The following is a 56,057-nucleotide window of genomic DNA, read 5'->3' as shown; positions in this document are numbered from 1 at the left end:
ACGCCGCTGCGCCGCCTGATCGGGCAGCCCGCCCTGGTGCGCCTGCGGCGCATGCTGGGCCTGTTCGCGTTCTTCTACACGGTCTTGCACGTGCTCGGCTGGGCGTTCTGGGAAAGGGGCTGGTCCGTGGCGTCGATGTGGCAAGATATCGGCCAGCGCACGTTCATTCTGGTGGGCACGGTCGCCTTCATTCCGATGCTGGCGCTCGCGCTGACTTCCACGCAAGGCTGGATACGCCGGCTGGGGCGCCATTGGCAAAGGCTGCACCGCAGCGTGTACGCAATCGCCGCCTTGTCCGTCTGGCATTTCTGGCTGGTGCGCGCCGGGAAGAACGATTTCGCGGAGCCATACGCCTACGGAGCCATCCTGGCGGTTCTGCTGGCGTTGCGGGTGTTCGTGGCGGTCCGGCGCAAGCCTTAAGGCAGCGCTTTCAAAATTCCCAGAGTCCGCGCGTCCGGCTCGCCATCGTGGCGTTCCGGGCGATACCGCATCTGAAACGCCGCCAGCACATTGCGCGTGGCCGGATCCAGCACGCCGCTGCGCGGCGCCTCGTAGCCCACGCGGCCCAGCTGCTCCTGCACCCAGGCGGCGTCCGGCAGGCCCTGGGCCTCGAAGTCCAGCTCGTACCGCCGCGCCGATTCCTCATCGTACCAGCGGCCTATCCCCTGCTCGGCAAGCTGCTTCCATGGAAACAGCGGGCCCGGATCGATCTTGCGCTGGGGCGCGACGTCGCTATGGCCCACGATATTGTGCGGCTTGATCCGATGGCGGGCGATGATGTCCCGCAGCAGGGTGGCCAGGACCGCGACCTGCCTGGGCGAGTAGGGCGCCCAGCCGTCGTCGCGCTTGCCCGCATTGACGATTTCCACCCCGATCGACGCGCTGTTCACGCCGGCGCGCCCATACCAGGAACTGACGCCGGCATGCCATGCGCGCCGGTTCTCGTCGACGAGCTGGTAGACGCGGGGGCGTGGATGGTCGGTGATTAGATAGTGGCTGCTGACATTGCCTTCGGAAAGAATCCTGAGCGAGGCTTCGTTGTCGGTGGACGTGTAATGCAGCACGATGAAATCCACCCGGCTGCTCTGGCTCTTGGCCTGTATGCTGCGGTCTATGTCCAGCTTGCCCGGATCGTAGCCCGCGCAGCCGGCCACCGCCAGCGGCAGCGCGGCGGCCAGGGCCCGCAGCAGGGCGGGGCGGGCCGGGCCGCGCTTCGCGCCTTGGCGTCCAGGACCGTTCATGTTCATGCCGCCCCCCTTTTAGCGTCAACAGCCCGCTAGCGGCCGGCGAGGAAAAGAAAAATGGCCGGCTTCTTTGAAAGATCCGGCGCGGGCAGGGTCTTCCAGCGGCTGACGGCGTGGCTGGCGATCCATTCGTCGGGCGTGGTCAGCGCCCGGGCGACGCACAGCCGCGTGTTGCCCTTGAGCGACTGCAGCAGGGCCTGGAACATGGCCTCGTTGCGGTAAGGGGTTTCGATCAGGATTTGCGTCTGTTGATGCTTGAGCGACAAGGCTTCCCAGGTCTTGAGCTGGGCGGCCCGCTCGGACGCATTCACCGGCGCATAGCCATGGAAGGCGAAGCGCTGGCCGTCCAGGCCGCTGGCCATCAGGCTGAGCAATATGGAAGACGGCCCCACCCAGGGCGCGACTCGTATGCCCATGTCGTGCGCCTCGGCGACCACGCGCGCGCCGGGGTCGGCGACGGCCGGGCAGCCCGCTTCCGAGACCAGCCCGATGTCGCCCCCCGAAAGCAGGGGCTGCAGCCAGGCGCGCATCTGCCGCGCGTCGGTCTTGCCGTCCAGCGTGTGGATGGTGATTTCCTGTAGGGGCCGCAGCGTGCCGACCTGCTTCAGGAAGGCGCGCGCCGTCTTGGCGTTCTCGGCGATATAGGTGGGGATGCGCCCGGCCAGTTCCTGCACGGCGGCCGGCAGCCACGCGGCCGGGGGCGCGTCGCCCAGCCCGACGGGGATCAAATGCAGTGTTCCGGTTGATTTCAAGATTGTTCCAATGAGGTGTGCGGCGCCCCGGCGGCGCCGAGCGGATCCAGCCCGAAGGCGCGCAGCATGCGGCACAGGGCGATCAGGGGCAGGCCGATGATGGCGGTGGGGTCATTGGACTCCATGCTGTCCATCAGGGCAATGCCCAGGCCCTCGGCCTTGGCGCTGCCGGCCGTGTCGTAGGGCTGTTCTTTTTCCAGATAGGCTATGATCTCGCTGGTGGACAGGCTGCGGAAGCGGCAGCGCGTGACGACGTCGTCGATCTCGTAGCGCTTGCCGTCCGTCACGCACAGCGCGCTATGGAATTCCACCGTCCGGCCGCTGAGCGCTTCCAGCTGTTTTTTTGCGCGTTCGAAATTACCGGGCTTGCCGATGGGCGAGCCGCCCAGGGTGGCGACCTGGTCCGAGCCGATGACGACGGCGCCGGGGTGGGCGGCCAGAACGGCCTGCGCTTTCGCCATCGAAAGGCGCTGGGCGAGCTGCGACGGCGTCTCGCCGGGCAGGGGGGATTCATCGGCGTCGGGCGAGATGCTGGCGAATGGAATGCCGAGCCGTTCGAGCATGGCTTTGCGGTAGCGCGAACTTGAGGCTAGGATAAGACGCATGAGCGAAATTGGCCTATTCTTGTTTGACTGTGGTTGCTGAAACACAGTATTATCTAATGTTTTCTTTGTGCTTGAAAGCGAGCGGTGTGGCTTTATGAACCAGGGCGATGAGCGCAATACGGATGGGAAGCTGCGCGGTGCGGAGCACCAGGCAGGGCGTCAGGCGGAGCAGCAAGCAGGGCGCCAGGTTTGCGTAGACACCTATGCGCTTGCCAGCCATGGCCGCGAGGTCTCTGGCCGGGCGGGGATTGCGCGCTTTGAGCGGCTCGTTGCCGATTTGCCCGCGCAGGGCGAATCCGATGTGGCCTGGTCGGTGCGCGGCGAAACCGATGCCCATGGCCAGCGCTTCTTGCGTGTGGAGGTCGACGCGAAGCCGGTGCTCTTGTGCCAGCGCTGCATGCAGCCCTTTGTTTTCCCGGTCAGGGTCGACAACCGCTTGCAGCTCGTGGCGTCGGAAGCCGACCTCGACCCCGAAGGCGGGCTCGACGACGACGATGCGCCCGAGCGCATTCTGGGCTCCCAGCGTTTCGACGTCCTGGGACTCGTCGAAGACGAGATCATTCTTGCCTTGCCGTACGTGCCCAAGCACGATGTTTGTCCTTCGTTGCCGGCGGCCCTGGATGCCGACGGCGACACGGGCCGGCCCTCGCCGTTCTCGGTATTGAGCCAGCTCAAGAAAAATTGATTTAACGCACTTAACTTGCGGGGCTATCGCTTACAATAGCGACCCGTTTTCAGGAGTCATCATGGCCGTTCAGCAAAACAAAAAGAGCCCGTCTAAACGCGGTATGCATCGTTCGCACGATTTCCTTGCCGCGCCTCCCACGGCTGTAGAACCCACCACCGGTGAATTGCACCTGCGCCACCACATCAGCCCCAACGGCGTTTACCGTGGCCGCAAAGTGATCAAGACCAAGAACGACGAATAGGCCTCGTTCAGCGATCTCGCCATAAAACGCCACAGATTGCGCGCTTGATGTCGAAGCCAGAAATCCGAATCGCCATCGATTGCATGGGCGGTGACATCGGCCTGCCGGTCACCGTTCCCGCTGCCCACCAGTTTGCGAAGCAAAATCCCGATACGCGCCTTCTCCTCGCCGGCAACGCCGCCGCGATCGAAGCCGCGCTCAAGGGCCTGGCGGATCTGGGCAGGCAATGGTACGAGATCCTGCCGGCATCCGAAGTCGTCACCATGGACGACTCGGTCGAGATCGCCCTGCGCCGCAAGAAAGACTCGTCCATGCGCGTCGCCGCGCAGGCCGTCAAGGACGGGCGCGCCGACGCCTGTGTCTCGGCGGGCAACACGGGCGCCTGGATGGCCATTTCGCGCTATGTGCTCAAGACGCTGGACGGCATCGACCGCCCGGCCATCGCCACTTCCATTCCCAACCAGAAGGGCGGCGCGACCACCATGCTGGACCTGGGCGCCAATGTGGACTGCACGGCCGAGCACTTGCTGCAATTCGCCATCATGGGTTCGGCCCTGGCCTCCACCGTCGATCGCCACGAAAGGCCCACGATAGGCCTGCTCAACATCGGCGAGGAAGTCATCAAGGGCAACGAGGTCGTCAAGCAGGCGGCCGAACTGCTGCGCAGCAGCGGCTTGAACTTCTACGGCAACGTCGAAGGCGACGACATCTGCAAGGGCACCGTCGACGTCGTCGTCTGCGATGGTTTCGTCGGCAACGTCGTGCTCAAGTCCATCGAAGGCCTGGCCAAGATGGTCGCCGCCATGATGCGGGCCGAATTCACCCGCGACGCGCTCTCGATGGCGGCCGGCGTGCTGGCCAAGCCGGTGCTCGACCGCTTTCGCGACCGGGTCGACAACCGGCGCTACAACGGCGCCGCCTTGCTGGGCCTGCGCGGGATCGTCATAAAAAGCCACGGCTCGGCCGACGCCTATGCCTTCGGCTATGCGCTGCAGCGCGCGCGCGACGCCGTGCGCAAAGGCCTGCTCGAGGGCACGGCCAGCGCCATAGACCGCCTCCGCCAGAGCTTGCAGGCCGCGGCCGTGCAATCGGCGGAGCTCGCCAACGATGTATCTGATCCTGCGCCATAGCCAGGTATCTGGAAGCTACTATGCCTTATGCGAAAATTATCGGGTCGGGCGGCTATTTGCCACCCAGGGTCGTCACCAATGACGATCTTGCGGCAGACCTGGCTACCCGGCAAATCGAAACGTCCGACACCTGGATCGTCGAGCGCACCGGCATACGGCAGCGGCATCTGGCCGATCCGGGCGTGACCACCAGCCAGCTGGCGACGCGCGCCGCGCAGCTCGCGCTGGCCGACGCCGGCGTGGCCGCCCAGGACCTGGACCTGATCATCGTCGCCACTTCCACGCCCGACTTCGTCTTCCCCAGCACGGCCTGCCTGGTGCAGGCGGCGCTGGGCTCGCGCGGCGGGGCGGCGTTCGACGTCCAGGCGGTGTGCAGCGGCTTCGTCTATGCGCTGGCAACGGCCGACGCCTTCATCCGGGCGGGCCGCGCCAAGACCGCCCTGGTCATCGGCGCCGAAGTGTTCTCCAGCATCCTCGACTGGAACGACCGCAGCACCTGCGTCCTGTTCGGCGACGGCGCGGGGGCGGTGGTGCTCAAGGCGGCCGACGAGCCCGGCATCATCGCCGCGCAGCTGAGCGCCGACGGCAGCCAGATGAAGATTCTTTGCGCGGCCGGCAACGTGTCGCACGGGAAAGTGGTGGGGGATCCCTTCCTGCGCATGGACGGGCAGGCGGTGTTCAAGCTCGCCGTCACGTCCCTGGCCAAATCCGCCACCGACGTCTGCGCCGAGGCCGGCATCGAGCTCCAGGACATCGACTGGTTCGTGCCGCACCAGGCGAACATACGCATCATCAATTTCCTGGGACGCCGGCTGGGCCTGTCGGACGACAAGGTGGTCGTCACCGTGGACCGGCACGCGAATACCTCGGCCGCCAGCGTGCCCCTCGCCTTCGACGCCGCCCGCCGCGACGGGCGCATCAAGGAAGGCGACGTCGTCATGATGCAGGGCGTGGGCGGCGGCTTCACCTGGGGCTCCGTCCTGGTCCGCATATAAAAGAAAAGGCCGCGCGCCCTTCCAACCGTTTTCATTGGATACTATGAAAGTTGCATTCGTATTTCCGGGCCAGGGTTCCCAGTCGGTGGGCATGCTGGACGCCTGGTCGGGCAACCAGGCGGTGCAGGAAACCGTCGAGCGGGCGTCCGGCGCCCTGGGCCAGGACCTGGCCGCCTTGATTTCCGCCGGTCCCGCCGAAGAGCTCAATCTCACCACGAACACCCAGCCCGCCATGCTGACGGCGGCGGTGGCCATGTACCGCGCCTGGATCGGCGCCGGCGGCGCCAAGCCCGCCCTGGTGGCCGGGCACAGCCTGGGGGAATACTCCGCGCTTGCCGCCGCGGACGCCATCGCCCTGGAAGACGCCGTGCGCATCGTGCGCATCCGCGCCAATGCCATGCAGGAAGCGGTGCCCGTCGGCACCGGCGCCATGGCCGCCATCCTGGGCCTGGAAGACGACGCCGTACGGGCGGCGTGCGCCGAAGCGGCTCAGGGCGAAGTCGTGGAAGCCGTCAATTTCAACGCTCCCGAACAAGTGGTCATCGCCGGGCACAAGAATGCGGTGCAGCGCGCCTGCGACCTGGCCAAGGCGGCCGGCGCCAAGCGCGCGCTGCCGCTGCCCGTGTCCGCGCCTTTCCATTCCAGCCTGCTCCAGCCCGCCGCGCTCGTTCTGGGCCGGGCGCTGGCCGGCATCTCCCTGGCCGCGCCCGCCATTCCCCTCATCAACAATGTGGACGTGGCGCAGCCTTCGGACCCGGCGGGCATCAAGGACGCGCTGGTCAGACAGGCCTGGCATGCCGTGCGCTGGGTCGAAACCATCCGTGCGATGAAGGCGCAGGGCGTGACTCATGTGGTCGAATGCGGGCCGGGCAAGGTGCTCAACGGCCTGACCAAGCGCATCGATCGCGACCTGGTCGGGCTGGCCATCACGGATCCGGCTTCGTTGCAGCTGGCTTTGGATACTTTACAAGGGTAATGGCAATGCAGGATAAACAGCTCGAGGGCAAGACCGCCCTGGTGACCGGCGCGACGCGCGGCATAGGAAAAGCGATCGCGCTCGAACTCGCCGCCCGGGGCGCCGTCGTGGTCGGCACGGCGACGTCGGAATCGGGCGCGCAGTCGATCGGCGAAATGCTGGGCGCCTCCGGCGGCCGGGGCGTGGTGCTCAATGTGGACGACGCGGCCGCTTGCGAGCGCCTCGCGGCCGAACTGGCCCAGGACGGCGGGCCGCACATCCTGGTCAACAACGCGGGCATCACCCGCGACAACCTGGCCATGCGCATGAAGGACGACGACTGGCAGACGGTGATCGACACCAACCTGACGGCGGTCTTCCGGCTGTCGCGGGCCGTGACCAAAACCATGATGAAGGCCCGCTGGGGGCGCATCATCAACATCACGTCCGTGATCGGCCACAGCGGCAACCCGGGGCAGGCCAACTATGCGGCCGCCAAGGCCGGCGTGGCGGGTATGTCGCGTGCGCTGGCGCGCGAGCTGGGCAGCCGGAACATCACCGTCAATTGCGTGGCGCCGGGCTTCATCGAAACCGACATGACGCGCGCCCTGGGCGAAACCCAGACGGCGGCGATCCTGTCGCAGATTCCCCTGGGCCGCATGGGCGCCGCCGCCGACATCGCCCACGCCGTGGCGTTTCTCGCGAGCCCGCAGGCGGGCTACATCACGGGCACGACGGTGCACGTCAACGGCGGGATGTATATGTAACGAAGCCGACAGTGGCCCTCTCGTGGGGTAAAATCTGTCCATTTTTAGGGCGTTCCGGGTGGGCCTGCGGCAACAGGGCAGGCGGTCAGAACATTCGGCAATGCTGTTTTTTATCATGGCCAACACCAATAATTTTTTCGTTTGGCTATAATTCGCGGGAATTTTCCCTACTTGGAGATCTGCATGGAAAGCATCGAACAGCGCGTCAAGAAGATCGTCGCTGAACAACTTGGCGTCAACGAAGCCGAGATCAAAAACGAATCTTCCTTCCTTGACGACCTCGGTGCCGATTCGCTCGATATGGTCGAGCTCGTGATGGCACTCGAAGATGAATTCGAAACTGAAATTCCCGACGAAGAGGCAGAAAAAATCACGACGGTTCAGCAAGCGGTTGATTACATCTCTTCGCACAGCAAACAGTAATTTTCCATTTTCGGGTGCGGGCGCGGTTGTTCCGCCGCTCCTCCCTCCAGGGCGGTTTTTAGAGCCGGGCCCTGCGCCTTCCAAACTCCATGTTCGGTCAGGCGCGGCGCCTGCGAGCTTTAAACCGCTTTTTTATTTTAGGAGTCATCCGTGAAACGACGTGTCGTCATTACCGGCCTGGGTATCATCTCGCCAGTCGGCAACGATATCCCCACCGCCTGGGACAATATCGTCAACGGGCGCTCGGGCATAGGCCGAATCACGCGCTTCGATCCGTCCGCGCTCAATGCCCAGATAGCGGGTGAGGTGAAGGGTTTCGACGTTACGCAGTACATGTCCGCCAAGGAAGCCAAAACGATGGATACCTTCATCCATTACGGCGTGGCGGCGGGCGTCCAGGCATGGCGCGATTCCGGCCTGGAAATCACCGAACAGAACGCGGAGCGCATCGGGGTCGTCATCGGCTCGGGCATCGGCGGCCTGCCCCGCATAGAAGAAACGCAGGTGGAATATCTGGAACGCGGTCCGCGCCGGATCTCCCCCTTCTTCGTGCCCGCCTCGCTGATCAACCTCATTTCGGGGCAGTTGTCCATCATGCTGGGCCTGAAGGGCCCCAGCTACGCGGTCGTGTCCGCCTGCACCACCGGCCTGCACTCCATCGGGGACGCGGCCCGGCTCATCGAGTACGGCGACGCCGACGTCATGGTGGCCGGCGGCGCGGAAGCCACCGTGTCGCCGCTGGGCGTGGGCGGCTTCGCCGCCATGCGCGCGCTGTCCACCCGCAACGACGACCCCACCACCGCTTCCAGGCCCTGGGACCGCGACCGCGACGGCTTCGTGCTGGGCGAGGGCGCCGGCGTGGTGGTGCTCGAAGAATACGAGCACGCGCGCAAGCGGGGCGCCCGCATCTACGGCGAATTCGCCGGCTACGGCATGAGTTCGGACGCCCACCACATCACCGCGCCCGACCGCGACGGCCCGCGCCGCGGCATCGTGAACGCGCTGCGCAACGGCGGCATCAACCCCGAGGAAATCGACTACGTGAACGCCCACGGCACCTCCACCCCGCAGGGCGATAAAAACGAGACCGAAGCGCTCAAGCTGGCTTTCGGGCCGCATGCGTCCCGCCTGGTCGTGAACTCCACCAAGTCCATGACCGGCCACCTGCTGGGGGCGGCCGGCGGCGTCGAGGCCGTCTTCACGACGCTGGCCGTGTATAACCAGGTGTCGCCGCCCACGATCAACATCTTCAACCAGGATCCCGAATGCGACCTGGACTACTGCGCCAATCAGGCCCGCGACATGAAGATCGACGTCGCGCTGTCCAATTCCTTCGGCTTCGGCGGCACGAACGGGTCCATGATCGTCCGGAGGATATAGCCTGGCCGGGCCCAAGTCCACAACCGGGCGCTGGCCCGTCCGGCCGGGCGGCTGGGCCGGCTTGGCGGCGGCCCTGGGCCGGGCGCAGCCCGCCGAGGCCGCGCTGACACTCGAAGGCGCCGGCCGCTGGGCGATCCGGCAAGGGGGCGGGGCGCGTCCCCTGCGCCTGCTGCGCGCATGGCCGGCTTTTGCCTGGGTCACCCTGCGGTTCCAGGATGACGCCGCCGGCGCTCGGGGAAAACCACTAGAGCTCACGATATGGAAAGCGGGCCTGGAGGAGGAACAATGGCGGGAACTGCGGCGCTGCGTCGCCGCGCAGCACGCCATGCCGGAGCGTAGCCATAACAAGGAAAAACCATGAGCGAACGCGACGTCGATGCCGAACTGGTCGCTCGCGTTCAGCGAGGCGACAAGCGCGCCTACGACCTCCTGGTGCTCAAGTACCAGCGCAAGATCATGCGGCTGCTGTCGCGCATGGTACGCGACCCCTCCGAGATCGAAGACGTGGCCCAGGAAGCCTTCATCAAGGCCTACCGGGCGCTGCCCCAGTTCCGGGGCGACAGCGCCTTTTACACCTGGCTGTACCGGATCGCCATCAACACGGCGCGCAACTGGCAGGCGGCCAGCGGCAGGCGCCCGGCCACTTTAAATGCAATTGAGTCCGAAGATGGTGAAACTTTTAGCCAGATCGACAACCTAACTGACATCAACACCCCGGAATCGGCCATGGCCAGCCGTGAAATCGTCGAGACGGTGAACGCGGCCATCGCCGGCTTGCCGGAAGACCTGCGCACAGCGATCGTGCTGCGCGAAATTGAAGGCATGAGTTACGAGGACATCGCCCAAAGCATGGGCTGCCCCATCGGAACGGTCCGCTCCAGGATCTTCCGGGCGCGGGAAGCCATCGCGGCGCAGCTGCGCCCGGTGCTGGGCGGCGATTCCGACCGTCGTTGGTAAGGAGCCACAATGCAATACCTCAATCGGACCGGGCTGGATCAGGGCGACGACCAGCCTTCCTGGGAGGCGTCGGTTTCTTCTTGGATAGATGGCGAAGACGATATCCGTCCCGAAGAACTGGACACCCCCTACGGGCGCCAGGTATGGGACACCTATCACCTGATCGGCGACGTGCTGCGCACCCAGGACCTGGCCATCAAGCCTTCGGACTTCTTCTACGCCCGGGTGTCCAAGGCCATCGACGCCGAGCCGCCCATCGTGGCGCCCCGCAACCTGCGCCGCGGCGGCACGCTGCGCATCGGCCTGTCGGGCCTGGCCGTGGCGGCGGCCGTGGCCACCGTCGTCTGGGTGGCACTGCCCTACGTGGCCGGCGAACAGTCCGCCCCGGCGCCCGCCACGCAGCTGATGGCCAACGCCGAAGAACCCTCCGGCCTGGGCGACTACCTGGACGCCCACCGCGAAATAGCCGGTGTCAACCCCATCCGGCAGGCCTCGTTCGAGGTGCGCCGGTGACGCCGTTTGCGCTCAAGATGGGCCAGGCGTGTTCGGCCATGTGGCTGGCGGCCGCCTGCCTGCTCGCGCCCGCTCCGGCGGCGGCCGACGCCGCCCCGGAACCGGTCCTGGCCGTGCTGGCGAAAGTGCAGCAGGCCGCGCGCCAGCTGGATTATTCCGGCGTCTACACCTACCACCAGGGCCAGGTGATGAGTTCCTCGCGCATCGTCCACATGGTCGACGGCACGGGCGAGCGCGAACGCATCGAGATCCTGGACGGCGCGCCCCGCGAATTCATCCGCCAGAACGACGTCACCCAGTGCCTCTTTCCCGAAAAGAAAACCGTGGTCATAGAGCGGCGCAACGGCGAAAGATTTCCCTCGCTGCTGCTGGGCAGCGGCAAGGACCTGCCGGCGCACTACGAAATGCGGCCGCAAGCCGCGGTGGGCCGCGTGGCCGGCCGCGAATGCGCCATCCTGGAGCTCGTCCCCCGCGACGGCCTGCGCTACGGCTATCGCCTGTGCGTCGACACCAAGACCGGCCTGCTGCTCAAGCTGCAGACCCTCAGCGCCGAGCGCGACGTCCTGGACCAGATCGCCTTCAACAGCATTCAGGTGGGCGACAAGATCGAATCCAGCTTGCTCGCTTCCAATTGGAACCTTAAGGACTGGAAGGTTGTCGAACCCTCCATGTCACCGATCGATCTCGCGAAAAATGGCTGGCGCATTCCCTTTCCGCAAGGGTTCCAGCCCATCACGCAGGTACAGCGCCACATGAAGCGCGGAGCGGTCAGCCAGCTGGTCGTCACCGACGGGCTCGCCGCCATTTCCGTCTTCATCGAGCCATTCGAGCAAGATCAGAAAGGTCAGCACGCCAATGCGGTGGTCAGCGCCGGCGCCATGAATATATTTCGTACGCGCGTGGGCGATCACTGGTTGACGGCCTTGGGGGAAGTGCCTCCCGAAACCCTGCGGGGAATCGCCGAGCGCACCGAGTACGTCCCCTTGGCACAGCCCCAATAATCGAATTTTCAAGCCAGGAGTTCCATGATGCAATTCATCCGTCTAGGAAGCAATCGAGTCAAGCGTATCGCGGCCTGCGCCGCGGTCGGCGTCGCAATGGCTCTGACTTCGGCGGGAATGACCGTCAACGCCCAGCCCAGCGCCACCCCCACGCTGGCCGTTCCCGATTTCACGCAGGTGGTGGAGCAGACCGAAGGGTCGGTCGTCAATATCCGCACGACCGAATCGGTGCCGGTGCGCCGCAGCCCCATGGGCCCCGGCCCCAGCGACCCCTACGAAATGTTCCGCTGGTTCTTCGGGCCCGACTTCATGCCGCCCGGCATGCCCGGCCCGCGCCAGCGCAACGCGCCCACGCCGCCCGAACAGGAACGCACCGTGCCTCGCGGCGTGGGCTCGGGCTTCATCATTTCGTCCGACGGCTACATACTCACCAACAACCACGTGGTCGCCAAATCCAACGGCATCTTCGTCACCCTGACCTCGGGCAAGGAATACAAGGCCAAGGTCATAGGCACGGATCCCCGCACCGACGTCGCGCTCATCAAGATCGACGCCCAAGGCCTGACTCCGCTGCCCATCGGCGATTCCACCAAGCTCAAGAAGGGGCAATGGGTGCTTGCCATCGGTTCGCCTTTCGGGCTGGATTCCACGGTCACCGCGGGCATCGTCAGCGCCATCAACCGAGACACCGGCGACTATCTGCCCTTCATCCAGACCGACGTGGCCGTCAATCCGGGCAATTCCGGCGGGCCGCTCATCAATCTGGCGGGCCAGGTGGTGGGCGTGAATTCGCAGATCATCTCCCAGAGCGGCGGTTTCATGGGCATTTCGCTGGCCATACCCATCGATGAAGCCATGCGGGTCGTCGACCAGCTGAAAGCCCATGGCAAGGTCACGCGCGGCCGCATCGGCGTCCAGATCGGTTCCGTGTCCGAAGACGTCGCCAAGGCGATCGGCCTGGAAAGCGCCAAGGGCGCGATGGTCAGCAACGTCGAGCCCAACGGCCCGGCGGCCCAGGCGGGCGTGCGCTCCGGCGACGTCATCACGCGCTTCGACGGCAAGCAGATCTCCCAGATGTCGGATCTCCCGCGCATCGTGGGCGGCACCAAGCCCGGCAGCCGCGTGCCGATGGACGTCTGGCGCAAGGGCAAGACCATCACCCTGCAAGTCAAGGTCGGTGAAATGCCGTCGGCGGACGAAGCCGGCGCCGGCCAGGGCGAACAGCCCAAGGCCGAGGCGGCCGACGCCCTGGGCCTCAAGGTAATCGAGGTGTCCGACACGGTCCGCGAAAAACTCGACATCAAGGGCGGCGTGCAGGTGGCCCAGGTCGAAGAACCGGCCGCGGCGGCGGGCCTCGCCCCGGGCGACATCATCATCACCATCAACGACGTCGACATCACCAGCCCGGCGCAGTATGCCAAGGTGGTCGCGGGCCTGAGCCCGTCCCGGGCGGCGGCCTTGCTGGTGATACGGGGCGATCAATCCCAGTGGGTGACCATCACTCCCCGAAAATAATCGGCGGAAACGGCTAAAATGTCGTCAGGCAGAAGGGAGCGCCCTCTAGCGCTCCCTTTTTTATGCTTCCCATTAATTCTCTACCCGATCACATGGGTGGCTTTCCTACTGATGGTTTATGGATCACATCCGCAACTTTTCCATTATCGCCCACATTGACCACGGCAAGTCCACGCTCGCCGATCGCCTGATCCATCGTTGCGGGGGGCTGGCCGACCGGGAAATGTCCACCCAGGTCCTCGATTCCATGGACATCGAGCGCGAGCGCGGCATCACCATCAAGGCCCAGACGGCCGCGCTGCGCTACACGGCGCGAAACGGAAAGGAATACGCGCTCAATCTCATCGACACCCCGGGCCACGTGGACTTCTCCTACGAAGTCAGCCGCTCGCTGTCCGCCTGCGAGGGGGCGCTGCTGGTGGTGGACGCTTCGCAGGGCGTCGAGGCCCAGACCGTCGCGAACTGCTATACGGCCATCGAGCTGGGCGTGGAAGTCCTGCCCGTGCTGAACAAAATGGACCTTCCCTCCGCCGACCCCGAGGCGGCGCGCCAGGAAATCGAGGACGTCATCGGCATCGACGCCTCGGAAGCCGTGCTGTGCAGCGCCAAGACCGGCATGGGCATCGATGACATCCTCGAAATGATCGTCAGCAAGGTGCCTCCGCCCGTCGGCGATCCGTCCCGGCCCTTGCAGGCGCTGATCATCGATTCCTGGTTCGACAACTACGTCGGCGTGGTCATGCTGGTGCGCATCGTCAACGGCGTGCTGCGCCCCAAGGACAAGATCCTGCTGATGGCGACCGGCGCCAGCCACCTGTGCGAGCATATCGGCGTCTTCACGCCCAAGTCCATGCCGCGCACCGAGCTGTCGGCCGGCGAGGTCGGCTTCGTGATCGCCGGCGTCAAGGAACTGGAGCACGCCAAGGTGGGCGACACCATCACCTTGGCGGGCAAACCCGCCGACAAGGCGCTGCCCGGCTTCAAGGAAGTGAAGCCGCAAGTCTTCGCCGGGCTCTATCCGGTCGAAAGCAGCGAGTACGATCAGCTGCGGGACTCGCTCGAAAAACTGAAGCTGAACGATTCCTCGCTGATGTTCGAACCCGAGGTCTCCCAGGCCCTGGGCTTCGGCTTCCGCTGCGGCTTTCTGGGGCTGCTGCACATGGAGATCGTGCAGGAGCGCCTGGAGCGCGAGTTCGACATGGACATCATCACGACCGCGCCGTCGGTCGTCTATGAGGTCGAACAGCGCGACGGCACGGTCATCATGATCGAAAGCCCCTCGCGCATGCCCGAGATCGGCAACATCACCGAGATCCGCGAGCCCATCGTCACGATCACGCTGTTCATGCCGCAGGAATACGTCGGGCCGGTGATGTCGCTGTGCATGGCCAAGCGGGGCGTGCAGCTGAACATGACCTACCACGGCCGGCAGGTGCATCTCATGTACGAAATGCCGCTGGCCGAGATCGTGCTGGACTTCTTCGACAAGCTCAAGTCGGTGTCGCGCGGCTACGCCTCGATGGACTACGAGTTCAAGGAATATCGTGCCGCCGACGTCGTGCGCGTCGACCTCCTCATCAACGGCGACCGGGTCGACGCCCTGTCGATGATCGTGCACCGCGCCAATGCCCGCTATCGCGGGCGCGAGGTCGTGTCCAAGATGCGCGGCCTCATTCCGCGCCAGATGTTCGACATCGCCATCCAGGCGGCCATCGGGGCCGAAGTCATCGCCCGGGAAAACGTCAAGGCCTTGCGCAAGAACGTACTGGCAAAATGCTATGGCGGCGACATCTCCCGCAAGAAGAAGCTGCTTGAAAAGCAGAAGGCCGGCAAGAAGCGCATGAAGCAGGTGGGCAATGTGGAAATACCCCAGGAAGCCTTCCTGGCCATCCTGCAGGTCGAGGATAAATAATTTCAAACAAGGGTTTACCGGGTATGAGTTGGGATTTCGCGCTGATTTTGTTCCTCCTGCTGCTGGTCACGGGGGCGGTCTGGTGCCTGGACTTCTTCTTCCTGCGCCGCAAGCGGCGGGCGCAAGGGGTCGCGGCCATGGCAGCCATCGCGCCCGCCGTCGAAGGGCTGGAGCCGGCCGATGCCGCCCGCATCCGGCAGGAAGCCTATGACAACGCCAACCGGGCGCCGTGGTGGGTGGAATACTGCGTCAGCTTCTTCCCGGTGATCCTGTTCGTGTTCGCGCTGCGCTCCTTCGTCGTCGAGCCCTTCCGCATTCCGTCGGGGTCCATGCTGCCCACGCTCCAGGACGGCGACCTCATACTGGTCAACAAATTCCAGTACGGCATACGCCTGCCCGTCATCGACAAGAAGGTCATCGACGTCGGCGAGCCCAAGCGGGGCGACGTCATCGTGTTCCGCTACCCGGTGGACCCGAACGTGGACTACATCAAGCGCGTCGTGGGCCTGCCGGGCGACGTGGTGCAATACCAGAACAAGACCCTGACCATCAACGGCGACCCGGTGCGCCACGTGCGCGACGGCGACTACTTCGAGCCCGACCGCTCGGCCTATGTGGGCCGCTACACCGAAGAGCTGGGCGAGGCGACCCACGACATCCTGCTCAACAAGCAGGCGCGCCAGGACTACATGGCCATCTCGAATTTCCCGTTCCGGGAAAACTGCGACTACCTGGGCAACGGCGTGCGCTGTACCGTGCCGCAAGGCCATTACTTCATGATGGGCGATAATCGCGACAACAGCCTGGACAGCCGCTACTGGGGCTTCGTGCCCGAAAAGTACATCGTCGGCCGGGCCTTCTTCATCTGGATGAACTTCGGCGACCTCGGTCGCATAGGTGGCTTTCGCTAATGGGCAAGCTGGTTTCCCTGCAGACGGCCCTGGGCCATGAGTTTGCGGATCCCTCTCTGCTGGAGCAGGCGCTGACGCACCGCAGCCACAGCGCCCGGCACAACGAGCGCCTGGAATTCCTCGGGGATTCGGTGCTGAATTTCGTCGTGGCCGCCTTGCTGTTCCAGCGCTTCGACAAGATCGACGAAGGCGATCTTTCGCGCCTGCGCGCCAATCTGGTCAAGCAGGCGTCGCTGGCCGAGATCGCCGGCAACCTGTCCTTGTCCCAGTATTTGCGGCTGGGCGAGGGCGAGCTCAAGAGCGGCGGCTTCCGCCGCCCGTCCATCCTGGCCGACGCGCTCGAAGCCCTGTTCGGCGCGGTCTTCCTGGACGGCGGCTACGAGGCCGCGCAATCCGTGATCGCCAGGCAGTACGAACCCATCTTGCAGAACGTCAACGCCAAGACCCTGGGCAAGGATCCCAAGACCTTGCTGCAGGAACTGCTGCAGGCCCGCAAGCTGGATCTGCCGGTGTATACCGTCATCGCCACGCACGGCGCCGCCCATAATCAGCTTTTCGAAGTGGAGTGCCATATCCCCAAGTTCGACATCAAGGTGACGGCCGGCGGCGGCAGCCGCCGCGCCGCCGAACAGCAGGCCGCGGAGCAGGCCATCGCCGCGCTCCAGGCCCTGGCTCCGGTCAAGGGCGCCAGAGCCCACCGGCCGCGCAAATCCACACAGCTTTCGCTGCCCGTCGCTGTGCCACAGGAGCACAAATGACCACTCCCCATCGCTGCGGCTTCGTGGCCGTCGTGGGCCGGCCCAACGTCGGCAAGTCCACGCTGACCAACGCCCTCATCGGCACCAAGATCTCCATCGTGTCGCGCAAGGCCCAGACCACGCGGCACCGCATCCACGGCGTGCTGACCCGCGAGAACGAGCAATTCGTGTTCGTCGACACGCCCGGCTTCCAGACCCGCCACGGCGGGGCGATGAACCGCATGATGAACCGGGTGGTCACCCAGGCGCTGGCCGACGTCGACGTCGTGGTGCACGTGGTCGAGGCGGGCAAGTGGTCGGCGGGCGACGCGCAATTGCTGCCTTTGCTGCCGAAGGACGGCAACACCATACTGGTGGTCAACAAGATCGACGCGCTCAAGAACAAGAACGACATGTTCTCTTACGTGAGCAAGATCATGGCGCAGTTCCCGTATTCCGCCGTGGTGCCGGTCAGCGCCCTGCGCGGCGTGCAGCTCGAGGAACTGCTGAACGAGATCGCTGCGCGCCTGCCCGAAGGCGAGCCGATGTTCGAAGCGGACACGCTGACCGACCGCCCGGTCCGCTTCATCGCCGCGGAACTCATCCGCGAAAAAATCTTCCGCCTGGTGGGCGACGAGCTTCCCTACGGATGCACCGTCATGATAGAGCAATGGGAAGAGGACGACACCGGCGTGCGCGTGGCCGCTTGCGTGCTGGTCGAACGCGAAGGCTATCGGCCCATCCTGCTGGGGGCGGGCGGCGCCCACATGAAACGCATCGCCTCCGAGGCGCGCCAGGACATGATCAAGCTCCTGGACAAGCCGGTGCACCTGGAGGTCTACATCAAGGTGCGCAAGGGCTGGTCGGACCGCGAGAGCGCCCTGCGCGAACTGGGGTATGAATAGAAGGGCGCTGCGCGTCCAGGATGCCGAGGCCTACCTGCTGCATTCCTCGCCCTGGCGCGAAACCTCGCTGCTGGTCCAGGCGTTCGCGCGCGAGCACGGCGTGGTGTCGCTGGCGGCCCGGGGCGCGAAAAGGCCTTATTCGGTCTTGCGGCCCGTCTTGTCCGCCTTCCAGCCGCTGGCGATCTCCTGGAGCGGGGCGGGGGAAGTCAAGACCCTGACCCGCGCCGAATGCGCGGGCGTGCGCCGGCTGTCCGGCCGGGCGCACATGTCCGCCTGGTACATGAACGAGCTGCTGCTGCGCCTGTTGCCGCGCGAAGACCCTCATCCCGTTCTGTTCGACGCCTACGATGCCGCCCTGCGGCAGCTGGCGTCGCAGCAGCCGGCCGCAAGCGCATTGCGCCGCTTCGAATGGACGCTGCTGCATGAAACCGGCTACGGCATGGAAAGCGACAGCCCCGATTTCGACGATGCGGCGCTGGAGCCGCAATTGCGGCGGCGGCTGCGGGAGCGCCTGGACGAACTGCTGGGCCGTCCGCTCCAGACGCGCAAGGTCCTGATGGAGCTGCAAAGATATTGAGCGATGAACAAGCGCGTGCCCGATATCCTGGTCCTGGACACCTGCGTCCTGATCTCCAACGTCCTGCGCCGGGGCCTGCTGCACCTGGCCGGGCAGGCCTGTTTCCGGCCGGTCTGGAGCCCCGTCATCGGCGACGAATGGCGCCGCAATGCCGCCCGTCTGTGGGGCGTGCCCGACGAGGACGTCCACGCCCAGTGGCGGGAATTGCAGCAGGCCTTCCCCGAGGCCGACCAGGGCGGCGTCGAGGCCTATAAAACCGGCTTGCGGCGCAGCGATCCGAAGGACTGGCACGTGGTGGCGGCGGGCCGGGCGGCCCTGGCCCGGTGGCCGGGGCTGGAAGCCGGCATCCTGACGCGGAACACTCGGGATTTCAATCGCGCGGAATTGCGCGGGATGGGCCTGGGCCTGTTCGACCCGGATGAATTCCTGCTGCGCTGCTGGCAGCAATACCCGGATGCCACGCAAGGCCTGCTGAGCGCGCTGCCGGCCTACGCCCTGGCGCCGCACAAAGACCTCGAACCGCTGGAAACCATACTGAGGCGCGAGCGGCTGTTCCGGGTCAACAAGCTCGTCGGCTCGCCATGACACGCGGCGTCGTCCTTTCCGTCCTGTCCTCGGTGCTGTTCGCGGTCCTGTATTACTACACGACTTTGCTGCATCCCCTGGACGGCGCCGAGATATTCGCCTGGCGCATCTTGCTTTGCCTGCCCGCCGTGGCGGTGCTGCTCGCGCGTTCGCGCGGCTGGAAGGAGGTGGCGCAGGTCTTCGGGCGGCTGCGCCGGGAGTGGCGCCTCTGGCTGCTGCTGCCTCTGAGTTCGGCCTTGATAGGCGCCCAGCTTTGGCTGTTCGTCTGGGCGCCTTTGCACCAGAGGGCGCTGGATGTCTCCATGGGGTATTTTCTGCTGCCGCTGGTGATGGTGCTGGTCGGCCGAGTGCTCTACAAGGAAAAGCTGAACCGGCTGCAAACCGCCGCGGTCGCCATCGCCGTCCTCGGAGTGGCCCATGAGTTCCTGCGCACGGGGGCGTTCTCGTGGGTGACGGCGCTGGTGATGTTCGGGTATCCGCCTTATTTCATTCTGCGGCGGAAGCTGCGCACGGGTTCGCTCAGTACGCTGTGGTTCGACATGATGCTGATGGTCCCCGCGGCTTTTTTCATTCTGGGCGGCCAGGAGGTCGGGGTGGTGGAGCAGTTCCAGCTGCGTCCGGCGCTGCTGTTCCTGGTGCCGGTGCTGGGCGCGATCAGTTCCGCGGCGCTGATCGCTTATTTGTCGGCGAGCCGGTATTTGCCGTTGGGGCTGTTTGGCTTGCTGGGGTATGTGGAGCCGGTGCTGCTGTTCTGGGTGGCTTTTTTGTTCTTGAGCGAGGAAGTGCCGGTGGCTGCGTGGTTCACTTATGTGCCGATCTGGGTGGCGGTGGTGCTGGTGGCGGCGGATGGGGCGCGTGCTTTGGCTGCTCGGCGGTAGGGGTGCGCGGCCTGCTTGGCTTGTTGCTCATCAGGGCATGGAACACGGTCTGCTTGGTGTGTTGTCCATCAGGTCATTGAACACGGTCTGCTCGGCATATCGGGGCATCGGGCTAGGCGAAGGCGGTTCTGGCCGTTGGCCAGAACTCCCCGGTTTTGGCTCGTCCCGACAGGCGTGCTTTGGACGGGCAGTCCTGCGCAGCAGGACCGGGTCACGGGAGCAAGAGCGCCCGCGCAGCACCTGGCAGGCCGCGTCAAGAAACCAATAACGGCGCAACGATCAATAAACAGGCCGCGCGAAGACACAAAAAAACAAGGCCGGCTCTCACGGCTCCCAATCGGGAACCAGAAGAGCCGGCACTTTAGGGAGCAGGGAAATACTGCTTATTCCCGATCGCCGCCAAAAATCCCCAGCAGCATCAGCAGATTCGCGAAAATATTGTAGACGTCCAGATACACCGCCAGCGTAGCCGAAACGTAGTTGGTTTCGCCGCCATTGATCACCCGCTGCAAATCCACCAGGAGCAGCGCCGAGAAAATGCCGATGGCCAGCACCGAAATGGTCAGCATCAGCGCCGGCAACTGCAGGAATATATTGGCCAGCGACGCCACGATCAGCATGATCACCCCGATGAACAAGAACTTGTGCATCGTGGAGAAATCACGCTTGCTGGTGCTGGCGACGCTTGCCATGGCGCCGAACACCACCGCCGTGCCGCCGAACGCCAGCATGATCAGCTGCGAACCGTTGGCCAGGCCCATGACATGGCCCAGCAGCCGCGACAGCATGATGCCCATGAAGAACGTGAAGGCCAGCAGCAGCGCCACCCCCATGGAACTGTTCTTGTTGCGCTCGATGAGATACATGAGACCGAACGCCCCGATGAGGAAGACGATGACGCTCATGCCCGGGCTGGAGCCCATGACCTGGTTGATGCCCGTGTTCAGGCCGACCAGCGCGCCCAGGACCGTGGGGACCAACGACAGGGCGAGCAGCCAATAAGTGTTGCGCATGACGCGGTTGCGCACCGCTGCCGACGCGGCGGTGGTGTAGCCGCCGTTGTCAGCCAAAGTTGGACGAAAATCGCTCATGATGCTTCCTTTGAGATGGATAGAAACTTTAATGCTAAGATTAACTGACAAATAGCTGAAAATGCAAGAAGGTATCTACCTATAGCCATATGCCGTCAACGCCGAAACGCTGAAAGAAGGACCATACTGGTCTTGAGACCACCGTGCGCGCCCGGAGTTCAGCGCTTCGGCGCCGACGCCGAGACGTCATGAGCGTGCAGGGTGTGGCCGGCCGCCTGGTATTCGCGCCAGCGGTTGCGCGCGGCGAGCTTGTCTTCGTCGTGGCCGGACACGATTTCCAGGACCCGCTCGAAGCGCTCCGCCCCCGGAGGGCATTGCAGGTCCAGGTTGAGCAGCCAGCACGGCGCCCCGGATGCGCCGGGTTCCGGCGGCAGCGGCGGCTGGCTGGTCAGCAGCACCGGGGTCACGGAGGCGAGCGCGTCGTCGACGTGGACGTGGGGCACGAAGGCCGTGGCTTCGAAGCCCCACAGCAGCTGGTCGAACTTGGCCAGCCGGGCGGGGTCCTGCGTATAGACGACCAGGCGGCGGCCGGCCAGGTACTGCTTGCCGGCGACCTGGCAGGCCATGCGCAGTCGGTCGCCGGCGCCGAAGGCGAAGTCTATGCGGCTCATGCGCCGGGCTTGCCCGCCTGCGCCAGCAGATAATGGACCAGCAGGGGAACCGGGCGCCCCGATGCGCCCTTGTCCTTGCCGCCGCGCCACGCCGTGCCGGCGATGTCGAGGTGGGCCCAGGGGTAGTTCTTCGTGAAGCGCGACAGGAAGCAGGCCGCCGTGACGGACCCGGCCGGCATGCCGCCGATATTGGCCATGTCGGCGAAATTCGAGTGCAGCTGTTCCTGGTAGGCGTCGTCCAGCGGCATGCGCCAGGCGGTGTCGTGGGCTTCCAGCCCCGCCTTCAGCAGGCTGTCGGCCAGCTCGTCGTTCTTGCTGAAGAGCCCGCTGTTGACGTGGCCCAGCGCCACCACGCAGGCGCCGGTCAGGGTGGCGATGTCGATGACGGCGGCCGGCTTGAAGCGCTCGGCGTAGGTCAGGGCGTCGCACAGCACGAGGCGGCCTTCGGCGTCGGTGTTGAGGATTTCGATGGTCTGGCCGGACATGCTGGTGACCACGTCGCCCGGTTTGTTGGCGCGGCCGCTGGGCAGGTTCTCGCACGCGGGGATCAGGCCGATGACTTCGCGGCCGAGCTCGAGTTCGGCGATGGCGCGCAGCGTGCCCAGCACGCTGGCGGCGCCGCACATGTCGTACTTCATTTCGTCCATGTTGGCGGCCGGCTTGATCGAGATGCCGCCGGAGTCGAAGGTGATGCCTTTGCCGACCAGGACGATGGGACCCTTGTCGCCCTTGGATGCCGCCTTGCCGCCGGCGGCAGCGTGCCTGAGCACGATGAAGGCGGGCGGTTCGTAGGAGCCCCGCGCCACCGAGAGGAAGGAGCCCATCTTGAGGGCTTCGATCTGCTTGGCGTTCAGGACTTCCGCCTTGAGCGACTTGAATTCCTTGGCGAGCTTCTTGGCCGTGTTGCCCAGATAGGTGGGCGTGCAGACGTTGGGGGGCAGGTCGCCCAGCTCGCGAGTGAGGTTCATGCCGTTGGCGATGGCGCGGCCTTCGCGCAGGCCGGCCTGCGCCTGCGTGGCCTGGGCGCGCGGGACCCAGACGGTGAACTTCTTGAGCTTGGGCAGGGCGTCTTTTTCCTTGCCCAGGGTGGCGGTGTACCGGTAGACCGACAGGCCGGCCGCGCACGCGGCGGACCGGGCGCGGGCGCGCAGGGTGGCGTCCGGGCAATCGATGGCGGCGAGCGTGGAGACGCCTTCGGCCAGACTGGCGCCGACGCAATATCTCGCGAAAGCCTCTTCGGCGTTGGCATGCACCGAGGCGGCATAGGCGTCTTGTGCGCCCAGGCCGACTAAAATGACGCGTGCGGCGCTGACGCCGGGCAGGTTGTGCAGGGCCAGATGGCTGCCGGCCTTGGCTTTGAATTCAGCCTTGAGCGCCGCGCTCACGGCGCCGTTGCTCGCGCGATCGATGGTTTCGGCGGCCGGGCTCAGCGCGCCGCCGGTGTACACGCCGACGGCCAGCGCCGCTGTTTTCAATTGATGCAATGAAGCAGAGGTCTGTGTGCTAAATTCCATTCGAGTTTCCCGATGAGTGTCCGTAGGATGCTTATGATTATCCCGCATATTCTCTCATGTCACTATTCAAGCGTTCCGTAGTCTCTGAAATCATGAGCCACGCCGGCGTCGTGCTGTCGACGCTGCTGGTCGTGTGGCTCAGCGTGCTGCTGGTGCGCTTGCTGGGGGAAGCCGCGAACGGGTCCATCGGCGCCGACGTGGTGTTCGGCCTGGCCACTTTTTCCAGCATCACCGCCTTGCCGGTGATCTTGTCCGTGTCCCTGTTCATCGCCGTCCTGACGACGGTCACTCGCAGCTTTCGCGAATCCGAAATGGTGGTCTGGTTCGCAAGCGGCTTGTCGCTGAAGGACTGGATAGGGCCGATTCTGCGCTGCGCGGTGCCGATCGCCCTGGTGATCGCGGTGCTGACGCTGGCCGCGTCCCCCTGGGCCTATCGGCAGATCACCGAGTATCGGCAGCGCTACGAGCAGCGCTCTGATCTTTCCAAGGTGACGACCGGCCAGTTCATTGAAACCAATGACGGCGCGCGGGTGTTTTTCGCGGAACAGCCCACGCAGCCGGGCCAGGAGATGGGCAACATCATCGCCCGCGTGGTGGATCAGGAATGGCTGAGCGTGGTCACCGCGCAGGGCGCGCGCATCCAGGAGGAAGCCAACGGCGACCGTTTCCTGGTCCTGAGCGAGGGCCATCGCTACGATCTCAAGCCCGGCCGGCCGGATTTCCGCCTGGTGGATTTCGAGCGCTACGGGTTCCGGCTGGAAAGCAAGGCCAGCGCCAGCTCGATCGATGCGGCGCGCCAGTTGGCGGAAAGCCAGATCAAGGCCAGGCCGACCATGCAGCTGTTCGCGGACGATACCGACGAAGCCCGGTCGCAGATCATGTGGCGGCTGGCGCTGCCGCTGGCGGCGCTGAATCTCGCGCTGTTGGCCATTCCGCTGGGCTCGGTGAATCCGCGGCTCGGGCGTTCGGGGGATTTTCTGATCGCCGGGCTGGTCGGCTTGCTATACATGAACTTGATCAACCTGTCGCGGGGCTGGATCGGCAACGGGCAGCTGAGCTTCGGGGTGGGCGTCTGGCTGGTGCATGCCATTTTCACGGCGCTGATGGCTTACATGCTGTGGCGCAAGCTGCGCGTCAAGGCGCCGAAGGACAGGGCGAGGCAGGATCCCGCGGTCTAGGGGCCCACGGCCCGTCGCGTCAAGAATTCGGCAAGGCCGGCGCCGACCGGCCTTGCCGTGGGGCCCGGCTAGTTTTTTTCCGCCCTGATCCTGGACAGGACCTTGGCCACGATACGGTCGCAGCGCTCGCCGTCGAACGAAAAGGCGTCTTCCAGCGACATGTCGATGTCGTTGGCCAAGCCCGCGCGCAGCAGGTTGCGGGCGCGAAAGTAGCGCGTCCGCACGGTGGCTTCGGGAATTTGCAGCGCTTGCGAGACCTCTTGCGCGCTCATTTCCTCCAGCGCGCGCAGCACGAAGATGCTGCGGTACATATCGGGCAACAGATCGATCCGGGCCTCGATTATTTCGCGCAGCTGCGCCCGCATCGCCAGTCGCTCGGGCCGTTGGTCGGCGCTCTGCGTGAGAGCGGCCTGGATTTCGGGTTCGAACGAATTCATAGCCGCGTCCAATGGGATGATTTGAGCGCTTTTGCGTCGCAGGCGCCCAAGCGCCTCGTTGACGACCATGCGTACCAGCCATGTCGACAGCCTGGCTTCCGCGCGGAAGCTGCCCAATGCCAGCCAGGCATGCAGATAGGCTTCCTGCAAGACATCCTCGGCATCGGTGTCGCTGTGCATGATGCTGCGCGCCGTGCGAAACAGCAGGCGATTGTGGCGCCGCATGATGGTTTCAAAGGCGTCCTCGTCGCCGCCGACGGCGTATGCGATCAAATCCTTTTCCGGCGTATGTTCTGAAAAGGCCTCATGGGCCCGGGCGTGTCGCATGGCGCCTCCAAATTCTCGCTGCGGATGGGCTGGGTTCTACAACCATGGAATGCTGTGCGTTCCCGTTCATTTTATGGCTCGGCACGCGCCGGCGGGGGCGTGGCCGTTCTGTCCGACGCCATGGTGGTAGACCAGTTTGGCGCCGAACCAGCCGCCGAGGACCAGGAGCGCAAAACCGGCCGCATCGAGCAGCAAGGACAACGCATCGGGCGCCAAGGGGCGCAGGCCGTCCAGCCCCAGCGCCAGACGGGCGCCGAACAGGATCAGAGCGAGGAGCATTGCGCTCATATGCGCATAGGCATCGCGCATCGCCCGGCCCTCCGGCACACGGGCGAGCTCCAGCAGGCCGGCCGCCATCGCGGCGACCGCCATGGCGCAGCCCATGGCCAGCAGGCCGGCGGACCAGCGCCAGGCGGCCTCGCCGAGCCACAAGCCCGCGAAATCGGCCGCCGTCGCCAGCGACCAGCAGGCGATGGGAAAATGCACCAGCGCCGGATGCAAAGGGTGGCGGGCCATCAGATCACCACACTGAACAGAGTCAGAAAGCCGATGACCGCCAGCGCGGCGTGGACGACCACGACGGCTTTCGGGGGCAGCTTCTTGCGCACATGGAACGAAGCCAGGAAAAAGCCGCCCAGCGCGGCCAGCACCAGCAAGACGAACCCGACGGTGACCGGCGCCGGAGCGGGCCCCTGGGCCAGCAGAACGATCAAAAGAATCAGGCCGATGGCGCCAAGCAAGGCGTGCAGCAAGGACAGAAACCACGGCGCGAACTTGTCGCGCAAGACGTGGCCGGCCAGTATCAAGCCGCCGACGGCGGCGATCGCAAAAATCATCAAGGCATAGTTGATCATCTCATTTCTCCTGCGGCGCCATGAACGGCGCCCTCATTGCTCAATCGACCCGGGTCGATTTCAGGATCTCGCCGACACCGGGAAAAGCCGCCACCGCCGCCTGCGGCAGCAGCGCGTCCGTGCCGGCGTAAGGCCGCAGCGAGGCGTCCACCCGTCCCACCACGATGCGGCCGACCATGCCCGCCTGTTCATGAGGGATGCAGTAATAGTCATAGACCCCCGGCACGTCGAACACCATCACAAAAGCGTCATTGGGCATCAGATAGCCGGAATCCCACGGCTTGGCGCCTTCCGGAATGCGCAAAGGCTTGCCGTTGTCGGGGTGGTAGGCGGTGGCCGTGTGGACATTGCCGGCGTCGCGATTGACCCATCGCACGGCCTGTCCGGGCCGGATCAGCACGCCGCGCGGGCGGAACCAGACATGGGAGCCGGTCGGGGTGCCGGACAGGGCGATTTCGATCTCGTCGGCAGCAAGGCCGCGCCGCGCCGCGGCGGCCGACAGCAGCAACCCCCCGCCCGCCGAGAGCAGCAGGCGCCGGCGGGGATCATGGGCAACGGTTCTCATTTGGCGACGCGGCCTTCCTGAGCGGCGGGCACGTTCCAGAGCACGACGTGTATGTGCGGCTCGGCGACGCCGGGATGGCCGGCGTTGTACATGACGTCGACATGGTCCACGGTGCCGGCGGGAGCCTTCAGGTCATTCAGGTCCATGTCCGGTTTCATCACGGACAGCGGGATCATGTAGGTGGTGCTGACCAGCTTGCCGTCATGGCCATAGCCCAGGAAGGGGCCCGCGGGCAGGGTATCGGGGTCGACGAACAGCTGGCCCAGGCCGGGAATGAAGTCCGGCAGTTTGACCAGCGAGCTGACCGCCTTGTAAGGGGCTGCCGGCGGCGCATTCAGCAAGGAGGACTCGGCCGCCATGGCACAGGGCGCGGCGACGGAAAATGACAGGACGGCCGCGGCGGCGGCAAGAAGGGAACGGATCATCATGTGGCTCCAAGGCGCGCAACGGAAATCGCTGCGTTTCATCCATTGGATGCGGCCGGGCCGGATTCCGTTTCACGATTCTTGTCAGGCAGCCCGAGCGGCCCGCGCCGCCGCGCCGCCCGCGGGCCGTTCCAGGCGAACGGCGAGCCGCGATCGGGCATGATGGGCAAGAAATATTTAGATGGCAATAAGCTTTTTACGCAACTACACTGCGATTGTCTGCTGATGAGTCATCAATCCACGCGCGGTTCGGCGTGCATGTACAGGTATAGAGGAGACTTCAATGAGTGCAGTTCCACGCATCCCGCTCTTGATCGGCGGAGAACTCGTGCAATCGAAAACCACCGAATGGCGCGATGTGGTCAATCCGGCGACACAGGAAGTGGTGGCGCAAGTTCCCTTCGCCACGAAACAGGAACTCGATCTGGCGGTGGAGAACTCCCGCAAGGCATACGCCGGCTGGCGCAATACCAGCCAGGCGGCGCGCGCGCGGGTCATGCTGAATCTTCAGAAGCTGGTTCGCGACAACATCGCCGCCCTGGCCAAGTCGATCACGCTCGAACACGGCAAGACCCTGCCCGATGCCGAAGGGGAAGTGGGCCGCGGCCTGGAGGTCATCGAGCACGCCTGCTCGATCGCGTCCCTGCAGCTGGGCGAGTACGCCGAGAATGCCGCCACCGGCATCGACGTCTATACCCTGGTGCAGCCTTTGGGCGTGTGCGCCGGCATCACCGCGTTCAATTTCCCCATCATGCTGCCTTGCTTCATGTTCCCCCTTGCCGTCGCGGCGGGCAACACCTTCGTGCTCAAGCCTTCGGAGCAGGACCCCAGCTCGTCGCTGATGCTGGCGCAGCTGGCGCTCGAAGCGGGCCTGCCTCCCGGCGTGCTCAATGTGATCCATGGCGGGCCCGACATCGCCAACGGGCTGTGCGAGCATCCGGACGTCAAGGCGGTGTCCTTCATCGGCTCCACGCGCGTGGGCACCGAAATCTACCGGCGCGCGTCCGAGGCGGGCAAGCGCTGCCAGGCGATGATGGGCGCCAAGAACCATTGCGTCATCATGCCGGACGCCGATCGCGAGGCGGCGCTGAACCAGCTGGTGGGGGCGGCGTTCGGGGCGGCGGGGCAGCGCTGCATGGCCACCTCGGTCGCGGTGCTGGTCGGCGAGGCCAAGGACTGGCTGCCGGACTTCATCGAGCGCGCGCGCAAGCTCAAGGTCAATATCGGCACCGACCGCGAGGCGGACCTGGGCCCGCTGGTTTCCCCCGCCGCGAAGCAGCGCGTCGAGACCCTGATACGGAAGGGGGTGGAAGAGGGCGCCGAGCTGCTGCTGGACGGCCGCGGGCTCGCCGTCGCCGGCTATGAGCGGGGCAATTTCGTGGGCCCGACCGTCTTTGGCGGGGTGAAAGCCGACATGGCCATATACCGCGAAGAGATATTCGGCCCGGTGCTGTGCGTGGTCTGCGTCGACACCCTGGAGGAGGCGGTGGAATTCATCAACCGGAATCCCAACGGCAACGGCGTGGCGGTCTTCACCCAGGACGGCGGCGTGGCGCGCTACTTCCAGAACAATATCGACGTCGGCCAGATCGGCATCAACATTCCGATCCCGGTGCCCGTCGCCTGGTTCAGCTTCACGGGCTCGCGCGCTTCCAAGCTGGGCGACCTGGGGCCCAACGGCAAGCAGGCCGTGCAGTTCTGGACCCAGACCAAGACCGTGACGGCGCGCTGGGCCGCCCATGCCACCGCCGTGAACACTACGATCTCGATGAAGTAAGCTTATAACTAAAATAAATATAACGTAATTTCTTTATTACATATAATAGCCCTTCCAACAGGGCTATTTTTTATGAATCTTCAGCAATTCCGGTTCGTCCGCGAAACCATACGCCGCAACTTCAACCTGACCGACGCGGCGCGCACGCTGTTCACGTCGCAGCCCGGCGTGTCGAAGGCGATCATCGAGTTCGAGGACGAACTGGGCGTCAAGATTTTCGAGCGCCATGGCAAGCGCATCAAGGGGCTCACCAAGCCCGGCCACGTCGTCGCGCAAGTCATCGAGCGCATCATGCGCGAAGTCGACAACCTGAAGAAAGTAAGCGATGAGTTCGCCCGGCGCGACGAAGGCGGGCTGGTCATCGCCTGCACGCACGCGCAGGCGCGCTACATCCTGCCCAAGGTCATTCCGGCGTTTCGCGCACGATTCCCCAAGGTGCGCGTATCGCTGGCCGAAGGCAACCCGCCGCATCTGGCCAAAATGGTGCTGCACGAACAGGCCGACGTCGCCATCGCCACCGAAACCCTGGCGCAGACGCCGGGTCTGGCGGCGCTGCCCGTTTATTCCTGGGAGCACACCATCGTGGTGCGGCCCGACCACCCCCTGGCCGAACTGACTTCCAGCGCCGCCAAGCAGATCTCGCTGGAGCAGGTCGCGCAGTATCCCGTCGTCACCTACGATCACGCGTTTTCCGGGCGCGGCGCGATAGACAAAGCCTTCACGCAGGCCGGCATCACGCCCGACATCGTCCTCGAGGCCATCGACGCGGACGTCATCAAGACCTACGTGGACGTCGGCCTGGGCATAGGCATCATCGCCGGCATGGCTTTCGATCCCCGGCGCGACAAAGGCCTGGTGGGCTTGCCGGCCGGCCACTTGTTCGGCACCCACACGACCCGCGTCGCGGTCAAGTCGGGCGTGTTCCTGCGCGACTACGTATACGTGCTGCTGGAAATGCTGGCCCCCGAACTCACGCGCGAAGTGGTGCAGGAAGCCATAGACAAGGCGCCGCGCGCCGAATAGCCCTTGCCGCCGAGCCGCGCCGCGCGGCCGGAGCCGGCGAAGCGAAAAAATCCTCGATCCGATCGTAATCCCTATTTGACAACACAAATAAGAATGATTATCGTTACGAAAAACATTCATCGGAGGATTTCATGGCTCAACTCGTCAGTGCAATCATCGTCGGCGCCGACCGGCTCGGCAATATCCCGGATCTCCTCAAGGGGCATAACATCGCCATCCGCCATCACATCAGCGGACGCGATCCTTCGCATCAGAAGAAGACCCTGCAGCTGCCGTCGGGCACCGAGCTGCTGATTCTTCTCACGGATTTTCTCGGACACAATGTCATGAAGACATTCCGGGCAGCGGCTCAACGCGCCGGAATCCAGGTGCTGGCCTGCAGGCGTTCGGTCTGCAGCATGAAGCAGGCGCTGAATCAGTGCGGATATTGCGAGACGTGTTCGATGGAGCGGCCGGTGGAAAGAAGCGGCGCGAAGCCGGCGCCCGACGCGGGGAAGGACGCGGGCAGGCCGGGCAAGCGCAGCGGCGTCAGGGCTCGCTGAGGCGGCCCGGCGGCAAAAGAAAAGCGGCTTGCGCCGCTTTTTTCATCATTTGGAAGCCAGCCGGGTTTCGATGGCGTCGCCCGCCGGCAACCGCCGCGCCCCGTTGTAGCGCTTCTTCCAGTAAGCCGCTTCCATGCTTTCGATGCGAACCACCGAGCCCGCCCGCGGCGCGTGCACGAACTTCTTGTCGCCCAGATAGATACCCACATGCGAGAACCGATGCCCGCGGGTATTGAAAAAGACCAGGTCGCCCTTCTTGAGCTCATTGCGATTGACCGAGGTTCCCAAGCGCGCGATGTCGGACGACTTGCGCGGCAGTTTCAGGCCCAGCGACTTTTCCGCGGCATAAATGACCAGGCCGCTGCAGTCGAAGCCCGTGGACGGCGTATCGCCGCCGAAACGGTACTTGATGCCCAGAGCGCCGAGCGCCGTGCTGGCAAGCGAACGGGACGCCTCGCCCGGAGCCGGGCTCATGCCGTAATTGCCGTAATGCCGGCGGTCCTGCGAAGTGAGATAAGCGCCTAGGGGATCAGATTGCGTGTGCGACAGATACGCGTCGCGAAGCAGATGATGGCTGCTGGCCGACGTGCTGGGAGAATTGGCCGCGCAACCGGTCAGGACCACAGTGGTGGCCGCCAGAACGCATTTGGCGCCGCGGGTGAAGAAAGAAGAATAAAAGGACGAGAATAGGCGATATAGTCGTTGCGGCGGCATGGGCTTTTCGTTTTAGCTTGTGTAAAGCACTTGGGGGGATGTGCGATTTTGTATCGAATGGATGCGAAATCAGACACATCGGTAGGCAAGCCGCCGTCAAAAACCAAATGCTTTACACAAATTGAACATTGGGTGCCGGAAGTTTACTCAATCGAAACGTGAACGTAAAGGTGTTTTACCTTTCCGGCACTTTACCAGCTGCCCGCGTCCGGGCTAGTCTATGGTTCGATTCGTATTCGCGATCGCCCTGTGTCTTTACCTACAGTTACAATAAATTCAAAGGAATTCCATGAAAACCAAACCCATGCTGAGCGCCTCCGACGTCAAAACCATACTGGCGGGGGCGGAAGAACACGCCCTGAAGAACAACTGGGCGGTCACCATCTCGGTGGTGGACGACGGCGGCCATGTGCTGGGGCTGCTGCGGCTGGACGACGCCGCGCCCATCTCGGCCCAGATTTCCCCGGCCAAGGCGCGCACCGCCGCGCTGGGCCGCCGCGAATCGAAAACCTATGAAGACACCATCAATCAGGGGCGCACCGCCTTCCTGTCGGCGCCCGGCCTGGAAGGGATGCTGGAGGGCGGCGTGCCCATCGTCGTGGACGGCCGGATCGTCGGCGCGGTGGGGGTGTCCGGCGTGAAGTCTTCCGAAGACGTCGAGATCGCCCGCGCGGGCATCGCCAAATTGTCCGTATGACGGTGTATTCCGGGCCGGACCCGGAACCCGGCCCCGGCCCGGCCGGCGCGCCGGCCGGGGGCGGCATCCTGAATCCCGGGGTGCGCAAGCGCGAAGTCTGGGCCTGGGCCATGTACGACTTCGCCAACTCCGGCTATACCACGGTCGTCCTGACGACCGTGTTCAGCGCCTATTTCGTGGGCGTCGTGGCGGGCCAGCGGCCCTGGGCCACGCTGGCGCTCACCTCGGCGCTTTCCCTTTCCTACCTGCTCATCATGCTCACCATGCCCGCGCTGGGCGCGCGCGCCGACGCCAGGGCGGGAAAGCGGCGGCTGCTGTTCACCAGCACGCTCGGCTGCGTGCTGGCGACCGCCATGCTGGCCTTCGCCGGCCCGGGCGACGTCGCCTGGGGCCTGGCGTTCATCGCCATCTCCAATTATTGCTACTGCGTGGGCGAGTCCGTCATCGCGGCTTTCCTGCCGGAAATCGCCAGGCCGCAATCGCTCGGCCGCGTGTCGGGCTGGGGCTGGAGCTTCGGGTATTTCGGCGGCATGCTGGCGCTCGGCCTGTCGCTGGCCCTGGTCGCCTGGGCCACCGGGCAGGGCTGGGAGGCCGCCGATTACGTACCTTACGTCATGGCGCTGACGGCCGCCATCTTCGCGGCCGCGGCGATCCCGTCGTTCATCTTCCTGAAAGAACGCAGCCCGGCCAGCCACAAGCGGGCGGAGCCCATGCTGCGGCGCCTGGCGAGCGCCTGGCGCGAAACCGGCCGCCATTTCCCGGACTTCCGCCTGCTGCTGTTCTGCGGAGCCTGCTATCACGCCGGCATCTCGGTCGTCATCACGCTTTCCGCCGTCTACGCCTCCGAGGCCATGGGCTTCACCATGCCGCAGACGATGATGCTGGTTTTCACGGTGAACATCGCCGCCGCGGCCGGCGCCTTCCTGTTTGGCTACCTGCAGGACAAAATCGGCCATAAGCAGGCACTGTCGATTACACTTATAGGGTGGATCATCATGGTGTTGCTGGCTTACGCGGCCAGGCAGGTTTGGGTCTTCTGGTGCGCGGCGACCGTCGCGGGCTTGTGCATGGGCACGAGCCAGAGCGCGGGGCGGGCCATGGTGGGCGCTTTGGCGCCCGGCGGGCGGCTGGCCGAGTTCTATTCCTTATGGACATTCGCCACCCAGCTGGCCGCGGTCGTGGGCCCGTTCTGCTACGGTCTGGTCACGTGGCTCACCGGCGGCAATCATCGCCTTGCCTTGCTGTGCACCGGCCTCTTTTTCGTTGCGGGGCTGGCCGTGCTTGCGCGCCTGGACTTCAACCGGGGCGCCGCGGCGCGCGCCGGCGCCGGCGCGTAGCCGGCCCGAAGCCGCGGCCCCGGACGCCATTCCACCTTGCGCTGGGTTGTCAGTGTGCCGTAAGCCGATTGCGCTACGGTAGGCTGGCAACGCCGGGATAACACATCAAATAGAAGGAGTCATTAGCATGTCCAGTGAAATTGAATCGGTGCTGGTCGAAAACCGGGTGTTTCCACCGTTCGCCAATCTGGTAAAGGAGGCGGCCATATCAGGCATGCAGGCCTACCGCGACCTGTGCGCCGAGGCCGAACGCGCGCCCGACGAGTTCTGGGGCCGCCTGGCCCGCGAAAACCTGCGCTGGCACAAGCCCTTCACCCAGGTGCTCGACGAGTCCGAAGCGCCGTTTTATCGTTGGTTTGGGGATGGCGAACTGAATATTTCAGCCAACTGTCTCGACAAGCATCTCGACACCCCAACCGCCAATAAAACGGCGCTTATCTTCGAGTCGGACGACGGCAAGGTCAGCAAGGTCACCTATAAAGAGCTGCACGCCCGCGTCTGCGAGCTGGCCAACGGGCTGAAGGCGCTGGGGCACTCCAAGGGCGAGCGGGCGATTCTGTACATGCCCATGTCCATCGAAGCCGTGGTCGCCATGCAGGCCTGCGCGCGCCTGGGCATCATCCACTCCGTGGTGTTCGGGGGCTTCTCGTCCAAGAGCCTGCACGAGCGCACCATAGACGTCGGCGCGACCCTGGTCATCACCGCCGACGAGCAGGTGCGCGGCGGCAAGACCATCCCGCTCAAGAACGCGGTCGACGAGGCCCTGGACGCGGGCGGCTGCGAGGCCGTCCGGCACGTCGTCGTCTATCGGCGCACCGGCGGCCAGGTAGCCTGGAAGGAAGGCCGCGACCTCTGGCTGCACGACGTCTGCGCGAATCAGCCCCCGGTTTGCGAGCCCGTCCCCGTGAATGCCGAGCACCCGCTGTTCATCCTCTACACCTCGGGCTCCACGGGCCGGCCCAAGGGCGTCCAGCATTCCTCGGCGGGCTACCTGCTGTGGTCCCTGATGACCGTCAAATGGACTTTCGACGCCAAGGACAGCGACGTGTTCTGGTGCACGGCGGACGTCGGCTGGGTGACCGGCCATACCTATATCACTTACGGCCCGCTGGCCGCCGGGCTCACCCAGGTGGTCTTCGAGGGCGTGCCCACCTATCCCAACGCCGGCCGTTTCTGGGAAATGATCCAGCGGCACAAAGTCACCGTGTTCTATACCGCGCCCACCGCGATACGGTCCCTGACCAAGGCGGCGGAATCGAATCCCGACATCCACCCGCGCCGCTACGACCTGAACAGCCTGCGCATCATCGGCTCCGTGGGCGAACCCATCAACCCGGAAGCCTGGATGTGGTATTACACCCATGTCGGGCGTGAACGCTGCCCGGTGCTGGACACCTGGTGGCAGACCGAAACCGGCGCCCACATGATCACGCCGCTGCCGGGCGTCACGCCGCTGAAGCCGGGGTCGTGCACGCTGCCCCTGCCGGGCATCTCCATGGCCGTGGTCGACGAAGCGGGCGAGGACGTCGAGCACGGCAAGGGCGGGTTCCTGGTCGCCAAGCGGCCGTGGCCGGCCATGATACGCACCATCTGGGGCGACCCCGAGCGCTTCAAGAGCGCCTATTTCCCGCCCGAACTCAAAGGCTATTACCTGGCGGGCGACGGCGCCCAGCGCGACCAGGACGGCTATTTCTGGATCATGGGCCGCATCGACGACGTGCTGAACGTGTCCGGGCACCGCCTGGGCACCATGGAGGTCGAATCCGCCCTGGTCTCGCATGAGCTGGTGGCCGAAGCGGCCGTGGTGGGGCGGCCCGACGCCACCACCGGCGAAGCCGTGGTGGCGTTCGTCGTGCTGAACCGGTCCCTGCCCGAGGGCGACGACGCCGTGGCGATCGCCAAGCAGCTGCGCGACTGGGTCGCCAAGGAAATCGGCCCCATCGCCAAGCCCAAGGACATCCGGTTCGGCGAAAATCTGCCCAAGACGCGCTCGGGCAAGATCATGCGCCGGCTGCTGCGCGTCGTGGCCAAGGGCGAGCAGGTCACCCAGGACGTCTCCACGCTGGAAAACCCCGGCATCCTGGATCAGCTCTCTCAGGCGCATTGAAAGCCTGATCCGATGCCGGGCCGCCCGCGCGGCGGCCCGGCGCTCGCCGCCCCCTTCCCGGGGGCGCTTTTTGTTTTTTTGCGGAGCATGCATTGGGATCGAACCAGACGGATCGGGGCGCTCTGGCCCTGATGGCCTTGACGGTCGCTTTGTGGGGGTTCAGCTGGATCGCCATGAAGTCGCTCACCGGCTATATCGGGCCTTTCGATCTGGTGATGTCCCGCTACGCCATCGCCTTCCTGGTCCTTTTCGCGGTGCTGCTGCTGAGCCGGCAGCCTTGGGCCTGCCCCCGGCCCTACGGCCTGAATCTCTGGATCGCGGTTTTCCAGACCTCGGGCTTCCAATGCCTGTGCCAGCTGGCGCTGGTCACCGGCGGGGCGGGGCAGGTGGTGACCCTGGCCTACACCATGCCTTTCTGGGCGGCGCTGTTCGCCTGGCTGATCCTGGGCGAGCAGCCCACGCGCTGGCACATGCTGGGTTTCCTGCTGGCCGGCGTGGGCCTGGTGGGCATCGTGGCGCCGTGGCGGGGCCTGGGTTCTTTGACAGGCTCGCTGCTGGCCCTGGCCGGCGGCGCGAGCTGGGGGCTGGGCATGGTGCTGGCCAAGAAGATGTTCCAGCGGTATCGGCCCAATGTCCTGACGCTGACTTGCTGGCAGATGTTCCTGGGCGCGGTGGTCACCTTCCCGCTGACGCTGATTTTCCCGCAGCGCCCGGTGGTCTGGGCGCCGGAGCTGTTCTGGGGCGTGGCCTACATGTCGGTCGGCGCTTCGGCGCTGGGCTGGTGGCTCTGGATGTCGGTGGTGCGGCGCGTCAGCGCGACGGTGGCGGGCATGTCCAGCCTGGGCGTGCCCATTTTGACGGTCGTCCTGGCGTGGTTCCTGCTGGGAGAAAGGCCCACGTGGCTGGAACTGACGGGCGTGGGCTTCATCATGTCCGGGCTGCTGGTGGTGAATCTGGCGCCGGTGCTGGACCGGAGTAGGGGGTAGGCTCCGCCCTTCCTCAGCACCCCGGCGCCGCCCGAGGAAGCCGCGCCGCGGGTGCCCGGCGGGCTCCCCGAGCCCGGATCACATCCCGTTGTAGACCGGCCCTTCCCCGCCCTGGGGCGCCACCCAGACGATGTTCTGGGTCGGGTCCTTGATGTCGCAAGTCTTGCAATGCACGCAATTCTGGGCATTGATCTGCAGCTTGTCCTCTCCGGTATCCGTCTTCACGAACTCATACACGCCGGCGGGGCAATAGCGCGCCTCCGGGCCGCCGTACTTCGCCAGATTCACCGCGACCGGAACCGAGGGGTCCTTGAGCGTGAGATGGATGGGCTCGTTCTCGTCGTGATTGGTATTGGAGATGAACACCGAACTGAGGCGATCGAAGGTGAGCTTGCCGTCGGGCTTCGGATAATCGATGCGGGCGCATTCGGCGGCGGGTTGCAGACAGGCGTGGTCCGGCTTCGTGCGATGGATCGTCCAGGGCATCTTGCCCTTGAGCAGCCACTGCTCCACGCCCGTCATCAGCGTGGCGATCGTGCGGCCCTTCTTGAACCATTGCTTGAAATTGCGCGCCTTGTTCAGTTCGGCGTGCAGCCAGGATGCCTCGAAAGCGGCCGGGTAGGCCACCAGCTCGTCGTGGCTCCGGCCCGCGGCCAGTGCGTCGAAAGCGGCTTCGGCGGCCAGCGCGCCCGTCTTGATCGCGGAGTGGCTGCCCTTGATGCGCGACGCATTGAGCACGCCCGCCTCGCAGCCGACGAGCACGCCGCCCGGGAAGCACAGCTTGGGAACCGAGAGCAGGCCGCCCGCGGTCAGCGAGCGCGCCCCGTAGGCGATGCGCTTGCCGCCTTCGAAAGTGGGGCGGATGGCGGGGTGGGTCTTGTAGCGCTGGAATTCCTCGAAGGGGGACAGCCAGGGGTTGGCGTAATCGAGCCCGACGACCAGGCCGACGGCCACGATGTTGTTGGGCAGGTGGTATAGAAAGGAACCGCCGTAGGTGTCGGAGTCCAGCGGCCAGCCGGCGGTGTGCACCACCAGGCCGGGCTGCGACTGCGAGGGGTCGACTTCCCACATTTCCTTGATGCCTATGCCGTAGCTTTGGGGGTCGCGCCCCGCGTCGAGCTTGTAGCGCTCGATCAGCTGGCGGCCCAGCTGGCCCCGCGAACCTTCGGCGAAGATGGTGTAGCGGGCCAGGAGCTCCATGCCCGGCTGGTAGTTGTCGGTGTGCGTGCCGTCGCGCGCGACGCCCATGTCGCCCGTGGCGACGCCCTTGACCGCGCCGCCGTCGGTGTACAGGATTTCGGCCGCGGCGAAGCCGGGGAAGAGGTCCACGCCCAGGGCTTCGGCCTGTTCGCCCAGCCAGCGGGTCACGTTGCCCAGGCGCACGATGTAGTTGCCATGGTTCCGGAAGCAGTCGGGAAGCAGCCAGCCCGGCGTGGCTCTCGCGCCTTTTTCGGACAGGAACAGGAATTTGTCTTCCGTGACCTCGGTGTCGAGCGGCGCGCCTTTTTCTTTCCAGTCGGGAATGAGTTCGGTCAGCGCGCGCGGGTCCATGACGGCGCCGGACAAGATATGCGCGCCGACCTCGGAGCCTTTCTCGAGCACGCAGACACTGATTTCCTGGCCGCGCTCCGAGGCAAGTTGCTTGAGCCGAATGGCCGCGGCGAGGCCGGCCGGGCCTGCGCCGACCACGACCACGTCGTATTCCATTGATTCACGTTCAGACATGAGTGAGTTCTCCCGAATGTAATTGCATAGCATTGCGTTCAGCCGCGCAGGCCGTAATTTTCTGCCGCAATTGTATTGCAGTCTTTGATGCGGGTTGAAAAGCCCGCGGGCGGGCGCGCGGGTAGCGCCCGGGACGGCGGCTCACGTTATACTTGCCTGGTACAAGATTCAGCACGAGAGCCCATGTCGATTCAAGCCGCCGATCGTTTGCCGTTGCCGTCCGTTCGCTGGGCGGAGCCTTGTTTGATACCGGTGCGCTGGGGCGACCTCGATGCCATGGATCACGTCAATAATACGGTGTATTTCCGCTACTTCGAAGAAGCCCGCGTCCGCTTGCTGGCCGGCGCGGGCGTATTCGGCGATGCCGGGCGCGGAGCCGTCCTGGCGCAGACGTCTTGCGATTTCCTCAAGCCCGTGCAATACCCCGCCACGGTGGTGATCCGCCAGGGGCTGGTGCGCATCGGCCGCTCCAGCCTGGAAGCCGAGGTCGTGCTCGAGCTCGACGGCGAGCCGGGCGTGGCCTATGCGCGCGGGCGCTACGTCGTGGTCGGATCCAGCCGTGAGACCGGCAAATCCATGCCCTGGACGGAAGCGGAGATCCGGCGGCTGGAGCAGATATTCCAAAGTGGTTGAAGCGGCGTCCCCGCCGTTTGTAATGGTTGCGCGGTAAAAACTTCTTCGGGCGCCGCGGCGCCCGGCGAACATACTAAATAAAAGGACAGGAGTAATGGATAAAGTGTATGCGAGCGCGGAAGAGGCGCTCAAAGGCGTAGTCGCCGACGGCCAGACCATCGCGGTCGGCGGGTTCGGTCTTTGCGGCATCCCCGAAGCCCTGATCGCGGCCCTGCGCGATTCGGGCGTTCAGAATCTCACCTGCGTCAGCAACAACGCCGGCGTCGACGGCTTCGGGCTGGGCTTGCTGCTGGCGACCCGGCAAATCAAGAAAATGATCGCCTCCTACGTGGGCGAGAACAAGGAGTTCGAGCGCCAGTTCCTGTCGGGCGAACTGGAGCTCGAATTCACGCCCCAGGGCACGCTCGCCGAAAAACTGCGCGCGGGCGGGGCCGGCATTCCGGCTTTCTTCACGCGCACCGGCGTGGGCACCGTGGTGGCCGAGGGCAAGGAAACGCGCGAATTCGACGGCGAAACCTATGTCATGGAACGCGCCATCGTCCCCGACGTCTCGCTGGTCAAGGCCTACAAGGCCGACCGCAGCGGCAACCTGGTCTTCCGCAAGACCGCCCGCAACTTCAATCCGAACGTGGCCATGGCCGGCAAGATCACCGTGGCCGAGGTCGAGCACATCGTCGCCACCGGCGACCTAGATCCCGACGAGGTCCACTTGCCGGGAATCTACGTGCATCGCATCGTGCTCAACGCCCACCCCGAAAAACGCATCGAACAGCGCACCGTCCGCGCTGCCCAAGGAGCTTGATGATGGCCTGGAATCGCGAACAAATGGCGGCGCGCGCCGCCCAGGAACTGCAAGACGGTTTCTATGTGAACCTGGGCATCGGCCTGCCCACGCTGGTGGCCAATCACGTGCCGGCCGGCGTCGAAGTCTGGCTGCAATCCGAGAACGGCCTGCTGGGCATCGGCCCCTTCCCGACCGAAGACGAAATCGACGCCGACCTGATCAACGCCGGCAAGCAGACGGTGACCACGCTGCCCGGCTCCTCCATCTTTTCCTCGGCCGATTCGTTCGCCATGATCCGCGGCGGCAAAATCAATCTCGCCATCCTGGGCGCCATGCAGGTGTCCGAAAAAGGCGACCTGGCCAACTGGATGATTCCGGGCAAGATGGTCAAGGGCATGGGCGGCGCCATGGACCTGGTGGCGGGCGTCGGCCGCGTCGTGGTGCTCATGGAACACGTGGCGCGCAAGAAGGACGGCACCGAGGACCTCAAGCTGCTGCCCGAATGCACCTTGCCTCTGACCGGCGTGGGCGTGGTGGACCTGATCATCACCGACCTGGGCGTCATGGAAGTCACCGACGGCGGCCTGAAGCTGCTGGAAGTCGCGCCGGGCGTCACGGTCGAGGAAATCCAGTCCAAGACGGCGGCGCGGCTGGACGTCTCGGCGGTGGCCTGATGGCCGGTCCGCAGGATATCGCCGAGCGCCTGCGGGCGCTGCGCGCCGCCCTCCGGGATTCCGGACTGCACGCCTACGTGGCCTTGTCGTCCGACCCGCATCTTTCCGAATACCTGCCCGAACGCTGGCAGGGCCGCCAGTGGCTCAGCGGTTTCGACGGCTCGGCCGGCACCCTGGTCGTCACCGACGGCTTCGCCGGCCTCTGGACGGACAGCCGCTATTGGGAACAGGCCGACAACGCGCTGGCGAACACCGGCATCGCGACGATGCGCGCGGGCGCGCCCGATGTCCCCGGCCCCGCGCAATGGCTGGCCGGCCAACTGCCGCAAGGCGCGCGGGTGAACATCGACGGCGATGTGCTGTCGCTGCAGGCGCAGCGGCAGTGGCACGACGCCTTGTCGAAAAGCGGCATCGAGCTGGTCCACGACCGCGATGCGCTGGACGGCATCTGGGCTTCGCGTCCGGCGCCGCCGAGCCGGCCGGTGTTCGAGCACCTGCCGCCCCATGCCTGCAGAACGCGCTCCGAGAATCTGGCGGCCCTGCGCGCGGCGATGCGCGAGCACGGCGCCGGCTGGCATTTGCTGTCGTCGCTCGACGACATCGCCTGGCTGTTCAATTTGCGGGGCGGCGACGTCTCCTACAACCCGGTCTTTCTTTCCTACGCGCTCATCGGCCATGCGGAAGCGCGGCTGTACCTGGCGCCGGAAAAAATCAGCGCAAGCCTGCGCCGGGCGCTGGCTGCCGACGGCATCCGCGTCGAGCCCTATGAAGCCATCGCCGGCGCGCTGGCCGGCCTGGCCGAAGACCAGGTCTTGCTGGTCGATCCGGCCCGCACGACGGTGGGGCTGCTGCGGGCGGCCGAACGCGCGGGCAAGGTCGAGGCGCTCAACCCCACCCAGCTCTTGAAGTCGCGCAAGAATGCGGCGGAGATCGACAACGTGCGCGCCGCCATGGAGCAGGACGGCGCCGCGCTGTGCGAGTTCTTCGCCTGGTTCGAAGCGGCGCAGGGCGCGGAGCGCATCACCGAGCTCACCATAGACGAAAAAATCACCGCGGCGCGCGGCCGCCGCCGGGGCTTCGTATCGCCCAGCTTCGGCACCATCGCCGCCTATGCCGCGAACGGCGCCATGCCGCACTACCACGCCACGGAAGACGCGCACGCCGTCATCGAGGGCGACGGCCTGCTGCTCATCGATTCGGGCGGGCAATACCTGAACGGCACGACCGACATCACGCGGGTCGTGCCCGTCGGGCGGGTCAGCGCCGAACAGAAGCGCGACTACACGGCGGTGCTGAAGGGCATGATCGCGCTCTCGCAGGCGGTCTTCCCGGAAGGCCTGGCCGCGCCGCTGCTGGACGCCATCGCCCGCGCGCCGATCTGGCGCAGCGGGGCGGAATACGGCCATGGCACCGGGCACGGGGTGGGCTACTTCATGAACGTCCACGAAGGGCCGCAGTCCATCGCCTACCGCGCCACCGTCACGCCGCATTCCGCCATGCTGCCGGGCATGATCACCTCGAACGAGCCCGGCCTGTACCGGCCCGGGAAATGGGGCATCCGCATCGAGAATCTCGTCCTGGCGACGCCGGCCTGCACGACTGAATTCGGCAGCTTCCTGCGCTTCGAGACCCTCACGCTATGCCCCATCGATACCCGCTGCGTCGATGCCGGCATGCTGTCCGCCGACGAACGCGACTGGCTGAACCGCTATCACGAGCACGTCCGCCACAGGCTGGAGCCGCTGGTCGACGGCCCGGCCCGGGAGTGGCTGCTGCTGCGCACCCAAGCCATCTGATCCGCCTCGCGAGCGTTGTTGTTTTTTTGCCCTGGGCGGCGGCAAGCCGCGGGCGCGGCGTGTGGGGGGGGCCTTACCTTATTTTGCCGCCGGGCCGCCCCAAGGCAACTCGGGGGCGGAACAAGCAGCCGGGTCCCGGCTATAATCCAAATTTCCCGCTCCTGTCCGGTCGTCCCGGGCATGTTACACAATGACCAAATATGTATTTGTCACGGGGGGCGTCGTGTCCTCCCTGGGTAAGGGCATAGCCGCCGCTTCTCTTGCCGCCATCCTGGAATCCCGGGGCCTGCGCGTCACGCTGCTCAAGCTCGATCCCTACATCAACGTCGATCCGGGCACCATGAGCCCCTTCCAGCACGGCGAGGTCTTCGTCACCGAGGACGGCGCGGAAACCGACCTCGATCTCGGGCACTACGAGCGCTTCATTTCCGCGCGCATGCGCAAGGTCAACAACTTCACCACCGGCCAGATCTACGAATCCGTGCTGCGCAAAGAGCGCCGCGGCGATTATCTGGGCAAGACGGTGCAGGTGATTCCGCACATCACCAATGAAATCCAGGATTTCATCGCCCGCGGGGCCAAGGCGGCCTGGAACGGCGAGACCGACGTCGCCATCGTGGAGATCGGCGGAACGGTGGGCGACATCGAGTCCTTGCCCTTCCTGGAAGCCGCGCGGCAGATGAGCCTGCGCCTGGGGCGCAACAACGCCGCCTTCGTGCACCTGACCCTGGTGCCTTTCATCGCCTCGGCCGGCGAGCTCAAGACCAAGCCCACGCAGCATTCGGTCCAGAAGCTGCGCGAAATCGGCATCTATCCCAATGCGCTGCTGTGCCGCGCCGACCGGCCCATTCCCGACGAAGAGCGCGCCAAGATCTCGCTGTTCTCCAACGTGCCCCTGGACGCCGTCATTTCGGTCTGGGACGCCGATTCCATCTACAAGATTCCGGCCATGCTGCACAAGCAGGGGCTGGACAACCTGGTCTGCGACGCGCTGGCGCTCACGCCGCCGCCGGCCGACCTGACCATGTGGGAACGCCTGGTCGACGCCATCGAGAACCCCGTGCACCACGTTCGCATCGGCATGGTGGGCAAGTATGTCGACCTGACCGAATCCTACAAGTCGCTCAGCGAAGCGCTGGTGCATGCCGGCATCCATACGCGTTCCAAGGTGGAGATCGTGTACCTGGATTCCGAGCAGATCGAGGCCGAGGGCACCGCCTGCCTGGAGGACCTAGACGCCATCCTGGTGCCGGGCGGCTTCGGCAAGCGGGGTACCGAAGGCAAGATCAAAGCCATCCGCTATGCCCGCGAAAACAAGGTGCCCTATCTGGGCATCTGCCTGGGCATGCAGCTGGCGGTGGTCGAGTTCGCCCGGCACGTGGCCGGGCTGGGCGGCGCCAACAGCACCGAGTTCGACCCTTCGGCCCCGCATCCAGTCGTGGCGCTCATCACCGAGTGGCAGGACCGCGAGGGCAAGCTGGAAAAGCGCGACCAGAACTCCGACCTGGGCGGCACGATGCGCAAGGGCGCGCAGCGCTGTCCGGTCAAGCCCGGCACGCGCGCCAGCCAGATCTACGGCAACGAGGTCAACGAACGCCATCGCCACCGCTACGAGGTCAACAACGTCTACGTCCCCCGCCTCGAAGAGGCCGGCATGGTCATCAGCGCCCGCACACCCACCGAAAACCTGCCTGAGATCATGGAGCTGCCCAGCCATCCCTGGTTCATGGGCGTGCAATTCCACCCGGAGTTCACCTCCACGCCGCGCGACGGCCATCCGCTGTTCAGCAGCTACATCCGCGCGGCGATCGAGCGCCAGGCCCAACGCAAGGCGGAATCATGAAACTATGCGGTTTTGACGCGGGTCTCGAGCATCCGTTTTTCCTGATCGCGGGCCCCTGCGTCATCGAGTCGCGCCAATTGGCCTTCGATACGGCCGGCATCTTGAAAGAGATGACGGCCGAGCTCGGCATACCGTTCATCTACAAAAGCTCCTTCGACAAGGCCAACCGCAGCTCCGGCGCGTCGTATCGCGGGCCCGGGCAGGACGAAGGCCTGCGCATCCTGGCCGACGTGCGCGACCAGCTGGGCGTGCCGGTCCTGACCGACGTCCACACGGTGGAGCAGGTGGCGGTGGTGGCGGAGGTGGTGGACGTCCTGCAGACGCCGGCCTTTCTTTGCCGCCAGACCGATTTCATCCAGGCCTGCGCCGCAACCCTCAAGCCCGTCAACATCAAGAAGGGCCAGTTCCTCGCGCCGCACGACATGACGCAGGTCGTCGCCAAGGCGCGCGCCGCCGCCCTGGCGGCGGGCGGCGACGGCCACAACATCCTGGTGTGCGAGCGGGGCGCGTCCTTCGGCTACAACAACCTGGTTTCCGACATGCGGTCGCTGGCCATCATGCGCGAAACCAGCTGTCCGGTCGTGTTCGACGCCACGCATTCGGTGCAGCTGCCGGGCGGGCAGGGCACCAGTTCCGGCGGCCAGCGCGAATTCGTACCCGTCCTGGCGCGCGCCGCCGTGGCCGTGGGGGTCTCGGGCGTGTTCATGGAAACGCATCCGCACCCGGACCAGGCCCTGTCCGACGGCCCCAACGCCGTGCCGCTGGACCAGATGCGCCGCCTGCTGGAATCGCTGGCCGGCATCGACCGCTATGTGAAGGGCAGCGGCGTGCTGGCGCAGGACTAGGATCCGCGGATACTAAGGGTCATCGCTCGGTCTCAAAGAGGATTTCGTCCTGTATATTGTCGATCGTCGAGGCTACGATCGCGAGACTGAGTATGGCGGCTTACGTAATTGCTAACGTTTTCGTCACGAACCCTGAAAAATACGAGGAATATCGGCGCTTTTCCACGCTGGCCATGCGCGCGCACGATGTGAAGGTGCTGGTGCGCGGGGGCAAGTCGGAAACGCTGGAGGGCCGCGACCCGGGCCGCACGGTGGTGCTGCAGTTTCCGAACATGGCCGCGGCGCGGGCGTTCTACAACTCCGCCCAGTACAGGCGCGCCCGGCATGCGCGGGAGCGCGCGGCGGTGATGAACATGTATGTGGTCGAGGGCGTGTGAAGCCGGCGGGTTTCAGGCAAGGCGCCCGGCGCCCCGCCCCTTGAAACCCAAACGGCCGGCACCCGCCTACAGCGATACCTGCCCGGCCTCCTGCTGCGCATCCACCACCGCCAGCGTCGTCATGTTCACGATGCGGCGCACCGTGGAGCTGGTGGTGAGAATGTGCACCGGCCGAGCCGCCCCCAGCAACACCGGGCCCATCGCCACGCCATTGCTGCCCGTCATCTTCAGCATGTTGTAGGTGATGTTCCCCGTGTCCAGATTGGGCATGATCAGCAGATTGGCCGGCCCCTTCAGCGCGGAATCCGGATAAGCCTTGTTGCGGATCTTCTCCGACAGCGCCGAGTCGGCATGCATTTCGCCGTCCACTTCCAGATGCGGCGCGCGTTCCGACAGAATGCGGCGGGCCTCGGCCATCTTGCGCGAAGACTTCGTGCTGCGGCTTCCGAAGTTCGAATGCGACAGCAGAGCCACCTTCGGCACCACGCCGAAGCGCTGCATTTCTTCGGCCGCCTGGATCGTCATGTCGGCGATCTGCTCCGCGTCCGGGTCCTCGTTCACGTGCGTGTCGCAAATGAAAAGGGTCTGCGTCGGCAGCATCAGCACGTTCATCGCCGCGAAAGTCTTGGCCCCCTGCTTCAGGCCGATGACCTCCTCCACGTACTTCAGCTGATTGTCGAAGCGGCTGCTGACGCCGCACAGCATGGCGTCCGCGTCGCCGCGCTGCAGGAGCATCACGCCGATCAGCGAATTGTGCTTGCGCACCATGGCTTTGGCGATGTCGGGCGTGACGCCGTCGCGGCCCTTGAGCTTGTAATAGGCCTGCCAGGTTTCATTGAAGCGCGCATCGTTCTCGGGATCGACGATCTCGATGTTGCGGCCGGCCGCAAGCCGCAAGCCGAATTTCTCGATGCGCATGTTGATCACCGCCGGGCGGCCCACCAGGATGGGGAAGGCGATGTTCTCGTCGACCACCGTCTGGGCGGCGCGCAGCACGCGCTCGTCTTCGCCGTCGGCGTAGATGACGCGTTTCGGCGCGGTCTTGGCCTGCATGAACAGCGGGCGCATCAGCTGGCCGGTATGGTAGACCAGGCTCATCAGCTTCTGGCGATAGGCCTCGATGTCCTCGATGGGGCGGCGGGCCACGCCCGATGCGGCGGCGGCCTCGGCCACCGCGGGCGCGATCTTGACGATCAGGCGCGGATCGAAGGGCTTGGGGATGATGTAGTCGGGTCCGAAGGCCAGGTCCTGGTCGGCGTAGGCGGTGGCGACCTCGTCGTTCTGCTCGGCCTCGGCGAGCTCGGCGATGGCCTTGACGCAGGCGAGCTTCATCTCTTCATTGATGACGGTGGCGCCGACATCGAGCGCGCCGCGGAAGATGAAGGGGAAGCACAGGACGTTGTTGACCTGGTTGGGGTAGTCGGACCGGCCGGTCGCGATGATGCAGTCGGGGCGCGCCGCCTTGGCGATCTCGGGGCGGATTTCGGGCTCGGGATTGGCCAGCGCCAGGACGAGCGGGCTGGGCGCCATGGTCTTGAGCATGTCGGCCGTCAGCACGCCGGGGGCGGAGCAGCCCAGGAACACGTCGGCGTCGACGCAGACGTCGGCCAGGGTGCGGGCCTGGGTGTCCTGCGCGTAGCGGGCCTTGTTGGGCTCCATGTTCTCGTCGCGGCCGACGCGGATCACGCCGCGCGAATCCACCACGAAGATGTTCTGCTTCTTGACGCCCAGGTGCACCAGCAGGTCCAGGCAGGCGATGGCGGCCGCGCCCGCGCCCGAGCACACCAGCTTGACGTCGCCGATCCGCTTGTCGACCACCTTCAGGCCGTTCAGGATGGCGGCCGACGAAATGATGGCCGTGCCGTGCTGGTCGTCGTGGAAGACCGGGATCTTCATGCGCTCGCGCAGCTTCTTCTCGATATAGAAGCATTCCGGCGCCTTGATGTCTTCCAGGTTGACGCCGCCCAGGGTGGGCTCCAGCGCCGCGATGATGTCCACCAGCTTGTCGGGGTCGGTTTCGGCCAGCTCGATGTCGAACACGTCGATGCCGGCGAACTTCTTGAACAGGCAGCCCTTGCCTTCCATGACCGGCTTGGCGGCCAGCGGGCCGATGTTGCCCAGGCCCAGCACCGCCGTGCCGTTGGTGATCACGCCCACCAGATTGGAGCGCGAGGTGTACATGGATGCGGCCTGCTCGCCTTCGGCGTGGATGGACATGCAGGCAACGGCGACGCCCGGGGAATAGGCGAGGGAGAGATCGTCCTGGTTGGCCAGCGGCTTCGTCGGCATGACGGAGATTTTGCCGGGCGTGGGGTTGGCGTGGTAGTCCAAGGCGAGTTTTGCGAGGTCGGCATTGGCGTCCATGAGTGCGGCTCCTGTAAAAAACAAAGACAGAAAAGTTAACCGGATTGCCAGGCCGGGTAAAGAAAATGTAGGCGGACGAGGCCAGGTGTTTGTTAATGCCAACGCTTTGGCCGTTTTGCCGGCGGTTTGCACCCCGCGGGTTTGTCCCCTGTAGCTTCGAGGGTATACTACTGCGAATACGGCTTATCAAGGCGTCGTACGTTGCCTTCTGCCCCGCTATCCGCTAATCGGTCTGGCCGTGTCGCGGAAGGTGTTCCTGCATCATAACGAGTGAGACACTCGGATAGGTGAAGCGCATATATGTCATCGGAAATAGAACTCTTATCAACTTCTTACCTTTTTGGTAGCAACGCCCCCTATGTCGAGGAACTCTACGAGTCCTATCTCGACAATCCCGGCTCCGTTCCGGACAAGTGGCGCCAGTATTTCGACCAGCTGCAAAACCAGCCCGCGGCCGACGGCAAGGAAACCACGCGCGATCAGGCCCACGCCCCCGTCATCGAATCCTTCGCCCAGCGCGCCAAGGCCAACGCCTTCGTCGTGCGCGCCCAGGAACCCGACCTTTCGGTGGCCAGCAAGCAGGTCTATGTCCAGTCCATCATAGCGGCGTATCGCTCGCTGGGTTCGCGCCTGGCCGACCTCGACCCCTTGAAGCGCCAGGACCGCCCGGTCATCCCCGAGCTGGATCCCAGTTCCTACGGCCTGACCGAAGCCGACCTCGACCAGGTGTACGCGGCGACCAACACCTATTTCACCAAAGCCGACACCATGACCTTGCGCGACATGCTCAAGGCCTTGCGTGACACCTATTGCCGCAACATCGGCGCGGAATTCATGCACATTTCCGACCCCACCGCCAAGCGCTGGATCCAGGAAAGGCTCGAATCCTCCATGGGCGTGCTGACCCTCACGCCCGAGCAAAAACGCCACATCCTGCAGCAAGTCACCGAGGCCGAAGGCCTCGAACGCTATCTGCACACCAAATATGTCGGCCAGAAGCGTTTCTCCCTCGAAGGGGGCGAAAGCTTCATCGCCGCCATGGATGAAGTCGTGAACCACGCCGGCGAAAACGGCGTGCAGGAAATCATCGTCGGCATGGCGCACCGCGGACGCCTGAACATGCTCGTGAACATCATGGGCAAGATGCCCGGCGACCTGTTCGCGGAATTCGAAGGCAAGCACGCCGAAGGCCTGACCGACGGCGACGTCAAATACCACAACGGCTTTTCCAGCGACCTGTCCACGCGCGGCGGCCCCGTGCACCTGTCGCTGGCGTTCAACCCGTCCCACCTCGAAATCGTCAACCCCGTGGTGGAAGGCAGCGTGCGCGCGCGCCAGGACCGCCGCGGCGACACCGACGGTTCCCAGGTCCTGCCCGTGCTGGTGCACGGCGACGCGGCCTTCGCGGGGCAGGGCGTGGTCATGGAAACCCTGAACCTGGCGCAAACCCGCGGCTACGGCACGGGCGGCACGCTGCACATCGTCATCAACAACCAGATCGGCTTCACCACCTCCGACCCCCGCGATACGCGCTCCACGCTGTATTGCACCGACGTCGTCAAGATGATCGAAGCCCCGGTGTTCCACGTCAACGGCGACGACCCCGAAGCCGTCGTCTACGTGACCCAGCTGGCGCTGGACTACCGCCAGAAGTTCCGCCACGACGTCGTGGTCGACATCGTCTGCTTCCGCAAGCTGGGCCACAACGAGCAGGACACCCCCTCGCTGACCCAGCCGCTGATGTACAAGAGCATCGGCAAGCACCCCGGCACCCGCAAGGTCTATGCCGACAGGCTGGTCGCCCAGGGCGTGCTGTCGCCCGACGAACCCGACCAGCTGGTGAAGGACTACCGCCAGCTCATGGAAGACGGCCAGCGCACCATCGAGCCCGTCCTCACCGACTACAAGAACAAGTACGCCACCGACTGGTCGCCCTTCCTGGGCGCCAAATGGACCGACTCGGCCGACACCGGCGTGCCCATCGCCGAACTGACCCGCATCGGCGAAAAGCTCACTACCGTCCCCGACAACTTCACGCCGCACTCCCTGGTCAACAAGCTGCTGAATGACCGCCGCGCCATGGCGCGGGGCGAAATGAACGTCGACTGGGGCATGGGCGAGCACCTGGCCTTCGCCACCCTGGTGGCCAGCGGCTATGCGGTGCGCATCACCGGCCAGGACTCCGGCCGCGGCACCTTCACCCATCGCCATGCCGTGCTGCACGACCAGAAGCGCGAACGCTGGGACGACGGCAGCTACATTCCGCTGCAGAACGTCTCCGAGAACCAGGCGCCGTTCACCGTCATCGACTCGGTGCTGTCCGAGGAAGCCGTCCTGGGCTTCGAATACGGCTATGCCACCGCCGAGCCCAATACGCTGACCATCTGGGAAGCGCAATTCGGCGACTTCGTCAACGGCGCCCAGGTCGTCATCGACCAGTTCATCACATCCGGCGAAGCCAAGTGGGGCCGCCAGTGCGGCCTGACCCTCATGCTGCCGCACGGTTACGAAGGCCAGGGCCCCGAGCACTCCTCGGCCCGCATCGAACGCTTCCTGCAGCTGTGCGCCGACAACAACATCCAGGTGGTCCAGCCCACGACGGGGGCCCAGATCTTCCACGTGCTGCGCCGCCAGATGATCCGTCCGTTCCGCAAGCCGCTGGTGATCCTCACGCCGAAGTCGCTGCTGCGCAACAAAGACGCCGCCTCTCCGCTTTCCGATCTGGCCACCAGCCAGTTCCTGCCCGTCATCGGCGAACAGAACGCCGATATCGATCCAGCCGGCGTCAAGCGCGTCCTGGTGTGCTCGGGCAAGGTGTATTACGATTTGGTCCATGCGCGCAACGACGCGGGCCGCAACGATGTCGCCATCCTGCGCATCGAACAGCTGTACCCGTTTGCGCACAAGGCCTTCCAGGCGGAACTGCAGAAATACGTGAACGCCAAGGAAGTCATGTGGGTCCAGGACGAACCGCAGAACCAGGGCCCCTGGTTCTACATTCAGCACCACCTGTACGAGAACATGAGCGAAGGTCAAAAGCTGGGCTATGCCGGGCGGCCCGCATCGGCGTCCCCCGCGGTGGGCTATCTGGCCAAGCACCAAGAGCAGCAGCGCGCGCTGCTCGAGCAGGCCTACGCCCCCAAATTCAAGACCTTCCTGGCCAAATAACGAATACCTTACACAAACGGAATACACACCATGGCAATTACTGACGTTCTCGTACCCCAGCTTTCCGAATCCGTTTCGGAAGCCACGCTGCTCAACTGGAAGAAGCAGCCTGGCGAAGCGGTCGAAGCCGATGAAATCCTGATTGAAGTCGAAACCGACAAGGTCGTGCTCGAAGTGCCGGCGCCCGCCGGGGGCGTCTTGAAGGAAATCGTGAAGGGCGACGGCAGCACCGTGACGTCCGGTGAGGTCCTTGCCCGCATCGACACCGAAGGCAAGGCCGCCGCCGCACCCGCCGCCGCAGGCGCCGCTCCGGCGGCACCCGCCTCGGCGCCGGCCGCCGCCGCTGCCGCGCCCGCCGCGTCCGCCATCACCTCGCCCGCCGCGGGCAAGATCCTGGCCGACAAGGGCGTGGATCCGGCCAGTGTCGAAGGCACCGGCCGCGGCGGCCGCATCACCAAGGGCGACGCCCTGCAGGCCGGCGCCGCGCCCGCCAAGAAAGCGGCCGCTCCGGTGGCGCCGCCCACGCTGTCGCTGGACGGCCGCCCCGAACAGCGCGTGCCCATGAGCCGCCTGCGCGCCCGCGTCGCCGAACGCCTGCTGCAGTCGCAATCCGAGAACGCCATCCTCACGACCTTCAACGAGGTCAACATGCAGGGCATCCTCGACCTGCGCAAGAAGTACAAGGACGAATTCGAGAAAGAACACGGCGTCAAGCTGGGCTTCACTTCCTTCTTCGTGAAGGCTGCCGTGGCGGCGCTCAAGAAATACCCCGTGCTGAACGCCTCGGTCGACGGCAAGGACATCATCTACCACGGCTATTTCGACATCGGCATCGCGGTCGGCAGCCCGCGCGGCCTGGTGGTGCCCATCCTGCGCAACGCCGATCAGCTCTCCATCGCCGACATCGAGAAGCAGATCGCCGATTTCGGCGCGCGTGCGCGCGACGGCAAGCTCAGCCTGGAAGAACTCACGGGCGGCACGTTCTCGATCTCCAACGGCGGCGTGTTCGGCTCGATGCTGTCCACGCCCATCATCAATCCTCCGCAGTCGGCCATTCTCGGCATCCACGCCACCAAGGACCGTCCGGTGGCCGAAAACGGCCAGGTGGTGATACGCCCCATGAATTACCTGGCCCTGTCGTACGATCACCGCATCATCGACGGCCGCGAAGCGGTGCTGGGCCTGGTGGCCATGAAAGAAGCGCTCGAGGATCCTCAGCGCCTGCTGCTGGACGTCTGAGCAATGCAGGCAACGGCCTAGGAAAACCCCGGTAGCGGTCCGGCACGCCTGGACCCGCCTGCCGGGGTTTTTGCCTCTTCCGACACGCAGCCCTATCCGGGCCTTGCGGCAACCCTATTCTTATCGAGATAAAAATGGCTAAACAATTCGACGTCGTCGTCATCGGTGCGGGTCCCGGCGGATACATCGCCGCCATACGCGCGGCACAGCTGGGCATGACCGTGGCATGCATAGACGCCTGGACGTCCCCCGACGGCAAGCCCGCGCCCGGCGGCACCTGCACCAACGTGGGCTGCATACCCTCCAAGGCCTTGCTGCAGTCCTCCGAACACTACGAGCAGGCCAACCACCATTTCGCCGAGCACGGCATCGAAATCAAGGGCGTGGGCCTGAAGCTCGACACCCTGATCGGCCGCAAGGACACCGTCGTGAAGCAGAACAACGACGGCATCCTGTACTTGTTCAAGAAGAACAAGGTCACCTTCTTCCATGGCAAGGGCTCCTTCGTCGCGCACGTCGACGGCGGCTGGAACATCAAGGTCGAAGGCAAGTCCGAAGAAGACCTGGTCGCCAAGCACGTCGTCATCGCCACCGGCTCCACGCCGCGCGAACTGCCCGGGCTGCCCTTCGACGAAACCCAGGTGCTGTCCAACGACGGCGCCTTGCGCATTCCGGCCGTGCCCAAGAAACTGGGCGTGATCGGCGCGGGCGTCATCGGCCTGGAGCTGGGCAGCGTGTGGCGCCGCCTGGGCGCCGAGGTCACGGTGCTGGAAGCCATGCCCGACTTCCTGGCCGTCGCCGACCAGCAGGTCGCCAAGGAAGCGCACAAGGCCTTGACCAAGCAGGGTCTGGCCATACATACCGGCGTCAAGATCGCCGAGGTCAAGACCGGCGCCAAATCCGTCACCATCCAGTACGCCGATGCGGCCGGCGCCGAACAGAAGCTCGTGGTCGACAAGCTGATCGTGTCCATCGGGCGTGTGCCCAACGTTGAAGGCCTGGGCGCCGACGTCGTCGGCCTGAAGCGCGACGAGCGCGGCTTCATCGTGGTCGACGACGACTGCAAGACCAGCCTGCCCAACGTCTGGGCGGTCGGCGACGTGGTGCGCGGACCCATGCTGGCCCACAAGGCCGAAGAAGAAGGGGTGGCCGTGGCCGAACGCATCGCCGGCCAGCATGGCCACGTCAACTTCGGCACCATACCGTCGGTCATCTATACCTCGCCCGAGATCGCCTGGGTCGGCAAGAACGAGCAGCAGCTCAAGACCGAAGGCCGCGAATACAAGGCCGGCAGCTTCCCCTTCATGGCCAACGGCCGGGCGCGCGCGCTGGGCGACACCACCGGTTTCGTCAAGGTGCTGGCCGATGCCAAGACCGACGAAGTCCTGGGCGTGCATATCATCGGGCCCATGGCCTCGGAACTCATCGCCGAAGCCGTGACCATCATGGAATTCCGCGGCGCGGCCGAAGACATCGCGCGCATCTGCCATGCGCACCCGACCTTGTCCGAAGCCATGAAGGAAGCCGCGCTGGCCGTGGACAAGCGCACGCTGAACTTCTGATCCTCCATGCCGCATATCCGGTGACCCAGTGCAGGGCGGGCGATGGCCCGCCCCTGCTTTTTGCCGCCGAACCGCCTCAAGGCAAAGTATGAATGTTCGTGAGTACTACTTCAAAGCCCTGGAAGAGCGGGGTTACCGTTCCGATGACGCCCAATTGCGGGCCATCGAGCGCCTGCAGGCGTATTTCGACGACTGGGTGGAGTTCAAGAAGGCGCGCGCATCCACCTTCCGCAAGCTCTTCAAGCGGCCGGACGTCCCGCGCGGCGTGTACATGTGGGGCGGGGTGGGGCGCGGCAAGAGCTTCCTGATGGACGCCTTCTACCTGACGGTGCCGGTCAAGCGCAAGACCCGCGTGCATTTCCACGAATTCATGCGCGGCGTGCACAAAGAGCTGGACGACGTCCGCGGCCAGCAGGATCCCCTGGACGAAGTCGCCCGGCGCATCGCCAAGCGGTATCGCCTGATCTGCTTCGACGAATTCCACGTGTCCGACGTGGCCGACGCCATGATTCTGTACAGGCTGCTCTTTCGCCTGTTCGAATACGGCACCTCGTTCGTCATGACCTCCAACTACGAGCCTTCCACGCTCTATCCCGACGGTCTGCACCGCGACCGCATCCTGCCGGCCATCAAGCTCATCCAGGAGCGCATGGACATCCTGAACGTCGACGTCGGAACGGATTACCGGCGCCGCACCCTGGAGCAGGTGCGCATGTACCTGACGCCCATCGGCCCCGACACGCAGGCCGAACTGCAGCAGGCCTTCGACCGGCTGCTCGACACGGCGCCGATGAAACCGGTGCTGACGGTCGAGAACCGCGAGCTCAAGGCCGTGGCGCTGGGCGGCAACATCGTGTGGTTCGACTTCGCCACCTTGTGCGGCGGGCCGCGTTCGCAGAACGACTACCTGGAACTGGCGAGCCGCTTCCAGACGGTGATTCTTTCCGACGTGCCGCGCATGAGCCCGCGCCAGGCCTCCGAAGCGCGCCGCTTTACCTGGCTGATCGATGTATTCTACGATCACAGGGTCAAGCTGATCATGTCCGCCGAATGCGATCCCGAAGAGCTCTACACCCAGGGCCCCATGGCGAACGAATTCCATCGCACCGTCTCGCGCATCCTCGAGATGCAGTCGCGCGAATACCTCGAATCCGAGAAGCGCGAGGCGGTCACGCTGTAGCTGATTTTTCCCGGCCGGCCCGGCCTCTAATGCTTCAAGAATTTCGAAACCATCTATGAATACCCGCGTACTGACTGGCATCACGACTTCCGGAACGCCCCATCTGGGCAATTATGCGGGCGCGATACGGCCTTCCATACAGGCGAGCACGCAGCCCGGCGTGGACGCGTTCTATTTCATGGCCGACTATCACGCGCTGATCAAGTGCGACGACCCGCAGCGCGTGGCGCGCTCGCGGCTCGAGATCGCCGCCACCTGGATCGCCGCCGGCCTGGACACGGACAAGGTCACGTTCTACCGCCAGTCCGACCTGCCCGAGATCCCCGAGCTGTGCTGGATCCTGACCTGCGTCACGGCCAAGGGGCTGATGAACCGCGCCCACGCCTACAAGGCCTCGGTGGACCAGAACGTGGCCCGGCAGGCCGACCCGGACGACGGCATCAACATGGGCCTGTTTTCCTATCCCATACTGATGGCCGCCGACATCCTGCTGTTCAACGCGCACAAGGTTCCCGTGGGACGCGACCAGATCCAGCATCTGGAAATGACGCGCGACATCGCCAGCCGCTTCAATCACCTGTACGGCCACGGCACCGACTTCTTCGTCCTGCCCGAGGTGCAGATAGACGAGGAAGTCGCCACGCTGCCCGGGCTGGACGGGCGCAAGATGTCCAAGAGCTACGACAACACCATTCCCTTGTTCGAAGGCGGCGCCAAGGCGCTGCGGTCGGCGGTCATGCGCATCGTGACCGACTCGCGCGAACCGGGCGAACCCAAGGACGCGGAAGGTTCGCATCTGTACGCGCTGTACCGCGCGTTCGCCACGCCCGCGGAATCCGGCGCTTTTCGCCTGCAGCTCGAACAGGGCCTGGGCTGGGGCGACGCGAAAGCCATGCTATGCGAGCGCATCGAGCAGGAAATCGGCCCGATGCGCGACCGCTATGCTGAACTGATGGCGCACCCGGAACGCATCGAAGACATCTTGCAGGCGGGCGCCGAGAAGGCCAGGCGCCTGGCCACGCCCTTCATGGCAGTGCTGCGGGAAGCCGTGGGGCTGCGCAGCAGCGCGGCGGCGGTCCCGGGCGCGGCCGCGGGCGGCAAGAAGGCGCCGGGCAAGCGCGCGGCGCGCCTGGTCAGTTTTCGGGACGAGGGCAAGCGCTTCCGTTTCCGCCTGCTGGCGGCCGATGGGCAGGAACTGTTCCTGTCCGAAGCCTTTGACGACCCCAAGGCGGCGGGCGCCGCGATCAAGGCCTTGCAAGAGGCCGGCCTCGACGGCTTCGCGTCGCGCCAGGGCGGCGACGTGATCCTTTCCATCGACGGCGCGGCCATTGCGCGCTTCGACGCCGCCAGGCACGACGCCGTCGCCGAGGCCTTGCGCACGCTGGAGGGCTGATCCCCCCTACAGGCAGCGCGCCGCGTGCAGCCCCAGTTCGCGGCAGAGATCCAGGGTCTGGTCCACCGTTGCACGGTGGACCAATATGACCTGGAAGTCGTTGGCATAGCTTTCGCCGAATTCGATCAGGCAGTACTTTTCGTGGTGGCGCAGCAGCTGCTCGTCCACCCAGCGATAGAAGTCCGGCACGGACTGGAAGTCGTTGTCGTCGTATGGGTAGTCGGGCAGGGCGGGCTGCTCGAAGGCGTCGATGACCTGCTCGTAAAGCTCGTCCACCGTGTCGGCCACGGCGAAATAGTCTTCCAGCTCGACGAATACGATGAAGGCGGCGACGCCCTCCGGATCGTATTGCGCGACTTTCGCGGCGTCCGCGCCGTAGAGTTCGCGCAGTGTCTTGGCGGGGTCGCGCCGCGCCGCGACGCAGGCCTGGACGATGCGCTGGGTCTCGTGCTCGTCCAGGTCGCCGCAGCTCAGCAGGCCGATCAGCCGTCCCAGCTTGCTTTCGTATCCGGATGCGGGTTCGGCCATGGCTTATTTCCTGAGCTTGGCGAAGGCGGCGGCCATCGCGCCCATGCCGGCCGGCTGGGCCGCCGGGCGCGCCGGCGCGCCGCCGTTGCG

General features: G+C 65.2%; 56 protein-coding genes (1 of these 56 running past the window's edge). 41 read left to right on the top strand and 15 right to left on the bottom strand.

All coding sequences use genetic code 11. The features are described from left to right. Positions 1-420, top strand: partial view of a protein-methionine-sulfoxide reductase heme-binding subunit MsrQ gene (locus H0A72_RS19975; protein WP_180158273.1) — the 3' portion only. Its footprint begins 195 nt before the window's first position; only the last 420 of its 615 coding nucleotides appear in the window; its start codon lies off the left edge, out of view; it ends in the stop codon at positions 418-420. Here H0A72_RS19975 and H0A72_RS19970 read toward each other — a convergent pair. From H0A72_RS19970 to H0A72_RS19960, 3 genes are read right to left on the bottom strand one after another with little or no spacing between them, the layout of a single operon-like run. Further along, on the bottom strand, positions 417-1,247 hold the full coding sequence (locus H0A72_RS19970) for a peptidoglycan recognition protein family protein (protein WP_246437040.1): 831 nt from the start codon (positions 1,245-1,247) through the stop codon (positions 417-419). The genes H0A72_RS19975 and H0A72_RS19970 overlap by 4 nt on opposite strands. Positions 1,248-1,276: 29 nt before the next feature. Beyond that, entirely contained in the window at positions 1,277-1,996 is a 720-nt protein-coding gene (locus tag H0A72_RS19965; protein ID WP_180158272.1) for an SAM-dependent methyltransferase, read from the bottom strand. After that, the gene (locus H0A72_RS19960) at positions 1,993-2,601 is read right to left on the bottom strand and encodes a Maf-like protein (RefSeq protein WP_180158271.1); all 609 of its coding nucleotides are present in this window, start codon (positions 2,599-2,601) and stop codon (positions 1,993-1,995) included. The genes H0A72_RS19965 and H0A72_RS19960 overlap by 4 nt, the downstream gene beginning before the upstream one ends. A gap of 94 nt (positions 2,602-2,695) precedes the next feature. On the opposite strand from H0A72_RS19960, the gene H0A72_RS19955 reads away from it, so the two are divergent. From H0A72_RS19955 to rarD, 20 genes are all read left to right on the top strand, one after another. After that, complete coding sequence (locus H0A72_RS19955; RefSeq protein ID WP_180158270.1) at positions 2,696-3,286, top strand: YceD family protein; 591 nt, start codon at positions 2,696-2,698, stop codon at positions 3,284-3,286. A 61-nt stretch (positions 3,287-3,347) separates the two neighbouring features. Further along, positions 3,348-3,530 carry a 50S ribosomal protein L32 gene (rpmF, locus tag H0A72_RS19950; RefSeq protein ID WP_180158269.1) on the top strand — a complete coding sequence of 61 codons (183 nt, stop codon included), beginning with the start codon at positions 3,348-3,350 and terminating at the stop codon, positions 3,528-3,530. A 47-nt stretch (positions 3,531-3,577) separates the two neighbouring features. After that, positions 3,578-4,660: a phosphate acyltransferase PlsX gene (gene plsX / locus H0A72_RS19945; RefSeq protein ID WP_180158268.1), complete on the top strand. Its 1,083-nt coding sequence runs from the start codon at positions 3,578-3,580 to the stop codon at positions 4,658-4,660. 20 nt (positions 4,661-4,680) lie between these two features. Next, positions 4,681-5,655 carry a beta-ketoacyl-ACP synthase III gene (locus H0A72_RS19940; RefSeq protein WP_180158267.1) on the top strand — a complete coding sequence of 325 codons (975 nt, stop codon included), beginning with the start codon at positions 4,681-4,683 and terminating at the stop codon, positions 5,653-5,655. A 43-nt stretch (positions 5,656-5,698) separates the two neighbouring features. Then, complete coding sequence (gene fabD, locus H0A72_RS19935) at positions 5,699-6,631, top strand: ACP S-malonyltransferase (protein ID WP_180158266.1); 933 nt, start codon at positions 5,699-5,701, stop codon at positions 6,629-6,631. Positions 6,632-6,636: 5 nt separating this feature from the next. Continuing rightward, entirely contained in the window at positions 6,637-7,377 is a 741-nt protein-coding gene (gene fabG / locus H0A72_RS19930) for a 3-oxoacyl-ACP reductase FabG (protein WP_180158265.1), read from the top strand. A 183-nt stretch (positions 7,378-7,560) separates the two neighbouring features. Then, positions 7,561-7,800, top strand: coding sequence for an acyl carrier protein (acpP, locus tag H0A72_RS19925; protein ID WP_013742768.1), 240 nt, complete (start codon positions 7,561-7,563; stop codon positions 7,798-7,800). A gap of 150 nt (positions 7,801-7,950) precedes the next feature. Next, positions 7,951-9,180, top strand: a complete 1,230-nt coding sequence (fabF, locus tag H0A72_RS19920; RefSeq protein WP_180158264.1) for a beta-ketoacyl-ACP synthase II — start codon at positions 7,951-7,953, stop codon at positions 9,178-9,180. Between the two features lie 61 nt (positions 9,181-9,241). Next, positions 9,242-9,541, top strand: coding sequence for a hypothetical protein (locus tag H0A72_RS19915; RefSeq protein WP_180158263.1), 300 nt, complete (start codon positions 9,242-9,244; stop codon positions 9,539-9,541). Then, positions 9,538-10,137, top strand: coding sequence for an RNA polymerase sigma factor RpoE (rpoE, locus tag H0A72_RS19910; RefSeq protein ID WP_180158262.1), 600 nt, complete (start codon positions 9,538-9,540; stop codon positions 10,135-10,137). Before H0A72_RS19915 ends, rpoE begins: the two co-directional genes overlap by 4 nt. A 9-nt stretch (positions 10,138-10,146) precedes the next feature. Next, on the top strand, positions 10,147-10,650 hold the full coding sequence (locus tag H0A72_RS19905) for a sigma-E factor negative regulatory protein (protein WP_180158261.1): 504 nt from the start codon (positions 10,147-10,149) through the stop codon (positions 10,648-10,650). Next, positions 10,647-11,651 (top strand): MucB/RseB C-terminal domain-containing protein, encoded by a 1,005-nt coding sequence (locus H0A72_RS19900; protein ID WP_343060238.1) that lies wholly within the window; start codon positions 10,647-10,649, stop codon positions 11,649-11,651. The genes H0A72_RS19905 and H0A72_RS19900 overlap by 4 nt, the downstream gene beginning before the upstream one ends. Positions 11,652-11,678: 27 nt before the next feature. Further along, positions 11,679-13,166 (top strand): Do family serine endopeptidase, encoded by a 1,488-nt coding sequence (locus H0A72_RS19895; RefSeq protein WP_180158309.1) that lies wholly within the window; start codon positions 11,679-11,681, stop codon positions 13,164-13,166. Positions 13,167-13,284: 118 nt separating this feature from the next. Beyond that, positions 13,285-15,078 carry a translation elongation factor 4 gene (gene lepA, locus H0A72_RS19890; protein ID WP_180158260.1) on the top strand — a complete coding sequence of 598 codons (1,794 nt, stop codon included), beginning with the start codon at positions 13,285-13,287 and terminating at the stop codon, positions 15,076-15,078. 23 nt (positions 15,079-15,101) lie between these two features. Beyond that, the gene (gene lepB / locus H0A72_RS19885) at positions 15,102-15,989 is read left to right on the top strand and encodes a signal peptidase I (protein WP_180158259.1); all 888 of its coding nucleotides are present in this window, start codon (positions 15,102-15,104) and stop codon (positions 15,987-15,989) included. After that, the gene (gene rnc, locus H0A72_RS19880; RefSeq protein ID WP_180158258.1) at positions 15,989-16,747 is read left to right on the top strand and encodes a ribonuclease III; all 759 of its coding nucleotides are present in this window, start codon (positions 15,989-15,991) and stop codon (positions 16,745-16,747) included. Before lepB ends, rnc begins: the two co-directional genes overlap by 1 nt. Beyond that, entirely contained in the window at positions 16,744-17,631 is an 888-nt protein-coding gene (gene era, locus H0A72_RS19875) for a GTPase Era (RefSeq protein WP_180158257.1), read from the top strand. The genes rnc and era overlap by 4 nt, the downstream gene beginning before the upstream one ends. Next, positions 17,624-18,208 carry a DNA repair protein RecO gene (recO, locus tag H0A72_RS19870; protein WP_180158256.1) on the top strand — a complete coding sequence of 195 codons (585 nt, stop codon included), beginning with the start codon at positions 17,624-17,626 and terminating at the stop codon, positions 18,206-18,208. The genes era and recO overlap by 8 nt, the downstream gene beginning before the upstream one ends. Positions 18,209-18,211: 3 nt before the next feature. Continuing rightward, positions 18,212-18,793, top strand: a complete 582-nt coding sequence (locus tag H0A72_RS19865) for a PIN domain-containing protein (protein WP_180158255.1) — start codon at positions 18,212-18,214, stop codon at positions 18,791-18,793. Then, positions 18,790-19,671, top strand: a complete 882-nt coding sequence (gene rarD, locus H0A72_RS19860) for an EamA family transporter RarD (protein ID WP_180158254.1) — start codon at positions 18,790-18,792, stop codon at positions 19,669-19,671. The genes H0A72_RS19865 and rarD overlap by 4 nt, the downstream gene beginning before the upstream one ends. A 383-nt stretch (positions 19,672-20,054) precedes the next feature. Here rarD and H0A72_RS19855 read toward each other — a convergent pair whose 3' ends face one another. The 3 genes from H0A72_RS19855 to H0A72_RS19845 all read right to left on the bottom strand — a co-directional run bounded on the left by H0A72_RS19855 (position 20,055) and on the right by H0A72_RS19845 (position 22,887). Then, positions 20,055-20,762 (bottom strand): Bax inhibitor-1/YccA family protein, encoded by a 708-nt coding sequence (locus H0A72_RS19855; RefSeq protein WP_180158253.1) that lies wholly within the window; start codon positions 20,760-20,762, stop codon positions 20,055-20,057. A gap of 158 nt (positions 20,763-20,920) precedes the next feature. Then, positions 20,921-21,373, bottom strand: coding sequence for a DNA polymerase III subunit chi (locus H0A72_RS19850; protein WP_180158252.1), 453 nt, complete (start codon positions 21,371-21,373; stop codon positions 20,921-20,923). Next, on the bottom strand, positions 21,370-22,887 hold the full coding sequence (locus H0A72_RS19845) for a leucyl aminopeptidase (protein WP_180158251.1): 1,518 nt from the start codon (positions 22,885-22,887) through the stop codon (positions 21,370-21,372). The genes H0A72_RS19850 and H0A72_RS19845 overlap by 4 nt, the downstream gene beginning before the upstream one ends. A 56-nt stretch (positions 22,888-22,943) precedes the next feature. Here H0A72_RS19845 and lptF point away from each other — a divergent pair, with 56 nt between their 5' ends. Then, a complete protein-coding gene (lptF, locus tag H0A72_RS19840; RefSeq protein WP_180158250.1) occupies positions 22,944-24,065 on the top strand; it encodes an LPS export ABC transporter permease LptF in 1,122 nt (373 codons plus the stop codon). A 68-nt stretch (positions 24,066-24,133) separates the two neighbouring features. Here lptF and H0A72_RS19835 read toward each other — a convergent pair whose 3' ends face one another. From H0A72_RS19835 to H0A72_RS19815, 5 genes are all read right to left on the bottom strand, one after another. Next, on the bottom strand, positions 24,134-24,829 hold the full coding sequence (locus H0A72_RS19835) for an RNA polymerase sigma factor (RefSeq protein WP_180158249.1): 696 nt from the start codon (positions 24,827-24,829) through the stop codon (positions 24,134-24,136). A gap of 66 nt (positions 24,830-24,895) precedes the next feature. After that, a complete protein-coding gene (locus H0A72_RS19830) occupies positions 24,896-25,345 on the bottom strand; it encodes a DUF2231 domain-containing protein (protein WP_180158248.1) in 450 nt (149 codons plus the stop codon). Further along, positions 25,345-25,683 carry a hypothetical protein gene (locus tag H0A72_RS19825; protein WP_180158247.1) on the bottom strand — a complete coding sequence of 113 codons (339 nt, stop codon included), beginning with the start codon at positions 25,681-25,683 and terminating at the stop codon, positions 25,345-25,347. The genes H0A72_RS19830 and H0A72_RS19825 overlap by 1 nt, the downstream gene beginning before the upstream one ends. A 40-nt stretch (positions 25,684-25,723) precedes the next feature. Then, positions 25,724-26,248 (bottom strand): cupredoxin domain-containing protein, encoded by a 525-nt coding sequence (locus H0A72_RS19820; protein WP_180158246.1) that lies wholly within the window; start codon positions 26,246-26,248, stop codon positions 25,724-25,726. Continuing rightward, positions 26,245-26,676, bottom strand: a complete 432-nt coding sequence (locus H0A72_RS19815; RefSeq protein WP_246437041.1) for a DUF5602 domain-containing protein — start codon at positions 26,674-26,676, stop codon at positions 26,245-26,247. The genes H0A72_RS19820 and H0A72_RS19815 overlap by 4 nt, the downstream gene beginning before the upstream one ends. A 280-nt stretch (positions 26,677-26,956) precedes the next feature. On the opposite strand from H0A72_RS19815, the gene H0A72_RS19810 reads away from it, so the two are divergent. From H0A72_RS19810 to H0A72_RS19800, 3 genes are all read left to right on the top strand, one after another. Next, the gene (locus tag H0A72_RS19810; protein ID WP_180158245.1) at positions 26,957-28,450 is read left to right on the top strand and encodes a CoA-acylating methylmalonate-semialdehyde dehydrogenase; all 1,494 of its coding nucleotides are present in this window, start codon (positions 26,957-26,959) and stop codon (positions 28,448-28,450) included. Between the two features lie 72 nt (positions 28,451-28,522). Next, entirely contained in the window at positions 28,523-29,473 is a 951-nt protein-coding gene (locus tag H0A72_RS19805; protein WP_180158244.1) for a CysB family HTH-type transcriptional regulator, read from the top strand. A gap of 131 nt (positions 29,474-29,604) precedes the next feature. Beyond that, complete coding sequence (locus H0A72_RS19800; protein WP_246437042.1) at positions 29,605-30,015, top strand: DUF2325 domain-containing protein; 411 nt, start codon at positions 29,605-29,607, stop codon at positions 30,013-30,015. A 45-nt stretch (positions 30,016-30,060) separates the two neighbouring features. Here the strand turns inward: H0A72_RS19800 and H0A72_RS19795 are convergent, their stop codons facing one another. Then, the gene (locus H0A72_RS19795; protein WP_180158243.1) at positions 30,061-30,729 is read right to left on the bottom strand and encodes a C40 family peptidase; all 669 of its coding nucleotides are present in this window, start codon (positions 30,727-30,729) and stop codon (positions 30,061-30,063) included. 289 nt (positions 30,730-31,018) lie between these two features. On the opposite strand from H0A72_RS19795, the gene H0A72_RS19790 reads away from it, so the two are divergent. From H0A72_RS19790 to H0A72_RS19775, 4 genes are all read left to right on the top strand, one after another. Then, positions 31,019-31,426 (top strand): GlcG/HbpS family heme-binding protein, encoded by a 408-nt coding sequence (locus H0A72_RS19790; protein WP_180158242.1) that lies wholly within the window; start codon positions 31,019-31,021, stop codon positions 31,424-31,426. Then, complete coding sequence (locus H0A72_RS19785) at positions 31,423-32,763, top strand: MFS transporter (RefSeq protein ID WP_180158241.1); 1,341 nt, start codon at positions 31,423-31,425, stop codon at positions 32,761-32,763. Before H0A72_RS19790 ends, H0A72_RS19785 begins: the two co-directional genes overlap by 4 nt. A 127-nt stretch (positions 32,764-32,890) precedes the next feature. Further along, positions 32,891-34,870, top strand: a complete 1,980-nt coding sequence (gene acs, locus H0A72_RS19780) for an acetate--CoA ligase (RefSeq protein ID WP_180158240.1) — start codon at positions 32,891-32,893, stop codon at positions 34,868-34,870. Positions 34,871-34,962: 92 nt separating this feature from the next. Beyond that, entirely contained in the window at positions 34,963-35,856 is an 894-nt protein-coding gene (locus tag H0A72_RS19775) for a DMT family transporter (RefSeq protein WP_246437043.1), read from the top strand. A 78-nt stretch (positions 35,857-35,934) separates the two neighbouring features. Here the strand turns inward: H0A72_RS19775 and H0A72_RS19770 are convergent, their stop codons facing one another. Beyond that, on the bottom strand, positions 35,935-37,581 hold the full coding sequence (locus tag H0A72_RS19770; RefSeq protein WP_180158239.1) for an electron transfer flavoprotein-ubiquinone oxidoreductase: 1,647 nt from the start codon (positions 37,579-37,581) through the stop codon (positions 35,935-35,937). A gap of 183 nt (positions 37,582-37,764) precedes the next feature. On the opposite strand from H0A72_RS19770, the gene H0A72_RS19765 reads away from it, so the two are divergent. The 7 genes from H0A72_RS19765 to H0A72_RS19735 all read left to right on the top strand — a co-directional run bounded on the left by H0A72_RS19765 (position 37,765) and on the right by H0A72_RS19735 (position 44,533). Beyond that, a complete protein-coding gene (locus tag H0A72_RS19765) occupies positions 37,765-38,214 on the top strand; it encodes an acyl-CoA thioesterase (protein WP_180158238.1) in 450 nt (149 codons plus the stop codon). Between the two features lie 94 nt (positions 38,215-38,308). Next, positions 38,309-39,016: a CoA transferase subunit A gene (locus H0A72_RS19760; protein WP_180158237.1), complete on the top strand. Its 708-nt coding sequence runs from the start codon at positions 38,309-38,311 to the stop codon at positions 39,014-39,016. Positions 39,017-39,018: 2 nt separating this feature from the next. Then, a complete protein-coding gene (locus H0A72_RS19755) occupies positions 39,019-39,672 on the top strand; it encodes a CoA transferase subunit B (protein WP_180158306.1) in 654 nt (217 codons plus the stop codon). Continuing rightward, positions 39,672-41,468, top strand: a complete 1,797-nt coding sequence (locus tag H0A72_RS19750; protein WP_180158236.1) for an aminopeptidase P family protein — start codon at positions 39,672-39,674, stop codon at positions 41,466-41,468. Before H0A72_RS19755 ends, H0A72_RS19750 begins: the two co-directional genes overlap by 1 nt. 190 nt (positions 41,469-41,658) lie before the next feature. Then, positions 41,659-43,311: a CTP synthase gene (pyrG, locus tag H0A72_RS19745; RefSeq protein ID WP_180158235.1), complete on the top strand. Its 1,653-nt coding sequence runs from the start codon at positions 41,659-41,661 to the stop codon at positions 43,309-43,311. After that, complete coding sequence (kdsA, locus tag H0A72_RS19740) at positions 43,308-44,156, top strand: 3-deoxy-8-phosphooctulonate synthase (protein WP_180158234.1); 849 nt, start codon at positions 43,308-43,310, stop codon at positions 44,154-44,156. The genes pyrG and kdsA overlap by 4 nt, the downstream gene beginning before the upstream one ends. Before the next feature lie 92 nt (positions 44,157-44,248). Then, positions 44,249-44,533, top strand: a complete 285-nt coding sequence (locus H0A72_RS19735; protein WP_180158233.1) for a DUF1330 domain-containing protein — start codon at positions 44,249-44,251, stop codon at positions 44,531-44,533. 66 nt (positions 44,534-44,599) lie between these two features. Here the strand turns inward: H0A72_RS19735 and H0A72_RS19730 are convergent, their stop codons facing one another. Further along, positions 44,600-46,897, bottom strand: coding sequence for an NADP-dependent malic enzyme (locus H0A72_RS19730; RefSeq protein ID WP_180158232.1), 2,298 nt, complete (start codon positions 46,895-46,897; stop codon positions 44,600-44,602). 300 nt (positions 46,898-47,197) lie between these two features. Between H0A72_RS19730 and H0A72_RS19725 the strand changes: the two genes are divergently transcribed. The 5 genes from H0A72_RS19725 to H0A72_RS19705 all read left to right on the top strand — a co-directional run bounded on the left by H0A72_RS19725 (position 47,198) and on the right by H0A72_RS19705 (position 55,439). After that, entirely contained in the window at positions 47,198-50,065 is a 2,868-nt protein-coding gene (locus H0A72_RS19725) for a 2-oxoglutarate dehydrogenase E1 component (RefSeq protein ID WP_180158231.1), read from the top strand. Between the two features lie 30 nt (positions 50,066-50,095). Further along, complete coding sequence (gene odhB / locus H0A72_RS19720; protein ID WP_180158230.1) at positions 50,096-51,304, top strand: 2-oxoglutarate dehydrogenase complex dihydrolipoyllysine-residue succinyltransferase; 1,209 nt, start codon at positions 50,096-50,098, stop codon at positions 51,302-51,304. A 134-nt stretch (positions 51,305-51,438) separates the two neighbouring features. Then, on the top strand, positions 51,439-52,866 hold the full coding sequence (lpdA, locus tag H0A72_RS19715; RefSeq protein WP_180158229.1) for a dihydrolipoyl dehydrogenase: 1,428 nt from the start codon (positions 51,439-51,441) through the stop codon (positions 52,864-52,866). Between the two features lie 88 nt (positions 52,867-52,954). Continuing rightward, complete coding sequence (zapE, locus tag H0A72_RS19710) at positions 52,955-54,046, top strand: cell division protein ZapE (protein WP_180158228.1); 1,092 nt, start codon at positions 52,955-52,957, stop codon at positions 54,044-54,046. 55 nt (positions 54,047-54,101) lie between these two features. Next, a complete protein-coding gene (locus H0A72_RS19705) occupies positions 54,102-55,439 on the top strand; it encodes a tryptophan--tRNA ligase (RefSeq protein ID WP_180158227.1) in 1,338 nt (445 codons plus the stop codon). Between the two features lie 6 nt (positions 55,440-55,445). Here the strand turns inward: H0A72_RS19705 and H0A72_RS19700 are convergent, their stop codons facing one another. After that, positions 55,446-55,967: a hypothetical protein gene (locus tag H0A72_RS19700; RefSeq protein WP_180158226.1), complete on the bottom strand. Its 522-nt coding sequence runs from the start codon at positions 55,965-55,967 to the stop codon at positions 55,446-55,448. Positions 55,968-56,057 lie beyond the last annotated feature (90 nt).

Origin of the sequence: Parapusillimonas granuli (assembly GCF_013416525.1) — a bacterium.
Classification (GTDB): domain Bacteria; phylum Pseudomonadota; class Gammaproteobacteria; order Burkholderiales; family Burkholderiaceae_B; genus Parapusillimonas; species Parapusillimonas granuli.
Note: the sequence above shows the minus strand (reverse complement) of the source record. Positions and strands in the feature narration are given on the sequence as shown.

Coding starts and splice junctions, on each gene's coding strand:
- H0A72_RS19940 (WP_180158267.1), top strand. CDS start 4,681: ATGCCTTATGCGAAAATTATCGGGTCGGGCGGCTATTTGCCACCCAGG.
- pyrG (WP_180158235.1), top strand. CDS start 41,659: ATGACCAAATATGTATTTGTCACGGGGGGCGTCGTGTCCTCCCTGGGT.
- era (WP_180158257.1), top strand. CDS start 16,744: ATGACCACTCCCCATCGCTGCGGCTTCGTGGCCGTCGTGGGCCGGCCC.
- H0A72_RS19820 (WP_180158246.1), bottom strand. CDS start 26,248: ATGAGAACCGTTGCCCATGATCCCCGCCGGCGCCTGCTGCTCTCGGCG.
- zapE (WP_180158228.1), top strand. CDS start 52,955: ATGAATGTTCGTGAGTACTACTTCAAAGCCCTGGAAGAGCGGGGTTAC.
- H0A72_RS19730 (WP_180158232.1), bottom strand. CDS start 46,897: ATGGACGCCAATGCCGACCTCGCAAAACTCGCCTTGGACTACCACGCC.
- H0A72_RS19855 (WP_180158253.1), bottom strand. CDS start 20,762: ATGAGCGATTTTCGTCCAACTTTGGCTGACAACGGCGGCTACACCACC.
- H0A72_RS19705 (WP_180158227.1), top strand. CDS start 54,102: ATGAATACCCGCGTACTGACTGGCATCACGACTTCCGGAACGCCCCAT.
- lepB (WP_180158259.1), top strand. CDS start 15,102: ATGAGTTGGGATTTCGCGCTGATTTTGTTCCTCCTGCTGCTGGTCACG.
- H0A72_RS19760 (WP_180158237.1), top strand. CDS start 38,309: ATGGATAAAGTGTATGCGAGCGCGGAAGAGGCGCTCAAAGGCGTAGTC.
- fabG (WP_180158265.1), top strand. CDS start 6,637: ATGCAGGATAAACAGCTCGAGGGCAAGACCGCCCTGGTGACCGGCGCG.
- H0A72_RS19960 (WP_180158271.1), bottom strand. CDS start 2,601: ATGCGTCTTATCCTAGCCTCAAGTTCGCGCTACCGCAAAGCCATGCTC.
- rnc (WP_180158258.1), top strand. CDS start 15,989: ATGGGCAAGCTGGTTTCCCTGCAGACGGCCCTGGGCCATGAGTTTGCG.
- fabD (WP_180158266.1), top strand. CDS start 5,699: ATGAAAGTTGCATTCGTATTTCCGGGCCAGGGTTCCCAGTCGGTGGGC.
- H0A72_RS19785 (WP_180158241.1), top strand. CDS start 31,423: ATGACGGTGTATTCCGGGCCGGACCCGGAACCCGGCCCCGGCCCGGCC.
- acs (WP_180158240.1), top strand. CDS start 32,891: ATGTCCAGTGAAATTGAATCGGTGCTGGTCGAAAACCGGGTGTTTCCA.
- recO (WP_180158256.1), top strand. CDS start 17,624: ATGAATAGAAGGGCGCTGCGCGTCCAGGATGCCGAGGCCTACCTGCTG.
- lptF (WP_180158250.1), top strand. CDS start 22,944: ATGTCACTATTCAAGCGTTCCGTAGTCTCTGAAATCATGAGCCACGCC.
- H0A72_RS19805 (WP_180158244.1), top strand. CDS start 28,523: ATGAATCTTCAGCAATTCCGGTTCGTCCGCGAAACCATACGCCGCAAC.
- H0A72_RS19850 (WP_180158252.1), bottom strand. CDS start 21,373: ATGAGCCGCATAGACTTCGCCTTCGGCGCCGGCGACCGACTGCGCATG.
- H0A72_RS19865 (WP_180158255.1), top strand. CDS start 18,212: ATGAACAAGCGCGTGCCCGATATCCTGGTCCTGGACACCTGCGTCCTG.
- H0A72_RS19700 (WP_180158226.1), bottom strand. CDS start 55,967: ATGGCCGAACCCGCATCCGGATACGAAAGCAAGCTGGGACGGCTGATC.
- H0A72_RS19755 (WP_180158306.1), top strand. CDS start 39,019: ATGGCCTGGAATCGCGAACAAATGGCGGCGCGCGCCGCCCAGGAACTG.
- H0A72_RS19790 (WP_180158242.1), top strand. CDS start 31,019: ATGAAAACCAAACCCATGCTGAGCGCCTCCGACGTCAAAACCATACTG.
- H0A72_RS19955 (WP_180158270.1), top strand. CDS start 2,696: ATGAACCAGGGCGATGAGCGCAATACGGATGGGAAGCTGCGCGGTGCG.
- rarD (WP_180158254.1), top strand. CDS start 18,790: ATGACACGCGGCGTCGTCCTTTCCGTCCTGTCCTCGGTGCTGTTCGCG.
- H0A72_RS19765 (WP_180158238.1), top strand. CDS start 37,765: ATGTCGATTCAAGCCGCCGATCGTTTGCCGTTGCCGTCCGTTCGCTGG.
- H0A72_RS19895 (WP_180158309.1), top strand. CDS start 11,679: ATGCAATTCATCCGTCTAGGAAGCAATCGAGTCAAGCGTATCGCGGCC.
- H0A72_RS19970 (WP_246437040.1), bottom strand. CDS start 1,247: ATGAACATGAACGGTCCTGGACGCCAAGGCGCGAAGCGCGGCCCGGCC.
- rpmF (WP_180158269.1), top strand. CDS start 3,348: ATGGCCGTTCAGCAAAACAAAAAGAGCCCGTCTAAACGCGGTATGCAT.
- H0A72_RS19810 (WP_180158245.1), top strand. CDS start 26,957: ATGAGTGCAGTTCCACGCATCCCGCTCTTGATCGGCGGAGAACTCGTG.
- H0A72_RS19905 (WP_180158261.1), top strand. CDS start 10,147: ATGCAATACCTCAATCGGACCGGGCTGGATCAGGGCGACGACCAGCCT.
- odhB (WP_180158230.1), top strand. CDS start 50,096: ATGGCAATTACTGACGTTCTCGTACCCCAGCTTTCCGAATCCGTTTCG.
- H0A72_RS19750 (WP_180158236.1), top strand. CDS start 39,672: ATGGCCGGTCCGCAGGATATCGCCGAGCGCCTGCGGGCGCTGCGCGCC.
- H0A72_RS19800 (WP_246437042.1), top strand. CDS start 29,605: ATGGCTCAACTCGTCAGTGCAATCATCGTCGGCGCCGACCGGCTCGGC.
- H0A72_RS19770 (WP_180158239.1), bottom strand. CDS start 37,581: ATGTCTGAACGTGAATCAATGGAATACGACGTGGTCGTGGTCGGCGCA.
- lepA (WP_180158260.1), top strand. CDS start 13,285: ATGGATCACATCCGCAACTTTTCCATTATCGCCCACATTGACCACGGC.
- H0A72_RS19845 (WP_180158251.1), bottom strand. CDS start 22,887: ATGGAATTTAGCACACAGACCTCTGCTTCATTGCATCAATTGAAAACA.
- H0A72_RS19725 (WP_180158231.1), top strand. CDS start 47,198: ATGTCATCGGAAATAGAACTCTTATCAACTTCTTACCTTTTTGGTAGC.
- H0A72_RS19835 (WP_180158249.1), bottom strand. CDS start 24,829: ATGCGACACGCCCGGGCCCATGAGGCCTTTTCAGAACATACGCCGGAA.
- lpdA (WP_180158229.1), top strand. CDS start 51,439: ATGGCTAAACAATTCGACGTCGTCGTCATCGGTGCGGGTCCCGGCGGA.
- rpoE (WP_180158262.1), top strand. CDS start 9,538: ATGAGCGAACGCGACGTCGATGCCGAACTGGTCGCTCGCGTTCAGCGA.
- kdsA (WP_180158234.1), top strand. CDS start 43,308: ATGAAACTATGCGGTTTTGACGCGGGTCTCGAGCATCCGTTTTTCCTG.
- H0A72_RS19735 (WP_180158233.1), top strand. CDS start 44,249: ATGGCGGCTTACGTAATTGCTAACGTTTTCGTCACGAACCCTGAAAAA.
- H0A72_RS19795 (WP_180158243.1), bottom strand. CDS start 30,729: ATGCCGCCGCAACGACTATATCGCCTATTCTCGTCCTTTTATTCTTCT.
- H0A72_RS19825 (WP_180158247.1), bottom strand. CDS start 25,683: ATGATCAACTATGCCTTGATGATTTTTGCGATCGCCGCCGTCGGCGGC.
- H0A72_RS19830 (WP_180158248.1), bottom strand. CDS start 25,345: ATGGCCCGCCACCCTTTGCATCCGGCGCTGGTGCATTTTCCCATCGCC.
- acpP (WP_013742768.1), top strand. CDS start 7,561: ATGGAAAGCATCGAACAGCGCGTCAAGAAGATCGTCGCTGAACAACTT.
- H0A72_RS19815 (WP_246437041.1), bottom strand. CDS start 26,676: ATGATGATCCGTTCCCTTCTTGCCGCCGCCGCGGCCGTCCTGTCATTT.
- plsX (WP_180158268.1), top strand. CDS start 3,578: ATGTCGAAGCCAGAAATCCGAATCGCCATCGATTGCATGGGCGGTGAC.